Below are 50,078 nucleotides of genomic sequence, written 5' to 3' on the forward strand. Positions count from 1 at the left end.
GACTCGGGACTCGGGACTCGGGACTCGGGACTCGGGACTCGGGACTCGGGACTCGGGACTCGGGACTCGGGACTCGGGACTCGGGACTCGGGACTCGGGACTCGGGACTCGGGACTCGGGACTCGGGTGATTAGTTTCAGGGTGAACCTGAAGATATTGGGTTACCGTTGCGATTCTCAAGCGGGATAGCCAGCCACAGGCCGCGCATTCGAGTCCCGAGTCCCCAGTCCCGAGTCCCGGCTCTTAGTAGCCCCGCTTGCGCCGCAACCGACGGGCGATGCCGGCGCGCGCTATCAGGGCGAACGCACCGCCGAAGGCGAAACCGGCCAGGTGCGCCGACCAGGCCACCGCGCCGAAGGCCGGGCCGATGAAGGTGAAGAGCACCTGCAGCAGGGCCCAGACCCCGATCAGCAACGGCGCCGGGACTTTGACGAATTGCAGGAACAGGCCCAGCGGCACCACCACCCCGAGCTTTGCGTTCGGGAACAGGGCCAGGTAGGCGCCGATCAGTGCCGAGACCGCGCCGCTGGCGCCGATGATCAGCCGGTCGGGGGTGCCGATCGCGATCACTGCGGCCAGGTTGGCGACCGCACCGCCGAACAGGAACAGCGCCAGCAGCCGCCATGGCCCCATCGCCCGTTCGGCCGGCAGCCCGAAGATCAGCAGGAACACCAGGTTGCCGAGCAGGTGGGCCCAGTCGGCGTGCAGGAACAGGGCGCTGAACAGGCGCAGCGCGCTGCCGTCGCGAATCGCCTCCAACCAGGCCAGCGGGCTCGACAGCCCACCCGACAGGGCGCCCCATTGGAGCATGAGCCGGCGCTGCTCCGGGTCCGGCAGCACCACCGCCGAGACGATGAAGCACAGCCAGAGCAGGGCGAACAGCAACGGCGTCGCCCAACGCAGCCGGGTCCGCTCGCGCGAGGGAATGGCGACGAACACGGCCTCAGCTCCGTCCGTCGGGCACGGCCGGGCCGGCTCCCGAGAGGGGGCCGAAAGGCGGAAACGTCCGTGGGGCTTGGCTTTGCGACATCGGTTCGGTACGGGTTTGCGGTCTTGGGCGTATTGTTAGCGTTCGGTTAATAGCCGCGCTATAGTGCATACGGCGTCGTACGTCGGGAGGGGTTTCCGGCGGAACCGGGCCTAACCCGCGGCACCGTGTATACGGCCGTGTTAGACGAAAAAAATACTCCAACGGAGACTACACGCATGCAACCCTCACAACGCATCTCCCGCCTGACCGCACTCGCGCTCGGCATCGCCGGCGTCATCAGTGTCGGTTCGGCCGGTGCGACCGGCTTCCAGATCCGCGAAAACAGCATCCGCAACCAGGGCCGCAGCTTCGCCGGTAGTGGCGTGGCCAAGAACGACGCCGCCGTCGTGTCGAACAACCCGGCGGCGATGGTCAACGTCGACTCGACCACGGTCCGCAGCGACATCACCATCATCGACCTGACCGCCAAGTTCACCGGCGGCGGTTCGGCCGCAGCCGGCACTCCGCTGGCGCGTCCGCTCACCGGCGGCAACGGCGGCGACCCGGGCGACGCGACGCCGGTCCCGGCGCTGTCGATCGTGGTGCCGCTGACGGGTTCGTTCGAGAAGCTCACCCTCGGCGCCAGCCTCAGCGCGCCGTTCGGCCTGAAGACCGAATACGACAAGGACTGGGTCGGCCGCTACAACGCCGTCGAGTCCGAAGTGAAGACCATCGACCTGACCTTCTCGGCCGCGGTCGCGCTGACCGACCGTTTCTCGGTCGGTGCCGGCCTGATCTATGAGCGCGCCGAAGCGACCCTGACCAATGCCGTGGACTTCGGCTCGGCGATCTGCCGCGTCAGCGTCGCCGCCTGTGTGACCCCGAACCCGGTCGCCGCGCCGTTCGGTCCGCAGAAGAACGACGGCTACGCCAAGGTCAAGGGCGACGACTACGGTATCGGTTGGCTCCTGGGCTTCCATTTCCGCCCGACCGACAAGTTCTCGATCGGTTACTCGCACCGCTCGGAAATCGATCACGAGCTCGAAGGCACGATCGATTTCACCAAGCCGGGCAATGTCTCCGCGCTGTTCGCCGCGCGCGGCATCACTCAGTACAACAGCGGTCCGGGCGGCGCCAAGCTGACCACGCCGAGCGTGGACACGCTGAGCCTGCAGTACGAGTTCACCGACCAGTTCCGCATGATGGCCGACATCCAGGCCACCGATTGGCATTCGCTGCAGTCGGTCGATATCGTCCGCGCCAACGGCACGCCGATCACCAGCGAAGCCTTCGGTTGGGAAGACACGATGATGTACGCGCTGGGCGCCGAGTACGACCTCAGCGACTCGTTCACCCTGCGTGGCGGCGTCGCGATCGACGAAACCCCGACCAACGATCACGCGCGTACCCCGCGTCTGCCCGACAACGATCGCAACCTGTACTCGATCGGCCTGACCTGGAACGCCAACGAGCACCTGAGCGTCGATGCGGCGTATACCCGCATCACCATCGACAGCCCGACCATCAACACGGTCTCCAGCAGCGGTTCGACCCTGCAGGGTTCGTACAAGGGCCACGCCGATCTGTTCGGTCTGGCCGCTCAGTACAAGTTCTGATCGACGCGACATCGATGTAAACGAAAGCCCCGCTTCGGCGGGGCTTTTTTTTGCTCCGGCCTGGGGACTCGGGCTTTGCTTTCGAGCTCAGACGCAGGCTCGACCGCGGTGCAGACGGCATGCCCGCGCGCATCGCCTGTGCGAGAATCCGGGCGCACCGCCGCCCGAGCGTTTCGCGGCGGCTCCCACGCCCCGCCGCAGGCCGCGGCACAGGACGCCTCATTGAGCGCTGACGTCTCTTCCGATTCCCGCCGCATCCTCGTCGATGCGCTGCTGTGCGGCCGTGCCCGGCCCTATACGCGACCCGGCAGCATGAGTGCGATCGCCAAGACGCCGTTGCCCGGCCGTGCACGCATCGACGAGTCGGGTCTGGACGGCGACGAGCAGGGCGACCGTCGCGTCCACGGCGGCCCCGACAAGGCCGTGCATCACTATCCCTACGATCACTACCGCGCCTGGCGCGAGGAACTCGGTCCGCACGCGCTGCTCGACCGCCCCGGTGCGTTCGGCGAAAACCTCAGCAGCAGCGGGCTGACCGAAGCCGAGGTCTGTCTCGGCGACTGTTTCCGCTGCGGCACGGTGTTGCTGGAAGTCAGCCAGGCGCGCCAGCCGTGCTGGAAGCTCAACGACCGTTTCGCGATCGCCGACATGGCGCGACGGGTGCAGGCCAGCGGCCGCACCGGTTGGTATTACCGCGTGCTCGAAGCCGGCGAGGTCGAGGCCGGCGACGCGCTGAGCCTGGTCGAACGGCCGTGGCCGCAGTGGAGCCTGCAACGCATCGCCACGATGCTGTACACCCGCACCCTGGATCGGCAGGAACTGCAGGCCGCGCTGGCGCTGCCGTTGGTGCCGTCGTGGCGCAAGCTGGTCGACGCGCGGCTCGCGCGCGGCGCGGTCGAGGACTGGAGTTCGCGCATCGACGGTCCGGCCGCGCCGTAAGGCCGGGACGCATGTGTCGTAGCGCGCGGCGCAGCGAGTGCGATCCGTCCCTGCTATCTCTAGCGTCGCGGCAGACGCTGCGAGCGCTGCCATCGGCGGCGTGTCCACCCCAACGATGCGGAGCCGCCAGGGCATGAGCGACATCAAGTTCTCCAACGAAGAAAAGGCGCTGATCGTCGCCAAGCTGCAGCGCTACTTCAGCGAGGAGCTGAAGCAATCGATCGGCCGGTTCGATGCCGAGTTCATGCTCGATTTCATCGCCGACGAGATCGGCGCTTATTTCTACAACCGCGGCGTGCTCGACGCCCATGCGCTGCTGTCGGCCAAGTTCGAGGACATCGGCGATGCCTTCTATCAGCTCGAGCAGCCGACCGATTTCAAGCGTTGATGCGGTCGCATTGCCGAGGACGAGCGCGGACGCCGTGGCGGCTTCGGGTTTCTCATTCGGCGGCGTCGGTGCCGGTTCGGCTTAGTTCGGCTTGCCTCGCCTTGGGCCAGGCGCGGCCTCGTGTGGCCGATGTGCGGTGATGTTTCTGCATTGCGTTGCGCGCAGCATCGCCGCTTAGCTCGCCGGCGATTCGCGCCGTGTGCCCAGACTGTCTTGGGCGAAGCAGGCGCGCGCCGGCAGGCTGATCACCAGCACCGCTTCCTGTTGGAAGCGGCGTTTGTATTCGTCGGCGATCTCGACCACGCGCCGACGGCCGTCCGCGGTGTCGGTATGGACGAGATCGATCGCGCGCGAATCCTCGCGTTCGATCTCGCCGCTGGCGCCGCGCCACTGGCCTTGTGCCTGGTAGATGGTCAGGCCATCGGGAAAGCGCGGGGTGACGATCTCGGCCAGGAAGGCCTGCCATTGGCTGTCGCTGACCGGGCCGGACGGACTGTTCATGCCGAACAGCACCCGGTCGAGCCGGCGTTCGCCGCAGGCGCTGGGGTCGCCCGGTTTGATCGGCAGGGGAGCGAGCGAAGCGCAGGCCGTCAGTGCGCACAACAACGCGGCCGACAACCAGGGTCTGCAGGACATCGACGTAGCTCCGCGGGCGATGACGCCTATCTTGCATGCGGCTTCGGTCGCGGTGTGGCCACAGGTGAGCGGTTATGCGATGGGCGTCGCAGAGCCCGGGGCGCGACGGCTTTGGGGTAGGAGCGGCGCGAGCCGCGATCAAACGAAGAGGCGATCGAAAGCGCAGCCACCGAAGCCCGGCCGTTCGGCTTGCTTTGCGAGATTTCACCCCGTCTGTCCAGGCTTCGGGCACGACGCTGACGTACACCTCTTCGGTTGGGTCGCGGCTTGCGCCGCTCCTACCCTAAAAGCACGAGCACGAGCGAGGCCTGCGATTCGCGAATCCCCAAACGAACACGGCGCGACCCGAGGGCCGCGCCGTGCGCGTTGCGTGGCCGCGCTTGGGCGCGGCCGACGACGAGGGCTGCGATCAATCGCCCAAGGTCAGCAGCGAGGCGTTGCCGCCGGCCGCGGTGGTGTTGACGGTGATGGTCTTCTCGGTGGTGAAGCGCGGCAGGTAGTGCGGGCCGCCGGCCTTGGGGCCGGTGCCGGACAGGTTCTGGCCGCCGAAGGGTTGCACGCCGACGACCGCGCCGATCTGGTTGCGGTTGACGTAGCAGTTGCCGACCTTGACCCGGGCGCTGATGCGCTCGATGGTCTCGTCGATGCGCGAGTGGATGCCGAGGGTCAGGCCGTAGCCGGTCGCGTTGATCGCATCGATCACCGCATCGAGCTGGTCGGCCTTCCAGCGGATCACGTGCAGCACCGGGCCGAACACTTCCTTGTGCAGTTGGTCGAGCGACTTCAGCGTATAGGCGCGCGGCGCGAAGAAGCTGCCGTGGGCGCTGTCGGCGTCGACCGCGACTTCGGCGATCTTCACCGCTTCCTGGTCCATGCGCGCGGCGTGCTCGACGAGCATCTTCAGCGCGTCTTCGTCGATCACCGGGCCGACGTCGGTCGACAGCAGACCGGGGTTGCCGATCTTCAGCTCGGCCATGGCGCCGGCCAGCATCGTGGTGACCTTGTCGGCGATGTCTTCCTGCACGAACAGCACGCGCGCGGCCGAGCAGCGCTGGCCGGCCGAGGTGAAGGCCGAACCGATCGCGTCCTTGACCAGTTGCTCGGGCAGCGAGGACGAGTCGGCGATCAGCGCGTTCTGGCCGCCGGTCTCGGCGATCAGCACGCCGATGGCGGCGTCGCGCGCGGCCAGCGAGCGGTTGATAGCGCGCGCGGTGTCGGTCGAGCCGGTGAAGGCAACGCCGGCGACGCGCGGGTCGCGGGTCAGCGCCGCGCCGACGGTGGCGCCGTCGCCGGGCAGGAACTGCAGCACCGCTTCCGGCACGCCGGCTTCGTGCAGCAGCTTGACCGCGTAGTAACCGATCAGGTTGGTCTGCTCGGCCGGCTTGGCGATGACGCTGTTGCCGGCGGCGAGTGCGGCCGAGATCTGGCCGGCGAAGATCGCCAGCGGGAAGTTCCACGGGCTGATGCAGACGAACACACCGCGGCCGGACAGGTGCAGGGTGTTGGACTCGCCGGTCGGACCCGGCAGCGCTTCCGGCGCGAACAGCTTGCGCGCCTGCTGGCCGTAATAGCGCAGGAAGTCGACCGCTTCGCGCACTTCGGCGACGCCGTCGGGGATGGTCTTGCCGGCTTCCTTGGTGCACAGCGCGATGTAGGCGGGCATCCTGGATTCGAGCAGGTCGGCGGCATGTTCGAGGATCGCGGCGCGGCTGGCGGCCGGGGTCGAGTCCCAGGCTTCCTGCGCGGCGACCGCGTTCTTCAGCGCCAGCTCGACGGTGGCGCTGTCGGCGGCCTGCCACTGGCCGACGGTTTCGCGGCGGTCGGCCGGGTTGGTCACGGCGATGTTCGGACCGGTGACGGTCGCGCCCGGCACCAGCGGCGCGGCGCGCCAGTCGCCGACGGCGGCGTTGACTTCGGCGGCGAGGGTCTGCAGTTGCTGGTCGTTGGCGAGATTGACGCCCATGGAATTGGTCCTGTCGGAATACTTATTAGTAGCCGCGTAGCTGCGATAGAGGTCGGCCGGAAGCGGAATGCGCGGGTGGGGAATGCTGGCGAACGCGGAGACGGTCTCGACCGGGTCCTGGATCAACTCGTCGATCGCGATGCTCTCGTCGGTGATGCGGTTGACGAAGCTGGAGTTGGCGCCGTTCTCGAGCAGGCGGCGCACCAGGTAGGGCAGCAGGTCTTCGTGCGAACCGACCGGCGCGTAGACGCGGCAGGGCACGTCGAGACGATGCGAGGGGATGACCTCGGCGTAGAGGTCGTCGCCCATGCCGTGCAGCTTCTGGAACTCGTAGTGACGCTCGCGGCCCATCGCCTTGGCGCGCTGGTGGATCGTCGCGATGGTCTGGGCGTTGTGGGTGGCGAACATCGGGTAGATCGCGTCGCCGGCTTCGAGCATGCGGCGCGCGTTGGCCAGATAGGACACGTCGGTGTTCGGCTTGCGCGTGAACACCGGGTAGCCGGCCTGTCCGTCGACCTGGGCGCGCTTGACCTCGCTGTCCCAGTACGCGCCCTTGACCAGGCGCACCGGAATGCGGCGGCCGGTCTTGCGGGCCAGGTCGGCGATGAAGTCGATCGCCTCCGGCGCGCGCTTCTGGTAGGCCTGGATCGCCAGGCCGTAGCCTTCCCAGCCGTCGAGCGAAGGATCGGCATAGGCCGCGGCGATCACGTCGAGCGACATCTCCAGGCGGTCGGCTTCTTCGGCGTCGATGGTGAAGCCGATGCCGTAATTGCGCGCCAGCTGCGCCAGTTCGAGCACGCGCGGGGTCAGTTCGGCGAATACGCGTTCGCGCTTGGCATGTTCGTAACGCGGATGCAGCGCCGACAGCTTGACCGAGATCGACGGCGCGCCGAACACGGCGTCCTTGTCGGCAGAGTTGCCCGACTGCGCGCTCCTGCCGATCGCATGGATGGCGTCGCGGTAAGCCTGCAGATAGCGCAGGGCGTCCTTGGTGGTCAGCGCGCCTTCGCCGAGCATGTCGAAGGAATAGCGGTAGTTGGCGTTGTCGCCCTTCTTCGAGCGCGACAGCGCTTCGCCGATGGTGCGGCCCATCACGAACTGGTGGCCCATGATGCGCATCGCCTGGCGCACGGCCAGGCGGATCACCGGTTCGCCGACCCGGCCGACCAGGCGCTTGAAGGCGTTATGGACGTCGCGCTTGGTGTCGTCGTTGAGGTCGACCAGCTTGCCGGTCAGCATCAGGCCCCAGGTCGAGGCGTTGACCAGCACCGAGTCCGATTGACCCAGGTGGCGCTTCCAGTCGGCTTCGCCGAGCTTGTCGCGGATCAGCTTGTCGGCGGTTTCCTGGTCGGGGATGCGCAGCAGCGCTTCGGCGACGCACATCAGCAGCACGCCTTCCTCGCTGCCGAGGTCGTATTGGCGCATGAAGGCTTCGATCGCGCCCTGGTCCTGGGCACGGGCGCGCACGCGCTTGACCAGTTCGGCCGCGGTGGCCTGGGCGGCGTCGCGGTCGGCGGCCGGCAGGCGCGCCAGATCGAGCAGGTGGCGGACGTGTTCGGCTTCGTCGCGGACCCAGCCGGCGGTCAGGGCCGCGCGCGGACCCGAAGGCGGCGAGGGCAGTTCGGGGCTGATCATCGCGCCTGAGGGCTGCGCGTTGGAAAGCGCAGCGCTAGAGCGCGCCGGCGGACCGTCGTGGGCGACGGTGGAAGAGACGTTGGTGGACATCGGACCCGGCACTGGGGTGGGAAGTCCGGCATTTTAGAGCTTTCTATCGGTCGCGGCCTGTACCGGATCGGTTCGTGGGCCGACCCGGTACGAGAGCGCCGTCGCATCGGCGGCAACCCGGTCGGCCCGGGCCGTCGGACCGGGTGTCGGAGCGGCAGCTGCAGTCGTTCCGGCGAGCCCGATCCGCGCGTTGCGCGCACCGGACCACCGCAACTTGCGTCCGTCACGCTTGCGATCGGCGCTCATCGACACCTCGATGAGGCGCCGAACTGCCGCGCAAAGCCTGTCGCTGCGGGGCACGGACGGTTTCCGGACCGGTTGGGGCTAGCACTTCCGGGTTGCCGCAGGACGGGGCGGCCGCTACCATTTCTCGGTTATCCGTAGCGCCGATCCCGGCGTGATGGGCCCTCGACAGGGCTCGCCAGCCACCTTCTTCCGCATAGCCTCACGCCCAGGACACCGGCGCGGACGGGGCGGGAGGGGCAGCCCGCGGAGCACGAAAACGAAAACCACACTGATTTTTCGGGGCTCGAACTGATGAAAGCCGGTCGTTTCAAGCAGTGGGCAGCGGGCGTCGCCGCATCGGCGTTGCCTGTCCTTGCGTTTGCTCAGGCGGCCGATCCCAAGCCGTGGCAGCTGAATATGGGCAAGGGCGTGACCGCCCAGTCGATGAACGCCTACTCGGCGCACATGTTCGCGCTGTGGGTCTGCGTGGTGATCGGCATCCTGGTCTTCGGCGCGATGGCCGTGGCCATGTTCAGATTCCGCAAGTCCAAGGGCGCCGTCGCCGACAAGGACTTCACCCACAGCACCAAGCTCGAGATCATCTGGACCGTGGTGCCGGTGGCGCTGCTGGTGTTGATGGCTTTCCCGGCCACCAGCAAGCTGATCGCGATGTACGACACCCGCAACGCCGCGATGACGGTCAAGGTCACCGGCTTCCAGTGGATGTGGAAGTACGACTACCTGGGCGAGAACGTCTCCTTCACCAGCCGCCTGGACCGCAAGAGCGACCAACTGCGCCAGGCCGGCAAGCTCGTCACCAAGGCCGAGCACGAGCATTACCTGCTCGACGTCGACAACGTCCTGGTGCTGCCGACCGACACCAAGATCCGCTTCGTGATCACCGCCGACGACGTCATCCACGCTTGGTGGGTGCCGGCGCTGGGCTGGAAGCAGGACGCGATCCCGGGCATCGTCAACGAGGCCTGGACCGAGATCAAGGAGCCTGGCGTCTACCGCGGCCAGTGCGCCGAGCTGTGCGGCAAGGACCACGGCTTCATGCCGATCGTCGTGCGCGCGCTGCCCAAGGCCGAATACCAGCAGTGGCTGGCCGAGCAGAAGGCCAAGAACGCGCCGGCCGCTCCCGCCGCCGCGCCGGCGGCTCCGGCTGCTGCACCTGCGGCCGCTCCGGCCGATGCCGCTCCGGCTTCCGCCGCAGCCCCGAACACCGACACCACGACCGCCGCGGCTCCGCACGCAGCGGTCGTCGGTTGATCGTCAGCATTCTTCAGAGGTAGGCCATGGCAGCCACGCACCCCGTCGCCGATCATCACGATCACCACGATGATCACGCCCACAAGCAGGGCTTCATCGAGCGTTGGTTCTTCTCGACCAACCACAAGGACATCGGCACGCTGTACCTGATCTTCAGCTTCGTCATGTTCATCATCGGCGCAGCGATGTCGGTGGTGATCCGTGCCGAGCTGGCCGAGCCGGGCCTGCAGCTCGTCAAGCCCGAGTTCTTCAACCAGATGACCACCATGCATGCGCTGGTGATGATCTTCGGTGGCGTCATGCCGGCCTTCGTCGGCCTGGCCAACTGGATGATCCCGCTGCAGATCGGCGCGCCGGACATGGCGCTGCCGCGCATGAACAACTGGTCGTTCTGGATCCTGCCGTTCGCCTTCACCCTGCTGCTGATGACGCTGTTCCTGGACGGCGGCGCGCCGGCCGGCGGCTGGACCCTGTACCCGCCGTTGTCGCTGCAGGGCGGCAACAACGTCGCCTTCGCGATCTTCGCCATCCACATGATGGGCATCAGCTCGATCATGGGCGCGATCAACGTCATCGCCACCATCCTCAACATGCGCGCCCCGGGCGTGGACCTGTTGAAGATGCCGATCTTCTGCTGGACCTGGCTGATCACCGCCTTCCTGCTGATCGCGGTGATGCCGGTCCTGGCCGGCGCGGTGACGATGCTGCTGACCGACAAGTTCTTCGCCACCTCGTTCTTCAACGCGGCCGGCGGCGGCGACCCGGTGATGTTCCAGCACATCTTCTGGTTCTTCGGTCACCCCGAGGTCTACATCATGATCCTGCCGGCGTTCGGCGTGGTCTCGGAGATCATCCCGACCTTCGCCCGCAAGCCGCTGTTCGGCTACCAGGCCATGGTGTACGCGACCGCTTCGATCGCCTTCCTCTCGTTCATCGTGTGGGCCCACCACATGTTCACCGTCGGCATGCCGCTCGGTGGCGAGATCTACTTCATGTTCGCGACCATGCTGATCGCGGTGCCGACCGGCGTGAAGGTGTTCAACTGGGTCACCACGATGTGGCGCGGTTCGATGTCGTTCGAGGCGCCGATGCTGTGGGCGATCTCGTTCGTGATCCTGTTCACCATCGGCGGTTTCTCGGGCCTGATGCTGGCGATCGTGCCGGCCGACTTCCAGTACCACGACACCTACTTCGTGGTCGCGCACTTCCACTACGTGCTGGTGACCGGCGCGCTGTTCTCGATCATCGCCGCGGTGTACTTCTGGTGGCCCAAGTGGACCGGCCGCATGTACAGCGAGCCGATGGCCAAGTTCCATTTCTGGTGGACGATGATCTTCGTCAACCTGCTGTTCTTTCCGCAGCACTTCCTGGGCCTGGCCGGCATGCCGCGCCGCATCCCGGACTACAACGTGGTGTTCGCGGACTGGAACCTGGTCAGCTCGATCGGCGCGTTCGGCATGTTCGTCACGCCGTTCATGATGGCCTTCATCCTGCTGCGCTCGAAGAGCGTCGGCGCCAAGGCCGAGGCGCGCGCCTGGGAAGGCGCACGCGGTCTGGAGTGGACGGTGCCGAGCCCGGCCCCGCACCACACCTTCGGTACGCCGCCGGTGATCCGCGACGGCGACCTGGCCCACGGCGACATCACCCACTGAACCCGACAGGACACAGGACCCCGCGACGGGCCCCGGCAGTGAGCGCTTCGATCCGGTAGCGCGCCTCCGCGGCCCAGGCGAATCAAGATGACTCAGTCCCACGACCCGCACGACCTCGCTCATCGCCGATCGGCCGCGCGCCGCACGGCGCTGTGGTTCGGGCTGGCCGCGGTGGCGGTCTACGTCGCCTTCATCCTGACCGGGGTGCTGTCGCAATGAGCGCCGACGACGCCAAGGCCAACGCCGAGGTCCGCCGCCAGGCGAGCCCGAAAATGACCCGGCTGATGGTGCTGGTCGCGCTGGGTGCGTTCGGCTTCACCTTCGCCCTGGTGCCGATGTACCGCATCGCCTGCGAGAAGGTGTTCGGCATCCGCCTGGAACGCGGCGTGGTCGAGGCCCAGGCGGCGGCTGCGCCCGTCGCCGGCCGCATGGTCACGGTGCAGTTCGACGGCAGCGTCAATTCCAAGCTGCCGTGGGACTTCAAGCCGCACCAGTTCAGCATGCAGGTGCGCCCGGGCGAGCAGTACGAAACCACTTACTACGCCCGCAACACCACCGACCGCGCCATCGTCGGCAGCGCCTCGCCGTCGGTCGCGCCGGCGCGGGCCTCGGGTTATTTCAACAAGACCGAGTGTTTCTGCTTCACCGCCCAGACCCTGCAGGCGGGCGAGTCGCGCGACATGCCAGTGCGCTTCATCGTCGACCCGAATCTGCCGGCCGAGATCAAGACGATCACGCTGTCCTACACTTTCTCCAAGAACGACGTGCTCACGGCGCGCCTGCAGCAAGGAACGGTGTCCAAGACCGCGTCCTCGCCGCTGTCGGCGCCGTAAGCGGCTCAGCACCATTCAAACCAGCACCACTTATCACTGGAACGCCGCCATGGCCCACGCTCACACGCCAGACGCCAACATCTACTACGTGCCGCACAGCAGCCGCTGGCCGTTCCTCGGTTCGATCGGTCTGTTCACGACCATGATCGGCGTCGCCAGCTGGCTCAACGAAGTCAGCTGGGGCAAGCCGGTGTTCTTCGTCGGCCTGGCGATGATGGTCGGCGTGCTGTTCGGCTGGTTCGGCGACGTCATTCGCGAATCGGTGCGCGGCAACTACAACAAGCAGGTCGACGTCTCGTTCCGGATGGGGATGATCTGGTTCATCTTCTCCGAGGTGATGTTCTTCGCCGCCTTCTTCGGCGCGTTGTTCTACGCCCGCACCCTGGCCTTGCCGTGGCTCGGCGGCGAAGGCGACGGCGTGATGACCAACAGCCTGCTGTGGCCGCAGTTCAGCGCCGCCTGGCCGAGCAGCGGCCCGGCCGCGGTCGGTGGCGTGTTCCAGACCATTCCGGCCTGGGGCCTGCCGCTGCTCAACACCCTGATCCTGCTGACCTCCGGCTCGACCGTCACCATCGCGCACCACGCGCTCAAGGGCGGTCACCGCAAGTCGCTGCTGGTCTGGCTGGGCCTGACCGTGCTGCTGGGCTGCCTGTTCCTGTTCTTCCAGGCCGAGGAATACATCCACGCCTACACCGAGCTCAACCTGACCCTGGGTTCGGGCATCTACGGTTCGACCTTCTTCATGCTCACCGGTTTCCACGGCCTGCACGTGACCCTGGGCACGATCATGCTGGCGATCATCTGGTTCCGTTGCCTCAAGGGCCATTTCGACAAGGACAACCACTTCGCGTTCGAGGCGGTGGCCTGGTACTGGCACTTCGTCGACGTGGTCTGGCTGGGCCTGTTCCTGTTCGTCTACGTGCTGTAAGCGCGACGGCAGGATCGGCAAAGCACGACGAGAGGCCGGCGCTGCCGGCCTTTCGTTTTTTTGTTGCAGTAGCGGACGGGCGTTGTGAACGGTGCGCCGCCGGTGCGGATATCGCAGCGTCGCAGCCATCGGGCCAGCCAAGCGCGCTCAGCCATGCAGGCTCAGTGAAGACTGAGCCTGCCAGGATCAGTTCGGGTTGGAGCCGATCCCGTGCGGTTCGATCCAGCCCATCCACATCGCGAACACGATGATGGCGATCAGCGCGATGGACAGCGCGATGCGACGGGTCAGCGCATTGACCGTGCGTTTGCTCTGGCCCTTGTCCACCAGCATGTAATACAGGCCTGCACCCAGGTTCCAGAGGATGACGATCAGGAAGCCGACCACCAGCAGAATCTTCAGCGACTCGTTCACCGCGGGCTCCTTGAGTGCGCGCAGCGTGCGCGCGTATGCACCGAATGCGCGCGATGCGCGCGCGGGTGCGATGCGCGGATTATCGCAGCCCGCAGGGAGGATGGGGTGAGCCGGCGCGGCACACTGCTGTTCGGCTGGACGCTCGCGGTCGCCGCGATCGCGCTGTTCGCCAACCTGGGGCTGTGGCAGGGCCGGCGCGCGGTCGAGAAGCAGGCCATGCTCGACGCCGCCGCCGCGGTCCTCAACGAGCGCAAGCCGCTGTCGCTGGCCGCCGCCGACGACCCGGCCCGCGGCCGCGATTACGACTGGGCCCAGGGCTTGGGCCGGTTCGACCAGCGCGGCGCCCTGCTGCTCGACAACCAGCAGCGCAACGGCCGCGCCGGCGTGCGCGCCTACCGCATCTTCGTGCCGCTGCAGGGCGGGCCGATGCTGGTCGACCTGGGCTGGCTGCCGCTCGGCGGCGATCGCAAACTGCCGTTGATCGCCAGGCCCGAGGGCGAGTTGCTGCTGCGCGGGCTGCTGGCGCCACCGCCGTCGACCGGTCTTGCGCTGGGCCCGGGCATCGGCCGCGAAGGCGAGGGCTGGCTGCTGACCCGGGTCGACCCGAAGGCGATCGCCGGCGCCACCGGCCTGTCGGTGCCGCTTGCGCCGCGCGTGCTGCGCCTGGACCCGGCGCTCAAGCTCGGTTACGAGCGCGACCTGGAACTGCTCGCCAACACCTTGCCGCCGGACAAACACCGCGGCTACTCGCTGCAGTGGTTCGCGCTCGCCCTGGCGGTGCTGATCACCGCCCTGATCCTTACGTTCCGTCCTCAGCGTCGATAACCAGCCGATGAACACACCCGTCAATACCGCGCAGCGCAATCGCAACCGTTGGGTGCTGGTGCTGATCGCCGCATTCTTCTTCGTGCCGATGCTGATCGCCGGGGTCATGCGTTTCACCAACCACCACCCGGCGGTGAGCCGCCAGCACGGCGAACTGCTCGAGCCCAAGCCCGACCTGCGCGCACTGCAGCCGCGCCTGGCCGACGGCAGCGTTTATGCCTGGAACCCGCCGGCGCGGATCTGGCGCATCGTGGTCGCGCCGGCGCCGGATTGCGCCGAGGCCTGCGTCGAGTTGTCGCAGCAGCTCGACACGGTCTGGCAGCTGTTCGGCAAGGACGCCGACCACGTCGACGTGCTCTGGCTCGGCGAGCCGCCGGCCGGCGCCAAGCGCCCGGCCAGCCTGCGCGTGCTCGGCCCGTCGCCGGAGCTGCGCGCGCAGCTGCCGCGCCTGAGCGATCCGGCCGGCGTGCCGCTGTACGTGGTCGACCCGAACGGCTTCGTGATTCTGCGCTACGCTCCCGGCACCGATCCGGGCGGGCTGCGCGCCGACCTGGCCAAGCTGCTGAAACTGATGTGAGCGGCGGTCGAGAACCCGCGTAATGGCGACCCCGCGGCCGGCACCAGCCCGGCCGCACGAGTCAGGCGACAGAGTTGGCTAGGAACGAGTTTCGAATGAGCGTAACCAACAAGTCCGGATCGTCCGATCCGTTCACGAACGGCCTGAGCAAGACCGGCCTGTCGAAGAATTTCCATCGCATCGCCTGGCTGGCGGTCGCGCTGGCGCTGTGCGTGATCGTGTTCGGCGCCTTCGTGCGCCTGTCCAACGCCGGCCTGAGCTGTCCGGACTGGCCGACCTGCTACGGCCGCGCGGCCTGGCCGACCAGCGCGCATGAAATCACCGACCACCTCGCCACCGCGATCCGTCCGGTCGAAGTGCACAAGGCCTGGCGCGAGCAGTTCCATCGCATGATCGCCGGCCTGCTCGGCGTGCTGGTGCTGATCCTGGCGCTGGTGTCGGCGCGCAAGCGCGCCTACGGCGTGCCGCAGGTGATCGCCGCCGCCGCGGTCGTGGCCATCGCCATACCGCTGTACATGAAAGGCCAGCACGTCGCCGCCTCGGCGCTGGCGATCGTCGGCGAAGCCGTCCTGCTCGCCGCGGCGCTGCGCTGGAGCAACACCGATCTGTCGCGGGTGTCGGCGCTGACCCTGGCGGTGATCATCTTCCAGGCCCTGCTCGGCATGTGGACGGTGACCTGGCTGCTCAAGCCGGTCGTGGTCATGGGCCATCTGCTCGGCGGCCTGCTGACGTTCTCGTTGTTGGTGTGGACCGCGTGGCGCGCGATCGGCCAGCCGATCCGCCTGGCCGACGCCTCGATCGTGCGGCGCCTGGTGATGATCGGCATCGCCGTGCTCGGCGTACAGATCGCGCTCGGCGGCTGGACCAGCGCCAACTACGCCGCGCTCGCCTGCGGCAACGATTTCCCGACCTGCGTCGGCCAGTGGTGGCCGCGCCGCGACTTCGGCGAAGCCTTCGTGCTGTGGCGCGGCATCGGCGTGGACTACGAAGGCGGCATCCTCGACGGCGAGGCCCGCATCGCGATCCAACTGGCCCACCGCATCATGGCCGGCGTGGTCTTCGTGTACCTGCTGGGCCTGACCGTGAAGCTGTTGCGCACGCCCGGCATGCGCGGCTGGGCGAGCCTGCTCGGCGCATTGACCCTGGCCCAGGTCGGCCTGGGCATCGCCAACGTCAAGCTCGGCCTGCCGCTGGTAGTCGCGGTCGCGCACAACGCCGGCGCCGCGCTGCTGTTGTTCGTGCTGGTATCGCTGCTCGCACGCCTGCGCACGCCGGAGTCCTGATGAACGCCGTAAAGCGCCCGACCGCCAAGCAGTACTGGGACCTGACCAAGCCGCGCGTCGTCGCGCTGATCGTGTTCACCGCCTTCGTCGGCATGTTCCTGGCCGTGCCGGGCTGGCCGCCGTTGCGCGAGTCGGTGCTCGGCTTTTTCGGCATCTGGCTGGCCGCGGCTTCGGCGGCGACCATCAACCAACTGCTGGACTCGCGCATCGACGCCAAGATGGCGCGCACCTCGTGGCGGCCGATCGTGGCCGGGCAGGTCTCGCCGACCCAGGCGCTGGTGTTCGCGCTGATCCTGGCGGCCTTGTCGATGACCATCCTGGTGGTCTGGGTCAACGCGCTGACCGCGTGGCTGACCTTCGCCTCGCTGATCGGTTACGCGGTGGTCTATACCGTGTTCCTGAAGCGCGCGACGCCGCAGAACATCGTCATCGGCGGTATCGCCGGCGCGGCGCCGCCGCTGCTCGGCTGGGCCGCGGTCACCGGCATGCGGGGCGAGTGGGACTGGGCCCATGCCTTGTTGCTGGTGCTGATCATCTTCGTATGGACGCCGCCGCATTTCTGGGCCCTGGCGATCTTCCGCCGCGCCGACTATGCGCGGGCGATGGTGCCGATGCTGCCGGTCACCCACGGCGTCGAATACACCCGCTGGCAGATCCTGTTCTATACGATCCTGCTGACGGTCGTTTCGGTGCTGCCGTGCGTGTTCGGCATGAGCGGCTATTTCTATCTGTTCGGGGTGTTGGTGCTGGACGCGGTGTTCCTCTACCACGCCTGGAAGCTCATGGACCCGCCCGACGAGCTGTACGCGATGCGGGTTTTCAACTACTCGATCGTCTACTTGATGGTGTTGTTCGCATTCCTGCTGATCGACCACTGGCTGCCGTCGTCGATGCAGTCGGCGCCTTTGTTCGAGCTGCAGCGGATGCATTGATCGTCCGCGCCGCGCCGGCGCCCAATTGCTGGAGGAAGGTCGTCGATGAGAAACCGGATCGCGTACTCGATCGTGGCGCTGTTGCCGCTGTCGGCGGCCAATGCCGCGCAGGCGCAGGACGCCGCCGCACCGCCGCGCGAACTGGTGGTCACCGCGGCCAAGCTGTTCGATTCGCGCAGCGGGCGCCTGCTCGACAACCCGCAGGTGCTGATCCGCGACGGCCGCATCGTCGAGGTCGGCCGGGCCGGCGACACCGCGCCGGCCGGCGCGCAACGCCTCGACCTGCCCGGCATGACCCTGCTGCCGGGTCTGATCGACATGCACACCCACCTCGACGCCGACCCGACCTACGGCGGCTACACCGGCCTGCAATTCAACGACCGCTTCTGGTCGGTGCTCGCGGTCAAGCACGCCCAGGACACGCTGGCCGCCGGCTTCACCACGGTGCGCAATCTCGGCGCCGATGCCTGGAACGACGTCGGCCTGCGCCAGGCCATCGACGAGGGCAAGCTGCGCGGCCCGCGCATCGTCTCGGCCGCCTACGGCTTCGGCGCCACCGGCGGCCATTGCGACTCGACTTTCTTCCCGCCGTCGATGCAGCAGCGCAGCCCCTACAACGCCGACTCGCCCGAGCAGGCGCGCCAGCGCGTGCGCGAGCTGCGCAAGTACGGCGCACAGGTGATCAAGATCTGCGCCACCGGCGGCGTGTTTTCGCGCAATACCGAGCCCGGGCAACAGCAACTGAGCCTGGAGGAAATGAAGGCGGTGGCCGACGAGGCGCATCGCTGGGGCCTCAAGGTCGCCGCGCACGCGCACGGCACCAGCGGCATCAAGGACGCGATCCGTGCCGGCATCGACACCATCGAGCACGCCAGCCTGATCGACGAGGAAGGCATCCGCCTGGCCAAGCAGCACGGCACCTGGCTGTCGATGGACATCTACAACACCGACTACACCCAGGCCGAGGGCAAGAAAAACGGCGTGCTCGAAGACAACCTGCGCAAGGACCGCGAAGTGGCCGACATCCAGCGCGAGAACTTCCGCCGCGCCCATCAGGCCGGGGTGAAGATGGTCTACGGCACCGACACCGGGGTCTATCCGCACGGCCAGAACGGCCGCCAGTTCGCGGTGATGCAGCGCTACGGCATGAGCGCGGCGCAGGCCATCCAGGCGGCGACCGCGAACGCGGCCGAAGCGCTGGGCAGCCAGGACGTCGGCGTAATCGAAAAAGGCCGCTGGGGCGACCTCATCGCGGTCGCCGGCGACCCGACCCAGAACGTCGCCTTGCTCGAAGCCGTGCCGGTGGTGATCAAGGGCGGCGAGGTGGTCAAGGACGCGCGCTGAGCGGTTCGACCGGGCGCGCCGGGATTCAATCGGCGACGTCTTCGGCCGGGCGCGCCGGCAGCGACCGGCGCGCATAACGGCGCGCGACCTGCGCGCAGACGATCAGCTGGATCTGGTGGAACACCATCACCGGCAGCACGATCGCACCGAGCACGCTGCTGGCGAACAGGATCTTGGCCATCGGCACGCCGGTGGCCAGGCTCTTCTTGGAACCGCAGAACACGATCGCGATTTCGTCTTCGCGCGAAAAGCCGAGGCGGCGCGCGGCGAAGGTCGTGGCGAGCATCACTATCGCCAACAGCAGCGCGCAGACCGCGAAGACGACGTACAAGGCCTGCACCGGCGTGCTCTGCCACAGCCCGGTGGCCACCGAGGCGGCGAAGGCGGTGTAGACCACCAGCAGCACCGTGCCCTGGTCGGTATAGCGCAACAGCGCGCGCCGGCGTTCGACCCAGCCGTCGATCCAGCGCCGCAGCAGATGCCCGGCGACGAACGGAAACAACAGTTGCAGCATGATCTTGCCGATGGCTTCGGCCGGGTCCGCCATCGCGCCTTGCGCGCCGGCCAGCGCGCTCATCAGCAAGGGCGTCAGGAACACGCCGAGCAGGCTCGATGCCGAGGCGCTGCACACCGCCGCGGGCACGTTGCCGCCGGCCATCGAGGTGAAGGCGATCGAGGACTGCACGGTCGAGGGCAGGGTGCACAGGAACAGCAGCCCCAAGTACAGCTCAGGCGTCAGCAAGCGCCCGGACAAAGGCTTCAGCGCCAGGCCGAGCAAGGGAAACAACACGAAGGTGCTGGCGAAGATCAGCAGATGCAGGCGCCAATGCAGGGCGCCGGCGAGGATGGATTCGCGCGACAGCCGCGCGCCGTGCAGGAAGAACAGCGCGGCGATGGCGATATTAGTGAAGCCGTCGAGGGCCGCGGCCGGCGCGCCGCCGAGCGGAAACCACCAGGCCAGCGCGACCGCCGCCAGCAGGGCCAGGGTGAAGCTGTCGACGCGCAGTCGCTGGAGAAAACTCATCCGGTGCTCGCCTCGGAGGGACGGTGCGGCAGACGTCCGCATTCTGACCGCGGGGTGCAGACCCGTCCATGGCGCAAGCCGGCGCCTGCGTCGCGCTTCAGGGTAGGAGCGGCGCAAGCCGCGACCCACCGCAGAGGTGTACGCCAGCGTCTTTCACCGAAGCCCGGAAAAACGGCTCTTAACGACCAAAACCAGAGCAGCGCCCAGTCTCCGGCCGCTGCGCTTTCGATCACCGCTGCGGTGGATCGCGGCTCGCGCCGCTCCTACCCAAGAGCACGTCGCAATGCGTAAGCGTGGACCCGAACCGGGCCCAGGCGTCGCCTCAGTTCAACAAGGACGCACGCGCTCGGCGATCTCGGCGACGCTGTCGGGGGTGACGTACCAGCGGCCGGGGTCTTCGTACTCGAAGTCGATCGCGACCTCGGCGTCGGCGCGATGAATGCGCACGATGCAGACCCGCCACGGTGCCTTGCCGGCGACCTGGGTGACCTTGCGCAGTTGTTCGAGGCGATTCTCGATCTCGACGCTCGCCGGCGTCAGCGGTTCGCCCGGCTGGCCCTTGTCGTAGCGGAAGCCGTTGAGGCGGTGCATGCCGTCGCCGTACCAGGCGATCAGCGCGTATCCGTCCCAGGGCCGTTCGCTGGCCTTGGGGTCGACCACGATCAGGCGCGCGATCTCGCCGAGCAATTCGTCTCTGTTCATGTCCTGCCTTGAGCGTGTCGATTAAGAGTCTGCTGCGATCAGGTCATCCATCTGTCCGGCGTCGACCCGGTCGTAGCTCTGGCCGGCGCGGTTCTCGAAGGTGACGCGCTGATCGTAAACCCTGCCGCCGTCGGCGGGATCGATCACGTCGTAGGAAATGCGAACACGGTCCGGTCGGTCGGTGTCCCGCGGGGTCAGGTCGATGCGGATGCGCACGTCCATGCCCTTGTCGACCCAGGCCGCCCATTCGTTCTCGAGCGTCTTGTAGGCGCCCATGTTGAAGTTGCCGTTCTGCGGGAACAGGTTCTTCAGGCCCTGGTCGGTGACGAAGCGGTGGCCGAACACGTGCCCGCCCTGGTCGCCTTCGACGCCGCGGTCGGCGGCGGTGCGCTGGGCCAGGGTTTCGTCGTCGCTGCGATCGATCCCGCTGAACACGGTGCGCAAGGTGCCTTCGGCGTGGATCGGCCGGCCTTCGTCGTCGACGGTCCAGCGTGCGTCGTTGACCTCGCCGGTGTCGGGGTTGGTGACCGTCGCCGAAATCTCCTCGGTCTCGCCGCGCGGGTCGAGGCCCAGCCAGTCCTTGAGCCGGCCGATCAGGCCGTCGGCGGCGTCGTTACCTGCGCCGTCGGCATAGGCGGCGCGCACCTCGGGGCCGCTGCGGCGCTCGACCGCGGCGGCGATGCCGTCGCGCCCGAATGCGGCCTCCAGTTTGCGTAACTGCGGTGCGTCGAGCTTGCCGGCGAGATCGTTGGCGAGGGTTTCGCGCTCGGCTACGGGCAGGGCCTCGACCTCGCTGAGCAGGCTGTCCAGTTGTGGCGCCGTCAGCGCATCGACCGCCGCACGCGCCTGCGCCGGATCGGCGCTGCTCAGCGTCTGCGCGGTCGATGCGGCGGGTGGTTCGACGCCCGGCGACGAGCCGTTGAGGTGGAGGTTCGGGCTGATCGGGTCGGTCATCGGGCGGTGCCTGGACTGCGCGCGTCAGCCTGGAATCTAGCCAGAAAGCGGCCGTCCGCCCATTGGGGAAAACCCCAGGAAAACGTGACAGTTCAAAGACTTCGCATCCGCGAGGGGCGCGTCCGAGTCACTGGCCGCCGATCAGGTGCTGCTGCCAGAAGGTCATCATCGCCGCGCCGAAGTAGTCGGTATTGGCCTTCTTGTGGAAGCCGTGGCCTTCGTCGTCGAACATCAGGAACCACACCGGCGCGCCGTTGCCGCGCACCGCCTTCACGATCTGCTCGGCCTCGGTATAGGGCACGCGCGGGTCGTTGCGGCCCTGGGCGACGAACAGCGGCGCGCGGATCTTGCCGGCGTTCCTGAGCGGCGAGATGCGGTCGAACACCGCCTTCATCTCGGGCACGCGCTCGTCGCCGTACTCGGCGCGGCGCAGGTCGCGGCGATACGACTCGGTGTGGGTGAGGAAGGTGCTGAAGTCGGAGATGCCGACCACGTCGACGCCGGCGCGGATGCGGTCGCTGTAGTGCATCAGCGAGGCCAGCACCATGTAGCCGCCGTAACTGCCGCCGTACACGCCGACGCGTTGCGCGTCGAGTTCGGGCTGGGCGCCGATCCAGTCGAGCAACGCGCCGATGTCCTTGACCGAGTCTTCGCGTTTCTCGGCATTGTCCAGGCCCAGATAGGTGCGGCCGTAGCCGGCCGAACCGCGCACGTTCGGCACCAGCATCGCCACGCCGAGCTCGTTGGCCAGGAACTGGGCGTTGGCGCTGAAGGTCGGTTGCGACTGCGCTTCCGGGCCGCCGTGGATCTGGATCACCACCGGCAGCTTGGTGCCGGCCGGGACCAGCGCCGGCCGGTAGTAGAACGCCGGGATCGTGCGCGGCTGGCCGTCGACGCGGTCGAAGGTCGGATAACGGATCAACGTCGGCGCTACGAAACGGCTGGAATCGAGCCCGCCGACTTCGCTGCGGGTCCAGCGCACCAAGCGCTTCGCGGCCAGCTCGATCACGTAGACATCGCTCGGCGAGGTCGCGGTGTTGATCGACAAGGCGATGCGCCGGCCATCGGGCGAGAACTCGGCGCCGCCGATGGTGCCGACCGGCAGCGCCGGCAATGCGACCTCTTTGTGGCCGGGCAGCGACAACACGTGCAGCTTGCCGATGCCGTCTTCGTTGCTGACGAACAGCAGGTGGCGGCCGTCCTCGGACAGGCTGAGGTTGCCGACGTCCCAGGGAATGCCGGCGCTGAGCACCTCGAACTTGCCGCTCGCCGGCTCGTGCCGGCGCAAGGTCGCGAACTCCTGCGGCTTGCCGTCGAGGACTTCGTTGGAGACGTAATAGACCGCCTTGCCGTCTTTGGAAAAGCGGAAATCGCTGATCGCCGCCTGGCCGCCGTCGACCGGGAACAACTGCAGTTTGCCGGTGTCGAGGTCGACCAGGCCCGGATAGGTTTCGCTGGCCGAGACGTACTTGATCACCAGCAATTGCCTGCCGTCCGGGGAGAAGTCGGCGGCGCTCCAGGTGCCGCCCTCGGTCACCACCGCGCGCGCCTTGCGAGTGGCGAAATCCATCACCCACACGTCGATGTCGCGGCCGTTGCGCGCGGTGCTGCTGTAGGCCAGTTGCTGGCCGTCGCGCGAGAAGCGCGGGTCCTGGTTGCGCGCCTTGCCGTCGGTCAGCAAGGCGGTCTCGCGCGTGGTCAGGTCGAACCAGTGCAATTGCCAGAACTCGTTGCCGCCGACGTCCTTGCCGAACACGAAGCCGTCGAGCGGTTTCGGCGCGGCGTACAGGCTGTTGAGCGGCTCGCGATGGAAGGTCAGTTGCTCGCGCATGCCCAGCGGTTCGCAGACGCGATGGGCCTGCTGGGTCTCGGCGAAGCGCGTGGCGATCAGCAGGCAGCCGTCGCCGGTCCAGCCGCCGAGGCTGGCGCCGCGGGTGTTCTGGTAGCGGTCGAGGCGTTCGAGCAGGGCCGGCGCGATCGCCGGCAGGTTCTCGCTGACGCGGTTGCCGCTGTGCTCGCGCACGACGGCGTCTTTCGGTGCCGCCTGGGCTGGCATGGGAGCGACGCAGGCCAGGGCCAGCGCAGCGACGGACAAGGCATGGCGCAGCGACATCGGCGTTCTCCCCCGGAAAGGATGCGGGCGCCCCGCGGCAGCGGAATTCTGGCGCATGCATCCCGAGCTTAACGCGCCCGCCGCGACAGGATCCGTCCCGAAAGTCACGGCTGGAGCGCTGGCGCGTTTGCCTTAGAGTGCCGCGACAGCGCGTGACCGAGCGCACGAATCGCCGCATCCGCGCGCGAGGGCTCATCCAGGGAGGATTCGATGATCGACAGAAGGACGTTTCTGATCGGCGGCGCGGCCGCGTTCGCCAGTGCCTGGGCCGCGGGTCGCGCGTGGGCCGGCGCCGCGCCGCGCTGGGCGCCGTATGCGGACGCGATGGTGGTCGACGGTTGCGGCTTCATCGCCGGAGAAGACGGGGCGCCGGGCGCGGCGCTGTCGGCGCACCTCGTCGACGAGGCGCGCCGCAGCGGCCTGCGCGTGATCCAGACCACGGTCGGCCCGGTTGCGCAGTACGAGGGCGCCTACGAGGAAACCGTACGCAGCATCGGCTTCTGGGAGAACGAAATCCTGGCCCACCCCGAGGTGTTCATGGCGGTGCGCAACCGCGCCGACCTGGACACCGCGCGGCGCGAAAAGAAACTCGGCGTGGTGTATCAGTTCCAGGACAGCGCACCGATCGGCGAGAAGCTGGAACGGGTCGACGACTTCCATCGGCTCGGCGTGCGCACCGTGCAACTGACCTACAACCTGCGCAACCTGGTCGGCGACGGTTGCCTGGAGCCCGGCAACGCCGGCCTCAGCCGTTTCGGTCACGGCCTGATCGAACGCCTCAACGAACGGCGCATCCTGGTCGACCTGGCCCATAGCGGGCGCCGCACCGCGACCGAAGCCATCGCCGCGTCGAAGGCGCCGGTGTTGATCAGCCACACCGGTTGCGCATCGCTGGTCGAGCGCCCGCGCAACAAAACCGATGCCGAATTGCGTGCGGTCGCCGACGGCGGCGGCGTGGTCGGCATCTATCTGATGCCGTTCCTGCGCGAGAGCGGCCAGACCACCGCCGCCGACGTCGTCCGCCATCTCGAATGCGCCTTGAAGATCTGCGGCGAAGAGCATGTCGGCATCGGCACCGACAACGTCGTCTCGCCGGTGCGGCTGAGCGAGAAGTACAAGCAACGGCACCGCGAGGCGATCCAGGAGCGGCGCCGGCTCGGCATTTCGGCGGCCGGCGAAAGCGAAGAGGTGTATCTGTTCGTGCCCGACCTCAACACGGTGGACCGCTTCGAGACCTTGGCCGCATTGCTGTCGGCGCGCGGGCATTCCGATGCGCGCATCGGCAAGATCCTCGGCGGCAATTTCGCCAGGGTGATGGGGGAAGTGTGGGGGTGAGCGGCGTAGCCTCTCCAGGGTGGGAGCGGCGCGAGCCGCGACTGCGAACCGTCGGCTGCAACGGGTCGACACGCAGGCTGGGATCGACCGAACGGGCGTATGCCAGCGTTCCGTCCGAAGACCGGGCGGACGGCGCATTACGGCCAAGCCAAGACGAATGGCCGGGCTTCGGCCGAAGCGCTTTCGATCACTTCTTCGGTTGGTCGCGACTTGCGTCGCTCCTGCCCAAGAGCAAAGCGGCGGCTTCAGCTGTTCGGCGATTTCGCCAGCCGCGCCTGCTGCAGAGACAGCAGCTCGCGTTTTTCCTCGGCGCTGAGCCCGACTTCGCGGTGCTGGCTCTGCAACTCGGCCAAGCGCTGTTCGATGGTCTGCTTGTCGAGCTGGGCGACCGCATCGAGAAACTCGCGCTGCAAGGTGTCGTCGCCGCCGGGGAAGGTCTGGCTGGCGAGTTTCTGCAAGGCGCCGGCTTGTTCGTGGTCGGCGAAATGTTCGAGCAGGGCGCCGGTGCTGATTTCCGGGCGTTGCTGTACCAGGTCGACGATCTCGACCAGCAGGTCGATGCCGGGTTGGCGCAGTTCGGCGAAACGGTAAGGCGGGGTCAGCGCCGCCGCCAGCGAGGGCTTTTGCAGCAGCACCGAGATCGCGCTGCGCACCAGGCTGCGCTTGGGCGTGGGTGCGTGCCGCCCGCCGCCGTGCGCGCGCTGGGTCGGTACATGAGTCTCGGGCGTCGAGGCGCGCGCGCCGACCCCGGTCAGTTCGGTCAGGCGCTGCTTCATCAGGTCGCCGAAGGCGCCATCGGGAATCTGCGCGAGCAGCGGCTTGGCGCGCTCGGCCAGACGGCCCTTGCCTTCGAGGGTGTTGAGGTTGACGTCGGCGGCCAGCGAATCGAACAGGAACTGCGACAGCGGCGTGGCCTCGCGCAGGCGCCGGTCGAAGCCTTCCGCGCCTTCCTGGCGCACCAGCGAATCCGGGTCCTCGCCGTCGGGCAGGAACAGGAAAAAGGCCTGGCGGCCGTCCTTCATGCGCGGCAGCACCGACTCGACCGCCTTCCAGGCCGCGCCGCGTCCTGCGCGGTCGCCGTCGAAACAGAAATACACGTCGGCCGCGTTGCGGAACAACAATTCGGCGTGATCGGGCGTGGTCGCCGTGCCGAGGGTCGCCACGGCGGTGTCGACGCCGTGCTGGAACAGCGCGATCACGTCCATATAGCCTTCGACGACGATCAGGCGCGGGATCTTGTTGTGGGTCTGGCGCACCTGCCACAGGCCGTAGAGTTCGCGGCCCTTGTGGAACAGCGGCGTCTCCGGCGAGTTGAGGTATTTCGGCCCGTCTTCCTTGTCGAGCACGCGGCCGCCGAAGGCGATGGTGCGCCCGCGCCGGTCGTGGATCGGAAACATCACCCGGTCGCGGAATTTGTCGTAGACCCGGCCGCTGTCGTTTTTCGAGAGCAGGCCGGCGCGTTCGAGCAGTTTCATCCGCCGCTCGTCGGTGCCGAGCGCATCGCGCAGGGCGTTGAAGCCGTCGGGCGCATAGCCGATGCCGAAGCGCTCGCGGAGGTCGGCGCTGACGCCGCGGCTGTCGAGATAACCCTGGGCCTTGCCGCTGTGGCCGTACTGCTTCTGGAAGAAGCGCGAGGCCGCCTCGACCGCGCTGAACAAATCCTGGGTGTCGGAGTCTTCGTTGCGTGCGCGGGTGTCGCGCGGCACTTCGACGCCGACTCGCTTGGCCAGCTCTTCGACCGCATCGAGGAATTCGAGGCGGTCGTAGTTCATCAGGAAGCTGATCGCGGTGCCGTGCGCGCCGCAGCCGAAGCAGTGATAGAACTGCTTGGTCGGCGAGACCGTGAACGAGGGCGAGCGCTCGTCGTGGAACGGGCAGCGCGCCGAGTATTCCTTGCCCTGGCGTTTCAACGGCACGCGCGTACCGATCACCTCGACGATGTCGGTGCGCGCCAGGAGGTCGTCGATGAAACCGTCGGGAATGCGGGCCATGCGTAGGGCGCCCGCGAGGGGGCGGCGTCGCTCGTGGTGGTCTAACGAAGAGGGTGTCTAGGATGCCATGCGCGGCCGGTCCTCGACGGTTCGGGTCGTGGCCGCTTGGGTGTCGATCGGGCGGTCTAGCCGCTCGTGCAGCGGGGTTTGCGCCGCGCTCGGCTCAGGTGCCCGAGGCGTCGAGCCCGGCGATGGCGCGTTCGTCGGCCAGGCGCCGGCGCACGCGGGCGTGCTCGTCGAGCATGGCGGTGATCAGGGCGCCGAGCAGGAACACCACCGCGCAGTAGTACATCCACACCAGCATGATCACCAGGCCGCCGGCCGGGCCGTAGGCGGTGCCGAGGCTGGCCTGGCCGAGGTAGAGGCCGATCGCGCTGCGTCCGAGCATGAACAGACCGGCGGTCAGGGCGCCGCCGAACAAGGCCCGGCGCCGGCTGACCGGGCGGTCCGGCAGCCAGCGGTACATCGCCGCGAACACCAGCGCATAGAGCGCGAACGAGACGATCGCGGCGAACACCGGCAGCAGGTCGGGGACGTAGGCGATCAGCAACTGCAGCGCGGCCTGCACCGCCATCGACACCACCAGCAGGAAGCCGACGCTGATGACCATGCCGAACGAGAGCAGGCGCTTGCGCAGCCAGGCGGCGATCCCGCCGAGGCGCTTGGCGTCGCTGCGGAACACCCGGTTGAGGGCGGCCTGCAACTGCCCGAACACCGCCGAGGCGCCGACCAGCAGGGCCAGGGTGCCGAGCAGGGCCGCCAGCGAGCCGGTGCCGGGGCGGTTTTCGGCATTGGCGACGATCAGCCGGGCGGTGCTCTCGACCTGGTCGCCGACCAGCAGGCCGATCTGGCGGAAGAACTCTTCCTGCGCCGACGGGTACAGCGCGGTGGTCAGCCACAGCACCATCAGCACCAGCGGCGCCAGCGACAGCAAGGTGTAGAACGACAGGGCCGCGGCCAGGGCGAGGATGTCGTAGTCGATGAAGCGCTGGGCGAACTTGGCCACCCAGCTCTGCTCCAGGCGCGCCTGCAGGGCGTGGATGCGCTGCATCGGGCCATGATCTGCCGCTTCGGCCGTCGCGGCGACGTCGCGCTCGGGTGGGCGTTCGCTGGAAAGAGCTTGGGGCGGGGTCGGGGGCATGCGGCTCGCGGTGACGGCGCGTGGGTCGCCGGTTTCAGTATCCGGGGTCCAGGTTAGCGAGGCGTGGGCGCGCTGTGGAGGCGGAGCATGAAAAAACGGCCGGGCCTGAGGCCCGGCCGTTCGTCGATAGCCGCCGATAACCGTCGCGATCGGCCGCTGGCCGCAGCTATCGGCGGCGGTCAGTCCCTGACGTAGTGATCGCGTTCGGAACCTTCGTAACGGCCGTCGCGCAGACAACAATTCCTTGAACCTCCGCATGGAGCCGCAGGGGCAAGGATCGTTGCGGCCCAGTTTTTCGAGCAGTTCCTTGTTGCCGTGGACCAGGCGCTGGCCGCGCTTGACCCGGGTTTCGGACGGGAAGCCCTTGCGGCGCTTACGCGTGATTTCGCGGGTCGGCTCGAAAGCAGGCGGCGTTGGGGTCGTGACGCTTCATGGTGCACCTCCAGGTGTGCGGCCCTTGCGGGCGGGTTGTTGCAGTTGCGGGGTTGTTGGCGCGGCCCTCACCCCAACCCCTCTCCCGCAAGCGGGAGAGGGGCTCAAGCAGCGTGACAGGAGCCGCTGGTCCGCCAGATTCGATGAGGCTGTCCGAGCAGACAGGTCGGGGAAGGGGCTCGAGCGATGCGAGGCCGCCAGATTCGACGAGACTGCCCGGGCAGGTTGGACCAGTCCCCTCTCCCGCTCGCGGGAGAGGGCTAGGGTGAGGGCCGGCCCGAAGCCAGACCTTCACCGTCCAGCGACCTCAGCCCGCCAGGCGCTTTTTCGCCAGCGCCGAGACCAGGCCCATATCGGCCTTGCCGCCGAGCTTGGCCTTCAGCGGGCCCATCAGCTTGCCCAGGTCGGACGGCGCGGCCGCGCCGACTTCGGCGATGACTTCCTCGAGCACGACCAGGATCTCGGCCTCGCCGAGCTTGGCCGGGACGTAGCGTTCGATCACCACGATCTCGTCGCGTTCGATCGACGCCAGGTCCTCGCGCGCGGCCGCCTCGTACTGGCTGACCGAGTCGCGGCGCTGCTTGATCATCTTGTCGAGGATCGCGATCACCGCGGTGTCGTCGAGCTCGATGCGCTCGTCGACTTCCTTCTGCTTGAGCGCGGCGTTGATCAGGCGGATCACGCCGAGGGACTGCTTGTCGCCGCTCTTCATCGCGGCCTTCATGTCGTCGGTGAGGCGTTGCTTGAGGCTCATGGTCTGACCTTAGTGTTGCGGAAGGGGGAGGGGCCGCCGGCGGGCGCGCAGCCGGGCACGGGGCTCGGCGGGGCGCGGACGCGGCAGCGTGATGCGGTTCCGTTTGCGAGGCGCAAACGCAAAAAGCCGGCAGCGCCCGAGGCGCAGCCGGCTTGATGGTCGTTCCCCACGAGCGCCGGCGGTGAAGCCGGGTCGTACGGAACGAACGATCAGTACAAGCGCTGGCGCTTGGTGACGTCGCGCGACGCGCGGCGCGCCTGGCGCTTCACCGCCGCGGCGGCCTTGCGCTTGCGCTCCTGGGTCGGCTTCTCATAGAACTCGCGCTTGCGGGTTTCAGCCAATACACCGGCCTTCTCGCAGGTGCGCTTGAAGCGACGCAGGGCAAACTCGAAAGGCTCGTTTTCGCGGACTTTGACGCTGGGCATACGTAATCTCGTTAACGGGAACCGGCCCGGGCAGACCGGGAGAGCCGCGCATTATAGCGATGCTCCTGCGGAAGGTGCAACATAGGCACCCATGAATCCGACATTCTCCCAGAAAACGGCGCGCCAGGCAGGGTGCCGATGAAGGTCCTGGGCATCGAAACCAGCTGCGACGAGACCGGTGTGGCCGTTTACGACACCGAGACGGGCCTGCGCGCCCATGCGCTGTACAGCCAGATCGCCCTGCACGCCGAGTACGGCGGGGTGGTCCCGGAGCTGGCCAGCCGCGACCACGTGCGCAAGCTGCTGCCGCTGATCCGCCAGACCCTGGCCGAATCCGGCCTGGACGTGAACGAGCTCGACGGGGTCGCCTATACCGCCGGCCCCGGCCTGGTCGGGGCCTTGCTGGTCGGGGCCGGGGTCGCGCGTGCGCTGGCCTGGGCCCTCGACGTGCCCGCGATCGGCGTTCACCACATGGAAGGCCACCTGCTGGCGCCGCTGATGGAGGACGACCCGCTCGGCCGCCCGCAGCCGCCGTTCGTGGCCTTGCTGGTCTCAGGCGGGCATACCCAGTTGGTCGCGGTCGACGCGATCGGCCAGTACCGCCTGCTCGGCGAGACCCTGGACGACGCCGCCGGCGAGGCCTTCGACAAGACCGCCAAGCTGATGGGCCTGCCGTATCCCGGCGGCCCGCAGCTGGCCGCGCAGGCCGAGCTTGGCCGGCCCGGTGTGTTCAAGTTCGCCCGCCCGATGACCGACCGCCCCGGCCTGGATTTCAGCTTCAGCGGCCTCAAGACCCAGGTCCTGTTGGCCTGGCGCGGCAGCGACCAGAGCGAACAGACCCGCGCCGACATCGCCCGCGCCTTTGAGGACGCAGTGGTCGACACCCTGGCGATCAAATGCGCGCGCGCCCTCGATGCGGCCGGCTGCGACACCCTGGTGGTCGCCGGCGGCGTCGGCGCCAACCGGCGCCTGCGCGCCAAGTTGGCGACGATGGCGGACCAGCGCGGCGGCCGGGTCTGCTTCCCGCGCCCGGCGTTCTGCACCGACAACGGCGCGATGATCGCCTACGCCGGCGCCCTGCGCCTGCAGGCCGGTCAGCACGAGACCGCGGCGGTGAAGGTGACCCCGCGTTGGGACATGGCGCTGTTGCAGGCTGTGTAGCCTTTCTCGGAACTCGGAACTCGGAACTCGGAACTCGGAACTCGGAACTCGGAACTCGGAACTCGGGACTCGGGACTCGGGACTCAGGACTCGGGACTCGCACGGGCGCCGCGATCGCCTACCATGGCCGCGCTTTTCGCCGTGCTTTTCCGAGTCCCGAACCCCGAGTCCCGAGTCCCGAACAATGGATCACGTTTTCATCGAAGGCCTGGAAATCGACGCCGTGATCGGCATCTACGACTGGGAGCGGCGGATCCGCCAGCCGCTGGTGTTCGATCTGGAGATGGCCTTCGACAACCGCGTGCCCGCGGCCAGCGATGCGATCGGCGATACCCTCGACTACAAGGCGATCAGCGACCGCATCGTCGAATACGTGGCGCAGTCGGAGTTCGGCCTGGTCGAGACCTTGGCCGAACGCGTCGCCGCGATCGTGCTGGACGAGTTCGGCGTGCGCCGGGTGCGGCTCAAGCTCAGCAAGCCCAGCGCGATTCGCAATGCGCGCGCGGTCGGGGTGTTGATCGAACGCAGCCGCTGAGGCCTCGCGACAAGGGCAGCCGGCGCCGCGTCGAAGCGCCCTCGCACGCTCCCGGATTTGCACCCCGTCGCGGCCGCGCTTGCGATTTTCGGCCGCAGGTTCGAGGATGCCCCCCGGGATCAATCATGGGGGCATGAGATGTTCGAGAAACTTTCGCGCAGTTGGGAACTCGCCAAGGCCAGCGCCTCGGTGCTCAATTCGGATCGCGAGCTGTTGGTGTTTCCGGTGGTCTCGGCGGTGTGTGTGCTGATCGTGCTGGCGACTTTCCTGATCCCGGCCGCGGCGCTGGAGATCTTCTCCGACGGCTTCGGCCCGGGGGTCGCGCTGTTCGCCTTCACCTTCTACTTCTGCCAGTACTTCGTGATCATCTTCTGCAACTGCGCCCTGGTTGCCGCGGCGATGATCCGCCTGGAAGGCGGCGACCCGACCGTCGGCGACGGCTTCCGCGCCGCGGCGTCGCGCCTGCCCACGATCGCCGGTTACGCCGCCATCGCCGCGACCGTCGGCATGATCCTGCAGGCCCTCAAGGACCGCGACAACAACTTCATCGTGCGCATGATCGGCGGCGCGCTCGGCGCGGCGTGGACGATGGCGACCTTCCTGGTGGTGCCGGTGCTGGTCGCCGAAGACGTCGGCCCGATCGATGCGGTCAAGCGCAGCGTCAGCATGTTCAAGCGCACCTGGGGCGAGAGCGCGGCCGGCATGGTCGGCATCGGCCTGGCCACCGGCCTGGCGATGCTCGCCGTCGGCGTGGTCGGTTTCGGCCTGGCCTACGTTCTGGGCCTGGTGTCGTCGGCGCTGGCGGTGTTGCTCGGCGCGGTGACCGTGCTCGCCTTGCTGGCCTTGGCGGTGTACCAGAGCGCGCTCGGCGGCGTGTATTCGGCGGCCCTGTACCGCTATGCGGTCGACGGCGAAATGCCGGCCGGTTTCGAAGGGCTGCAACTGGAAGCGCGCGGCCGTTGAGCTGCGCTCAGGCGATCGGCTCGTCGCCGTTCGCAAAGCCGACCAGGATCTGTTCCTGGTCGCCGGCCCGGTCCGGGTAGAACCAGACCAGGGCCGCATCGCCGACGCGCGGCAAGCGCACCGGGTCGAACAGACCGGTCTTGGTCACCCAGCGCTCGGCGCCGGCGTGGTCGGTGAACTTGGCGACGAAGCGCAGGCGCATTTCGTGGTAGATCTCCACGCCGGTGTCGTGCACCTCGGTGATCACCGCATCGCTGCGCCGGCCCTCGGCCAGCAAGCGCCGGATACGTTCGGCGCGCGCAGCGTGTCTTCGGTGGGCGCGCCAGGCCAGGGCCGCGCAGCCCAGCGCCGCGAGCATCAGCAAGGCCGGCAGCCAGTATTGCGCGCTCCAGCCGAGCCAGGCGACAACGTCCCAATTCGGAGCGGGCGTGGCTGGCGAATCGGCGAACGAGCCGACCCGCAGCGGCGCCACCCAGGAGTCGGCCGCGCCGCGCCAGAAGCCCAGCGCCCAGGCGAGCAGGGTCGAGGCGAACTGGCCCCAGGTGCTGGCGGCCAGGCCGAACAGATCCTTGAGCACGTAGCTCAGCAAGAAGCCGGCGATGAAGCCGCCGAACGACCCGACGAACACGCCGAAGAACCACGGCGGCGCCACGTTGTCCGGATACAGGCTCAGCGGCAGATAGGCTTCGGCGATCGGATAGCGGATGGTGTCGGCGAGCGAATAAGCGAACAGCGCCCACAGGCTCCAATAGATCAGCACCAGCAGCCACAGCCCGCTCCGGGGCCGCGGCGGTCGCTGCAATTGTTCGAGCGCTTGCCGGCGACGTTCGACGGCCGGATCGACGGTGCTCATGGACGGGCTTCCGTGCGGGACGCCGCCATCTTGCACGGCTTGCGCGACAGCGAAAGCGGCGCGCGCGCAAATGCCGCCGATTTAGTACCAAAGCGCTAGCCGCCGGTACGCCCGCCGCGGCGCGCAAGCGGCGTTCAGCGTGCCCGGCGCGGGACGTCGCGTTCGCCGCGGCTGCGCCGGGGCCGTATCCTGTCGGCCTGTTTCCGATGCGCCTGCGACGCCGCCCCTCACGTGAATTCCTTCGATCTGCCGACTCCCGATGCCGATGCGCTCGCCCACAGTGCGCGCCTGGCGGCCCTGATCCGCGAGCAGATCCTCGCCCACGGCGGCGCGATCGGGTTTTCGCGTTTCATGGAACTGGCGCTGTATGCGCCGGGCCTGGGGTATTACAGCGCCGGCGCGAGCAAGTTCGGCGAAAGCGGCGATTTCGTCACCGCCCCGGAGATCGGGCCGATCTTCGCCGCCTGCGTCGCCGAAGCGGTGGCGCCGGTGTTGCAGCAGATCGGGCCGTCGGCGCGTTTCCTCGAACTCGGCGGCGGCACCGGCGCGTTCGCCGAAGTCGCGCTCAAGCGCCTGCTCGAACTGGACGCCTTGCCCGACCGTTACGCGATCCTCGAACCCAGCGCCGAGCTGCGCCATCGCCAGCGCGAACGCCTGCGCGAGCGCCTGGTGCCGCCGCTGTTCGATCTGCTCGAATGGCCGGACGGGCCGTTCGGCGACGAGTGGAACGGCGTGCTGTTCGCCAACGAAGTCATCGATGCCCTGCCGACGCCGCGTTTCGCGATCCGCAACGAAGAAGTGTTCGAAGAATACGTGGTCATCGACGGCGACGGCTTCGCGCGCGAGCTGCGCCCGGCCGACGATTTCCTCGCCCAGGCCGTGCGCATCGCCGAGCGCCGCCTCGAGCGTCCGCTCGCCGAGGGCTATCGCTCTGAGCTGCTGCCGCAGTTGCCGTACTGGATCCAGGCGGTCGCAGGCGGCCTGCGCAACGGCGCGATGCTGTTCGTCGACTACGGCTATCCGCGCGCCGAGTTCTACGCGCCCGATCGCGTCGACGGCACCTTGCGCGCGTTCTACCGCCATCGCATGCACGGCGACCCCTTGCTGTGGCCGGGCCTGCAGGACCTGACCGCCTCGGTCGATTTCACCGCCCTGGTCGAGGCCGGCGTCGCCGCCGGTTTCGATCTGTCCGGCTATTGCTCGCAAGCCAGCTTCCTGCTCGGCAACGGCCTGGCCGGCGTGTTGCAGCGGATCGAAGGCATCGAGGACGAGTTCGAGAAGCAGCGCCGCCTCAACGAGGTCAAGCGCCTGACCTTGCCGAGCGAAATGGGCGAGCGCTTCCAGGTCATGGGCTTCGAGAAGGGCGTCGAGTTCGGCGTGGCCTTCATGGCCGGCGACCTGAGCTTCCGTCTGTGAGCGGGGTGAGCGAACACGACGCGCGCAGCGTGCTGCGCGCGTTCGAGCGGCCGTCGCTGTGGTGCGCGATCGGCCTGGCGATGATCGCCGCGGTGGCTTGCGCGACTTTGCTGCCCGCGCACGATCTGCCGCCGACGCCCTTCTCGGGTTTCGACAAGATCGAACATTTTTCCGCGTATGCGGCGCTATCGGCCTACGCGACGATGCTGTTCGCACGCCTGCGCCCGCAGGCGATCGCTGCGGCCGGCTTGATCGCGCTGGGCGTGGCGTTGGAATTCGCCCAGGCCGGCTTGACCGATTCGCGCACCGGCGACGCCATCGACGCCGCCGCCAACAGTCTCGGCGTGTTCGCCGGCCTGTTCGTCTCGCCGACCTCGGCCTCGCGCTGGCTGTTGGGGCTGGACCGCCGGTTGGCGCGTCGGCGCGCCTGAGGTTTCGCGCACTTGGGCCGGCCGATCCCGGTTTAGGCGGTTTCGGGGCCGCCGCTGTTCAGGAGCGGCCGGCCCGCCGGCCGGCCGAAAATTGGTTACCGTTGTATCGATTAGTAGAAAACGGTCACAAAGGCACATTCGGCACAGTCACATGGCCGCTTGCGCAAAGGTTAATTATTTGTGAGGCTCGCCGCGGGCTCTGCAGAGCCTGACCTCATCCTCGCAAGGAACCGACCATGTCCGTAGTGCACCGCAACCGTCTGGCGCTGGCCGTAGCCGCCGCCGTCGCCACCAGCGCCTTCGTCCCCTCCGCCTTCGCCCAGGAACCCGCTGCTCCGGCCAGCCGCGAAGCGACGACTCTCGACGCGGTGCAGGTGACCGGTTCGCGCGCGCGCGGCCGCGCCGCCGAAGAGACCGCCGCACCGGTCGACGTGATCGGCAAGGAAGAGTTGAACGCGACCGGCGCGACCGAGATCGGTCAGATCCTGCAGATGCTGGAGCCCTCGTTCAATTTCTCCCGCACCTTCGTCAGCGACGGCACCGACATCCTGCGTCCGGCGACGCTGCGTTCGCTCGGCCCCGACCAAGTGCTGGTGCTGGTCAACGGCAAGCGCCGCCACCAGCAGGCGCTGGTCAACGTGCAGCAGACCATCGGCCGCGGTTCGGCCGGTACCGACATCAACGCCATTCCGCTGTCGGCGATCGAGCGCATCGAAGTGCTGCGCGACGGCGCCGCGGCGCAGTACGGTTCGGACGCGATCTCCGGCGTCATCAACATCATCCTCAAGAAGCAGACCGAGGAAACCCAGCTCTCGTTCCAGGCCGGCAAGTACTACGCCGGCGACGGCGCCAACTACCAGGGTTCGGTCAACACCGGCGTCAAGCTCGGCAGCGACGGCGGCTACCTCAACTTGTCGCTGGAATACCGCGACCGCGCCGAGACCAACCGCGCCGGTCCCGACAGCGCGCGCGTCAGCCCGCCGCGGGTGACCCAGCGCCTCGGCGACGCCGACGCCACCGACGCCTACTTCTGGTTCAACGGCGGCCTGCCGGTCGGCAACGGCGAGCTGTACTGGTTCGGCGGCCTGTCCAAGCGCGAAGGCGATTCCTCCGGCTTCTTCCGCAGCCCGGGCGACAACCGCACCGTGCCGGCGCTGTACCCGAACGGCTTCCTGCCGAACATCCTGACCACCGTCGACGACACCTCGCTCGCGGTCGGCTACAAAGCGCCGATCAACGACAACTGGGACTGGGACATCTCGATCAACCGCGGCCGCAGCAAGTTCGGCTTCGAGGAAAGCAACTCGGTCAACGTCAGCTGGTGGTACGAGCCCAAGCCGGGCGGCGGCATCTACGGCGAGTCGCCGACCAAGGCCGACACCGGCACGCTGCAGTTCGACCAGACCACCTTCAACCTGGATTTCCGCGGCACCCTGAAGGGCTTCAACGACAACCCGCTGTACCTCGGCACCGGCGTGGAATACCGTCAGGACGACTACCAGATCCGCCCCGGCGCGCCGGTGACCTACACCTACGGCCGCACCAACAACCGCGCGGTCCCGATCTTCGGCCAGACCGGCGACACCGCCCAGCCGGGCATGCAGGGCTTCCCGGGCTTCTCGCCGAACGAAGCCGTCGACGACGGCCGCCACAACTACGCGGTCTACCTCGACGCCGAAACCAACCTGACCGACCGCTTCCTGCTCGGCGGCGCGGTGCGTTACGAGGATTACTCGGACTTCGGCAACACCACCACCGGCAAGCTGTCGGCGCGCTTCGACGCGACCGAACAGTTCGCCGTGCGCGGCACCATCTCGACCGGCTTCCGCGCCCCGGGCGTGCAGCAGCTGTTCTACAGCCAGCGTTCGACCAACCTCAACGCCGCCGGCGTGCTCACCGACACCCTGACCGCGCGCCAGGACAGCGCGGTGACGCGCGCCTTCGGCATCGAGCCGCTCAAGGAAGAAACCTCCAAGAGCGCGTCGCTGGGCTTCGTGTTCAAGCCGAACGACCGCTTCTCGCTGACGATGGACGTGTTCCGCATCGACATCGACGACCGCATCATCTTCTCCAGCAACATCCAGCCCGAGAGCGTCGGCACCAACGGCCAGCCCTGCGCCCCCGGCAACGGCAACTGCCCGATCCGCGCGATCCTCGATCCGATCGGCGTCGGCCAGGTGTTGTTCTTCACCAACGCCATCGACACCCGCACCACCGGCCTGGACGTGGTCGCCAGCCACAACACCGAGTTCGCCGGCGGCTCCAAGCTCAACCTGACTGCGTTGGTCCACTTCAACAAGACCGAGGTCAAGGACCGCCGCTCGCAGTCGACGATCCTGTCGCCGGAAGCGCTGTTCGACGACACCCAGGTGACCCTGATCCAGGACGGCCAGCCGCGCGCCCATCACGTGCTGCAGAGCGTGTACGAAATCGGCAAGTGGGAATGGACGGCGCGCGCGAACTACTACGGTTCGGTGGCCGGCGAAGGTTTCACCCCGGGCACCAAGCAGCGTTGGGGCGGCAAGTGGCTCGGCGATCTGGCCGTGCGCTACAAGTTCAACGCCAAGACCAGCCTGACCGTCGGCGGCAACAACATCTTCGACACCTACCCCGACAAGTGGGACACCGTCACCGGTGCGCCGTTCCCGCAGCTCGGCTTCAAGTACGGTTGGGAAACCCTGCCGTTCGGCATGAACGGCGGCAGCTACTACGCGCGCATCGATTACCGGTTCTAAGATCGGCCGCGTCGCCACACCGAAGCCGCCGCGCAACCGCGCGGCGGCTTTTTTGTTCCGCTCGCAAAGCTGGCCCGGACCCGGTCGCGCATGGCAATGTAGGGCCGGTGCCGCCATCGGGCGGTCAGCGGAGAATGACGTCGCATATGGATCGCATCGACGCCATGAAGGTCTTCATCGCCGCGCTGGACGAAGGCAGTCTCGCCGGCGCCAGTCGCAAGACCGGCCGTTCCGCAGCGGCCGTCAGCAGGGCGGTCGCGTTTCTCGAAGCTCATGTCGGCGTGCCCCTGCTGCACCGGACCACTCGCTCCATCAAGCTCAGCGAGGCGGGCGAACGTTACGCGATTGCCTGCCGCAAGGTGTTGTCGGACTTGGAGGAAGCGGACCGACAGGCGGCCGGCGAGCGATCGGTGCCTCGCGGCGCATTGACGATCACCTCGACCGTATTCGCCGGCGTCGAATTGCTCCGTCCGATCGTCGATGCATTCATGGAGGAATATCCGACCGTCAGCGTGCGGATGCACCTGCTGGAAAGGCCGGTCAATCTGATCGACGAAGGCATGGACCTGGCGCTTCGTTTTGCGCATCTGGCCGACTCGACGCTGGTCGCGCATCGGATCGGGGAGGTCAGGCGGGTCGTAGTGGCATCGCCGCGCTATCTGGCGACGCATCCCCGCATCGAGAAGTATTCCGATCTGGCGAAGCACCAAATCATCACCACCGCGCACACCGGCCTGGATTCGTGGAGCTTCCCGCCTGCGGGCGGCTCGACGGTGCCGCGCTCGGTCTCCTTTACGCCTCGCCTGGTGGTCAACAACGTGCGCGCGGCGATCGCTTCGACCGTGGACGGGCATGGCGTTACCCGTCTGCTGTCCTACCACGTAGCGCCGGAGATCGAACAGGGGGCGCTGCGCCTGATCCTGGCGGACGCGGAGCCCGAACCGGTTCCGGTGCACCTGGTTTCGCCTTATGGGCGGCTTGCCGTGCCGAAGGTGCGGGCGTTCGTAGATTTCGCCACTCCGCGCCTGCGTGCGAGTTTCGCGAAGCTGCCCCGGTAGGCGTCGAATCCGCGGATTCCGCCGCTGCGCGGAAGAATGTCTGCCGCAAGCGAGGGATTCGCAAACCCCTGTAGCACTCCTAGATTGAGCGCTGTCGGAGGCCGCCGATGTTCTCGGCGCCGACTCCCCTCATCTCTTTGGAGCAAATCATGAACATTGCACGCAAGGTCGCCGTCGTTACCGGCGCATCGCAAGGCATCGGCGCCGGACTCGTCCAGGCGTTTCGCGACCGCGGTTACCAGGTCGTAGCCAATTCGCGCTCGATCAAGCCGTCGAACGATCCCGATATTCTGAGTATCCCGGGCGACATCTCGGACCGCGCCGTAGCCGAGCGCGTGATCGGCGAAGGCCTGGCGAAGTTCGGCCGCATCGATACCCTGGTCAACAACGCCGGCGTATTCATCGCCAAGCCCTTCACCCAATACACCGACGAGGACTATGCGAAGGTTCTCTCCGTCAACCTGACCGGCTTCTTTCATATCACCCAGGCTGCGGTGGCGGAAATGGAGAAGCAGGGCAGCGGCCACGTGGTCAACATCACCACGAGCCTGGTCGATCATGCGATCGACGGCGTCCCGTCGGTCCTGGCGTCGCTGACCAAGGGCGGGCTCAATGCCGCGACCAAGTCTTTGGCCATCGAGTACGCCAAGCGCGGCATCCGCGTGAATGCCGTCTCCCCCGGCATCATCAAGACGCCGTTGCACGCGCCCGAAACCCACGAGTGGCTGGCGAAGTTGCATCCGGTAGCCCGTATGGGCGAGGTCGGCGACATCGCCCAGGCGGTCGTCTATCTCGAGTCGGCCGGGTTCGTGACGGGCGAGATCCTCCACGTCGACGGCGGCCAGAGCGCCGGCCATTGATTCACCACCGGGGGCGAAGCATCGCCCCCCTCTGCCGGGAGAGCGATCATGCCCATGGTCAACATTCAGATTACCCGCGAGGGTTCCGGTCCTGGCCGCGACGCGGCCACGGATGAAGAGAAGGCGGCCCTCATCAAAGGCGTCAGCGAAGTTCTGTTGAACGTTCTCAACAAGCCGCTCGAGTCGACCTTCGTGGTCGTCGAGGAAGTTCCCTTGCAGAACTGGGGACGGGGCGGCTTGCCCGTTCCCGAGTTCCGACGCCGACAGGCGCCGAAGTAAGCAAGTGAAAGTGCGGGGCTATTCTGCGGTGGCCTTGCGCGCGGTCGCGATCGCCTCGATGCGCGCGCGCCGCATCGCTTCGCCGACTTCGGGGCCGGCCAGGCCGGGCGCGATCTCGTTCGCGCGCACCTGCATCGCGGCCTTCAGGGCGGCGCGCAACGCCGCACCCGACGGATAGGGCTCTTCCTGCAAGCCCAGTCGCCCGCGCTTGTCGGCTTCGCAGACTAGGCTCATCTGTTCGATGCGCTTCGGGTTGCGGAAACCGTCGCAGCGGGCGATCAGCTCGTACACGCTGCGCGGGCGCATCTCGGCGAGGCGGTGCACGTTGAGGTGTTCGCGGCAGACCGCTTCGGCGAGCAGGCGATGCTCGGTCGGCACCTTGAGCCGTTCGCATACCGCCTGCAGCGGCTCCAGGCCGCCGTGTTCGTGGCCGTGATGGCGCGGCAGCAGTTCGGCCGGCGTCAGCGCCTTGCCGAGGTCGTGGGTTAGCGCGGCGAAACCGATCAGGTCGTCGCCGGGCGCGAGCTGCGCGGCCATATCGAGCACCATTTCGGTGTGGATGCCGGTGTCGACCTCGGGGTGGTATTCGGCACGCTGCGGCACGCCGTACAGGGCCTCGACTTCCGGCAACACCACGGCGAGCGCGCCGGCGTCGTGCAGGGTGCGCACGAACGCCGAAGGCCGCGTGCAGGTCAGTGCGCGTCGTAGTTCCTGCCAGACCCGTTCGGCGACCAGCGCCGACAGCTCGCCGGACTCGGCCATCTGCCGCATCAGCGCCATGGTTTCCGGGGCGACGGTGAAACCGTGTTCGGCGAAGCGGGCCATGAAGCGCGCCGCGCGCAACACCCGCAGCGGGTCTTCGACGAAGGCCGGGCCGACGTGGCGCAGCACGCGGGCTTCGAGATCGCGCGCGCCGCCGTAAGGGTCGACCAGGCTGCCGTCGTCGGCGCGAGCGATCGCGTTAATGGTGAAATCGCGGCGGACCAGATCGTCTTCGAGCGTCACCGACGGATCGGTATCGACGACGAAGCCGCGGTAGCCGCGCCCGGACTTGCGTTCGGTGCGCGCCAGCGCGTATTCCTCGCCGGTTTTCGGGTGCAGGAACACCGGGAAATCGCGGCCGACCGCCTTGAAGCCGGCGGCCAGCATGGCCTCGGGCGTTTCGCCGACGACCACGTAATCGCGATCGCCGGCCGGCAGGCCGAGCAGAGCGTCGCGGACCGCGCCGCCGACGAGATAGGTTTTCATGCTTGTCTCCGCGGGGTTCGGGGTTCGGGGACTCGAAAGAGCGCAGCTGCCGACCCGGCAGCGCACGCGAGTACTGTTTTACGAGCCCCGAGTCCCGAGTCCCGGCTTTTCAGCGCGGCGAGTTCTGCGCGAGCAGGGCGACGATATCCTCGGCGCCGGCGCTGCGGCCGAGGTGGCGGACGATCGGCGTCGCTTGGCCCGACACCCACAGGCGCAGTTCGGCTTCCAGGTCGAAATGGCCGGCGGTTTCGAGCGAGAACATCACGATGCTGCGATACGGCAGGCTGAGGAACTCGGTCTTGCGGCCGGTGACGCCCTGTTTGTCGACCAGGATCAGGCGACGATCGGTGAACACGATCAGGTCGCGGATTTCGCCGAACGCGCGCTGCACGGTTTCGCCGGGTGCGAGCAGTGGCTGAAAGTCTTCGCCGACCTTCTCGGTGGATTTGGCGCCGGCATGGCCGAGCAGGGTGTCGAGCAGACCCATGGGGATCTCCTTGCGATGGGCAGTGGCCTGCATCCTAGCGCGCGCCGGGTGTGGCGGCGATGAGTGGGGCTTGCTCTCAGGGTAGGAGCGGCGCGAACCGCGACCCACCGCAGAGGCGTACGCAAGCGCCCTCGACGAAGATTCGATAAATGGCACAGCCGATCCGGAAAGCGACCGTCTGTCCGGGTTTCGGATACGCAACGCTTTCGGTCACTGCTGCGGTGGGTCGCGACTTGCGTCGCTCCTACCCCAAAGCGCGGCGTCGCTTCCCGTGTAGGAGCGGCGTGAGCCGCGACCGCGGGTTGGCGGATCGCGGCGCGGGTTCGGGTGGCTGCGCGGTCGCGACTTGCGTCGCTCCTACCCCAAAGCGCGGCGTGGCTTCCCGTGTAGGAGCGGCGCGAGCCGCGACCGCGGGCTGGCGGATCGCGGCGCGGGTTCGGGTGGCTGCGCGGTCGCGACTTGCGTCGCTCCTACCCCAAAGCGGGGTGTCGCTTCCCGTGTAGGAGCGGCGCGAGCCGCGACCGCGGGCTGGCGGATCGCGGCGCGGGTTCGGGTGGCTGCGCGGTCGCGGCTTGCGTCGCTCCTACCCCAAAGCGGGGTGTCGCTTCCCGTGTAGGAGCGGCGCGAGCCGCGACCGCGGGTTGGCGGATCGCGGCGCGGGTTCGGGTGGCTGCGCGGTCGCGACTTGCGTCGCTCCTACCCCAAAAGCGCGGTGTCGCTTCCCGTGTAGGAGCGGCGCGAGCCGCGACCGCGGGTTGGCAGGTCGCGTCGCAACGCTACGCAGGCGATGTGCGCGGATGTATAGCGGTGGTGCGCAGAGATGGCGCGTCGGCTATACCGCTCAACCCGTGCGCGCGGTCAGCCCCAGGATTTCCGGCAGGTGCGACAGCACCGGGGTCGGGACGATGCCGAGCTTCAGCAAGCCGTTCTCTACGCTGGTCGAATCGGTCTGCAGCGAGCGCCAGTTGTCGCGGCTGATCGGTTTGCCGGGCAGCCATTCGCCGATCTCGGCCTGCAGTTTGCCCAGCGATTCCGGCAGCGGCAGCACCGCGCGCAGACGCCGGCGCGCACGCGCGGTTGCGCGCACGATCTCACCGAGGGTCATCACCTCGGGGCCGACCAGGTTGTAGCTGCGGTGGACGTGGCTGTCGTCGGCGAGCGCATTGACGAAGGCCTGGGTGACGTCGCCGATCCAGACCGGCTGGAAGCGTGCGTTGGCCCGCCCCATCGGCAGCAGCGGCGCGTAGCGCAGCAGGGCGTCGAAGCGGCAGAACAGGCCGTCGCCGGGACCGGCGATGACCGAAGGGCGGAACAGCGTCCACGCCAGCTTGGAGGCGCGCACGCGCTGCTCGGCGCGGCCGCGCGATTCCAGGTAATGGCTGTGGCCGGTGCCGGCGTTGAGCGCGCTCATTTGCAGCAGCCGCGTCACGCCCATGTCGCGCATCGCCTCGAGCAAGGCGTCCAGCAGTTCGACGTAGACGTGCTCGAAGCCGGCGCCGCTGTCGCCCTGCTCGTTGAGGATGCCGACCAGATTGACCACCGAGTCGACGTCGTCGAGCACCGCACGCAGGAAATCCGGATTGCCGATGTCGCCTTCGATGATGCTGGCGTCGCGCGACAACCGCTTCTTCTTGGCCGGGTCGACGCCGCGGCTCAGCACGGTGATGCGGTAACGCTCGCGCAGCAGATGTTCGACGAGGTGGCGGCCGACGAAACCGGTACCGCCGAGGATCAGAACATGACGACGGGGCATGACGACGGGCTCACTCCTGTTCGGCCGGTGCCGGCGCGGCGGCGGTGGCCGTCGCCACCGGGCAGGCGAAAGACTTGCGCTTGCCGGTGGCGATGCCGCGCATGCGGTCGCTGACGTTGTGCGCGTCGCCGTTGAGGCGCCAGTCGTAGATCACGCTGAAGGCGAGCACGCGCGCGACGTATTCGCGGGTTTCTTTATAGCTGATGGTCTCGATCCAGAACTCCGGCTCCATGCCCGGGCGCTGCGACTGCCAGCGCGCCAACGGCGCCGGGCCGGCGTTGTAGCCGGCCATGGCGAAGTAGGGCTGGCCGCCGTACTTGTCGAGCAACTGACGCAGGTAGGCGGTGCCGAGGATGATGTTGGTGTCGGAGTCGTACAGGCTGGCGGCGCCGCCCCAGGGCAGGCCCAGGCTCTTGGCGACCGCCGCGCCGGTGCCGGGCAGCACCTGCATCAGACCCATCGCGTTGGCGCCCGAGCGCGCAGTCGGGTTGAAGATGCTCTCGGCGCGGATCTCGGCGGCGACCCAGGCCGGATCGATGCCGTTCTTGGCCGACTCGCGGCGGATCGTGTCGCCGTGGTGCAGCGGGAAGCGCAAGTAATACAGGCGCTGTTCCTGCGGGGTCTTGTTGAGCGAGAACACCGCGCGGTCGAACCAGTTGTAGCTCTGCGCGACTTCGATGGCGATGCGGCGCTGGGTGTCGTCGAAGCGGCTCAGCGCGTCGTCCCATTCGCGCACCGCCCAACCGGCGCGTTCGATCTGGAACAGGCCCATCGCCCGCTGCAGGGCCGGGTCGCGCGCGATCGTCGCCTTGGCCGCGGCGCTGTCGGTCGGTTGCAGCGGGCACAGCGCATACGGCGCGCCGAGCCGGTCGGCGGCCACGAAGCCGTGGAAGTCGGTCTTCTTGGCCGCTTCGCGATACAGGCGATCCGCACCGGCCTTGTCGCCGGCGCGTTCGCTGAGGCGGGCCTCGAAATACTGCCAGCGCGAATCGGCGCGCTGCTTGGCGCCCATCTTCTTGATCGCGGCGAGGGCCCCGGCCCAATCCGAGCGCGCCATCGCTTCGCGCGCGCGCCACTCGTGCAGGCGCTCGTCGTAGGCGACCTCGGGCACGGCATTGAGGCGGCGCGCCGATTCGGCCTCGTAGGACGCCACCGACCACAGCGCAGTCTGGTACAGCACGCGGCCGCGGTCGGCGTCGCTGAAGCCGAGTGCGTTGGCGTATTTCGGCAATTGCTGCTCGGCGCTGGCCGGCTGGGCCTTGGCGAACTTGGCCAGGCCGTAGGAGGCGATCTTGCGGCTGCGTTCGGTCTTCGGCCAACCGAGCGCGCGCTCATTCACGTTATCCAGGAACGCGGCGTAGTCGTTCGCTTGTGCGAGTTGATCCGCCGGCAGGCCGCGCGCGGCCGAACGCATCACCGCCGGCTGCCATTCGGCGGCCGCGGCCTCGATGCGCTCCCAGCGCAGCTCCGGCGACAGCGCGCCCTGGGCGGCGAGCACCGCGAACGGGCCGTCGCAACTGTCGGGCAGGGACTTGCCGCTGCTGCGCCAGATCGCCTGCGCTTCGCGGGTCCAGGTGTCGTCGGTGCGGCCCAGGGCCTGGCGCGCATTCAATTCGGCGCAGCGCAGGCTGACGCTGCGTTCCTTGCCGGTGGCGCTTTTCGGCGTCCATGCGGCGAGGAAGCTTGGCCAGTCTTCGCGACGCGCGGTCGCCGCCAGCCAGATTTCGCGGAAGGCTTCGCCGGAGGCTTCCTTGCCGCGACGGGCGAGGAAATCCTGGGCCTGGCCGTTGTTGACCGTGTCGATGACGCGGCGCAGGTTGGCGTACTCGATCCAACCGTACAGCGGATGCCGCACGAGGTCGGCGTACTGACCGCTGTCGAACTGGCCGCGCTCGGCCGCTTCGATCGCCGCGCGCAGGCGCGGCAGTTGCGGATCGACCGCGGGCGCGGGCAAGGCGTTGACGACCGGCGCCGGCTTGACCGCGGCCTGGGCCGGCGCCGACGCCGTGGTCTGGGCGCAAGCGGTGGTGGCGAGGGCCGCGGCGAACGCAGCGATGGCGAGTGTGTAGGGGCGTGGCAGCATCGCCGGACTATAGCCCAGCACGCATGAATGCCTTATGTGAACATTCGCCATAAATGCGGCTGTCGATGCGGCGGTTGCGAAGTGCGTCGCAGCTTGTCCGGCCATCGTTCGACGACTCGCCCTGTGGATGTGTGGCCTCTGCTTCAGGATCGTGCAGGCGACGCGAAGCTTCGGCGCGATCAGACTCTTGCGACGACAGCGGCGCGACGGCGTGGTGCGATCGATGCGCTCGCTGTCACGGCTTCGTCTTGCGGCCGCGCCCGCGACCGCCAACCGCCGCATCGCGACAGGCATTCGCGGCGCCGCACCGCGACCCTGTAGGCTCGGCACGGATCCTGCGGAGCGTTCATCAGTGACAGCCTGGTTGGTCTTTCTCGCATTGGGCGCCGTGGCCGGCGTGCTCGCCGGCTTGCTCGGCATCGGTGGCGGCCTGGTGCTGGTCGCCGCGCTCGCCTGGCTCGCGCCGCTCATGGGCATTCCACAGGAAGCGGCCATGCACACCGCCTTGGCCAGTTCGCTCGCCAGCATCGTGCTGACCGCGACCGCCTCGGCGCGCGCCCACGCCAAGCGCGGCAGCGTGATGTGGCCGACCGTGCGCTGGATGGTGCCCGGGCTGCTGCTCGGGGGCTGGCTCGGCAGCTTCGTCGCGGTGCGCATCGACGGCGACTGGCTGCGCCTGATCGTCGCCGGCTACTGCCTGATCGCCGCGGCGCAGTTGCTGTTCGGCAAGAACGGCGCGCCGCTCGCCGAGGGCGCACCACCGCCGCAGGGCCTGCCGCTGTCGGCCGCGGGCGTAGGCATCGGCGCGGTCTCGGCGGTGGTCGGCATCGGCGGCGGCAGCATGACCGTGCCCTTGCTGGTGTGGCGCGGCGTGGTGCCGGTGCGCGCGGTCGGCACGTCCTCGGCCTGCGGGGTGGCGATCGGCCTGGCCAGTGCGGTCGGCTATGCCTTCAACGCGCCGGCCGGGGCTTTGCCCGAGCATGCCATCGGCTACGTCTACCTGCCGGCGGCGATCGGCGTCGCCATCGCCTCGGTGTTCGCCGCGCCCTACGGCACCTGGCTCGCGCACAAGCTGCACGGCGACACCCTCAAGCGGGTGTTCGCGGCGTTCCTGATCCTGGTCGCGGTGAGCCTGCTGCTGGGCGGTTGAAGCACGACCACGGCCACGCTCGCGGAGCGCGGCGGGGCCGGCGTCGAGCCGCTCGGGAGGTATTAGCTGAACAGGGGAGGCTGGTTCGCCCATAGGCGACGTACGTCTCAAGCCGGGGCCGATCCCGATCAGAAATGCGATCCAGTTGGCAAGTAGTCCCTATTTGCGCCTTGTGGCGGATTCACGAATTGTTTACAACCTCCCGGTGCCGTCCGCATGGATGGACGGCGTGCCAATAGCCATCAGAGCTACAGCCACATTCTTGAGGGAGAGAGAGTCGATGAAAGTGTCGCGTCGTCATGCCTTGGCGAAAGCCATTCAGTTGTCCCTGCTGGTCGCCCTGCCGGGGCTCGCAGCCGCCCAGGAAGTCGCGCCTGCCCGAGACGCCACCACGCTGGACACCGTCCAGGTCACCGGCACCCGCATCAAGAAAGCCGAGATCGAAAGCCAGGTCCCGGTCCAGACCCTCACCCGCGACGACATCGAGCGCACCGGTCTGACCTCGATCGGCGACGTGGTCCAGGAGCTCACCGGCGCCGGCTCGGCGCTCAACACCAAGTTCAATTCCTCCGGCAACTTCGGCTTCTCGCCCAACGGCGATGGCGTCGGTGCCGGTTCGGCCCAGGTCGACCTGCGTCATCTCGGTCCCAAGCGCGTTCTCGTCCTGGTCGACGGCATGCGCTGGGTCAACGAATCCTCGGCCTCCGGCGTAGGCGCGGCGACCGACCTCAACACCATTCCGCTGGCCATCGTCGAGCGCATCGAAGTGCTGGAAGACGGCGCCTCGTCGCTGTACGGCTCCGACGCGATCGCCGGCGTGGTCAACATCATCACCCGCCGCAATTTCGACGGCGGCCAGATCACCCTCAACTACGGCCAGTACGGCGAAGGCGACGGCGAGCTCAAGGGCTTCGATGCAGCCTGGGGCTACAACACCGACCGCGCCAACCTGTTCCTGGGTTTGAGCTACGTCGATCAGGACCCGGTGTTCTCGCGCGACCGCGAACTCTCGCGCGTGCCGGTGCCGGGCCTGGGCGTGGAAACCGGCAGCTCGGCGACGCCGAACGGCCGCTTCATCATCACCCCGGCCACCGCCAGCACTGCCTGCCCGCTGACCGACACCGACGACGATCCGAGCACGCCGTCGATCCCGTTCTGCAACATCACCACGCCCAACGGCAGCAGCTTCCCGAACGGCGTGCGCTACCCGCAGGACTTCATCGGCTTCACCGGCGCCAACCGCTACAACTTCGCCGCACAGAACATGCTGCTGACGCCGTCCAAGCGCACCGGCGTGTTCGGCCAGTTCCGCTACCACTTCAACGACAACGTGCAGGCCTACGTCAAGGCGCTGTACAACCGTCGCGAGTCGACCAACCAGGCCGCGCCGGAACCGCTGTTCCTGGGTCTGGACGCCGGTACCGGCAATCCCTGGTCCGAGCACATCACGGTCTCGCGCCTGAATCCGTATAACCCCTTCGGTTTCGACCTGACCACCGAGGGCGCCAACCCGAACCTGGTCCTGATCGGCCGACGTCCGGTCGAGGGCGGCCCGCGCATCTTCGAGCAGGAAGTCGACACCAAGTACATCGCCGCGGGCGTGGAAGGCAGCTTCGACGTCGGCGACCGCACCTACTTCTGGGACGTCAACCTCGCCAGCAACAAGAACGAAGCCGAACAGACCAACCGCGGCAGCTACAACATCCGCAACATCAACCTCGCCGTGGGCGACCCGGCCGTGTGCGCCGCGACCCCGGGCTGCGTGCCGCTGAACCTGTTCGGCGGCCCGGGCACGATCACCCCGGCGATGCTGGAGTGGATCAGCCCGATCGTGCGCGACCGCAGCGAGCAGAAGCTGCAGACCTTCACCGCCAACCTGTCGGGCGACCTGTTCGAAGCCTGGGCCGGCCCGCTGTCGTTCGCCGCCGGTTACGAATACCGCAAGTACGAAGGTTTCTATTCGCCCGACCCGATCACGGTGGCCGGCTACTACAACGGCACCCAGTCGCTGCCGACCCAGGGCGAGTACGACGTCAACGAAGCCTACGTCGAACTCAACCTGCCGCTGATCAAGGAAGGCACCTTCGGCAAGAGCCTCGACCTGAGCCTGGCCGGGCGCTACTCGGACTACTCGACCTTCGGTGGCCAGTTCACCCCGAAGTACGGCCTGCGTTGGCAGGTCGCCGATGAGTTCCTGCTGCGTACGACCTACGCCGAAGGCTTCCGCGCGCCGTCGATCGGCGAACTGTTCGGCTCGGCCAGCCGCGCCGACCTGCAGCTCAGCGATCCCTGCCTGATTTCGATCACCGGCTCGCCGGCGACCGGCAACCGCGCCAACTGCGCCGCCCTCGGCGTGCCGGCCGGCGCGACCCAGGCCAACAGCCAGATCTCGGTGCAGACCGGCGGCAACCCGGACCTCGAGCCGGAAACCGCGCGCAGCTTCACCGCCGGCTTCGTCTACAGCCCGGCCTGGGCTTCGGGCGTGCCGTGGTCGGACAAGTTCGACTTCGAAGTGACCTTCTACCGCCATTCGCTGGAAGGTGCGGTGCAGGCGATCGACGCCCAGACCCAGCTCAATCTGTGCGTGCAGACGCTCGACCCGACCTACTGCAACGGCATCACCCGTTCCAGCGTCGGCGGCATCAACTCCTTCGAGAACAAGCTGACCAACCTGGGTTCGATCAAGACCTCCGGCTGGGACGTGGACTTCTTCTGGACTCTGCCGGAAACCTCGATCGGCCAGTTCAAGGTCAGCTGGCAGAACACCTTCGTGACCCAGTACGACGCCGTCGGTGCGGCCGGTCAGGTGCAGCCGCGCCGTCCGGGCGTGGAAGTCAACGACAGCGCGATCCCGGAGTGGAGCTCGAACGCGAGCCTGTCGTGGAAGCGCAACGCCTGGACCGCGTCGTGGACCATCCGCCACATCTCCGACATGACCGAAATCTGCCAGGCCTCGGCGCTGGATTCGCCGTACTGCGACAACCCGGTCACCGGCGACAACAAGCTCAAGGCCACGACCTACCACGACCTGCAGTTGGGCTATCACATCGACTGGCTGAAGGGCCTGCAGATCACCGGTGGCGTCAACAACGTCGCCGACACCGATCCGCCGGTGTGCCTGTCGTGCTCGCTCAACGGTTACGACGCCTCGACCTACGACATCCCGGGCGGCCGTTTCTTCTACCTGCGCGCCGATCTGCGCTTCTGATCGACGCACCGCGACCGGCGCAGGCCGGTCGTGGGCGGGGCAAGTCCTGACACACGAACGGCCGGTGCATGCACCGGCCGTTTTGTTTTGGCTGAGTGTCCAACAGTTTCTCTGTAGGAGCGGCGTGAGCCGCGACCGCGTTCGTTCCGCGATCCGCGTGAGCTGTGGTGCTGCGCGATAGCCAGCTGTTGCCCTTGCTGTTGTTGCTGTGCGTCGCTTTGCACTAGCGAAGGCAATAGAAGACCCGGAGGGCGGCGCACAGGGATGCGCGCCGTTTTTCATCGGGACAGGGATGTCCCGTATGTAGATCCCTGCGTCGGCATCGCTCGTGCGGGCCGGTGATTCAAAACAAAGCAACTTCTTTGGTTAGGCGGAGTCAACATCCAAGTGCATCACCCCACCGCAAGCACGTCCTCAATAGAGAAGTTCACCGGCCGCCTGTAAAGCTTCTCCAGAAACACCTCC

General features: G+C 67.9%; 43 protein-coding genes. 25 read left to right on the forward strand and 18 right to left on the reverse strand.

The window, feature by feature from the left end; all coding sequences use genetic code 11:
• Window positions 1-243: 243 nt before the first annotated feature.
• Window positions 244-939, reverse strand: a complete 696-nt coding sequence (locus ACTOWK_RS21540) for a rhomboid family intramembrane serine protease (RefSeq protein ID WP_441332138.1) — start codon at window positions 937-939, stop codon at window positions 244-246.
• A gap of 267 nt (window positions 940-1,206) precedes the next feature.
• On the opposite strand from ACTOWK_RS21540, the gene ACTOWK_RS21545 reads away from it, so the two are divergent.
• The 3 genes from ACTOWK_RS21545 to ACTOWK_RS21555 all read left to right on the forward strand — a co-directional run bounded on the left by ACTOWK_RS21545 (window position 1,207) and on the right by ACTOWK_RS21555 (window position 3,913).
• The gene (locus ACTOWK_RS21545; protein WP_441332139.1) at window positions 1,207-2,586 is read left to right on the forward strand and encodes an OmpP1/FadL family transporter; all 1,380 of its coding nucleotides are present in this window, start codon (window positions 1,207-1,209) and stop codon (window positions 2,584-2,586) included.
• A gap of 222 nt (window positions 2,587-2,808) precedes the next feature.
• Window positions 2,809-3,525 carry an MOSC domain-containing protein gene (locus ACTOWK_RS21550; protein ID WP_441332140.1) on the forward strand — a complete coding sequence of 239 codons (717 nt, stop codon included), beginning with the start codon at window positions 2,809-2,811 and terminating at the stop codon, window positions 3,523-3,525.
• A 133-nt stretch (window positions 3,526-3,658) separates the two neighbouring features.
• Window positions 3,659-3,913 carry a DUF2164 domain-containing protein gene (locus ACTOWK_RS21555; protein WP_441332141.1) on the forward strand — a complete coding sequence of 85 codons (255 nt, stop codon included), beginning with the start codon at window positions 3,659-3,661 and terminating at the stop codon, window positions 3,911-3,913.
• A gap of 174 nt (window positions 3,914-4,087) precedes the next feature.
• Here ACTOWK_RS21555 and ACTOWK_RS21560 read toward each other — a convergent pair whose 3' ends face one another.
• From ACTOWK_RS21560 to ACTOWK_RS21570, 3 genes are all read right to left on the reverse strand, one after another.
• A complete protein-coding gene (locus tag ACTOWK_RS21560) occupies window positions 4,088-4,549 on the reverse strand; it encodes a DUF3574 domain-containing protein (RefSeq protein ID WP_441332142.1) in 462 nt (153 codons plus the stop codon).
• A 409-nt stretch (window positions 4,550-4,958) separates the two neighbouring features.
• A complete protein-coding gene (gene putA, locus ACTOWK_RS21565) occupies window positions 4,959-8,147 on the reverse strand; it encodes a bifunctional proline dehydrogenase/L-glutamate gamma-semialdehyde dehydrogenase PutA (RefSeq protein WP_441332177.1) in 3,189 nt (1,062 codons plus the stop codon).
• A 123-nt stretch (window positions 8,148-8,270) separates the two neighbouring features.
• The gene (locus ACTOWK_RS21570; RefSeq protein ID WP_441332143.1) at window positions 8,271-8,483 is read right to left on the reverse strand and encodes a hypothetical protein; all 213 of its coding nucleotides are present in this window, start codon (window positions 8,481-8,483) and stop codon (window positions 8,271-8,273) included.
• Between the two features lie 291 nt (window positions 8,484-8,774).
• Here ACTOWK_RS21570 and coxB point away from each other — a divergent pair, with 291 nt between their 5' ends.
• The 5 genes from coxB (at window position 8,775) to ACTOWK_RS21595 (ending at window position 13,147) form a co-directional block, all read left to right on the forward strand.
• A complete protein-coding gene (gene coxB, locus ACTOWK_RS21575; RefSeq protein ID WP_441332144.1) occupies window positions 8,775-9,734 on the forward strand; it encodes a cytochrome c oxidase subunit II in 960 nt (319 codons plus the stop codon).
• A 26-nt stretch (window positions 9,735-9,760) separates the two neighbouring features.
• Window positions 9,761-11,386, forward strand: a complete 1,626-nt coding sequence (ctaD, locus tag ACTOWK_RS21580; protein ID WP_441332145.1) for a cytochrome c oxidase subunit I — start codon at window positions 9,761-9,763, stop codon at window positions 11,384-11,386.
• A gap of 87 nt (window positions 11,387-11,473) precedes the next feature.
• A complete protein-coding gene (locus ACTOWK_RS21585) occupies window positions 11,474-11,605 on the forward strand; it encodes a hypothetical protein (protein ID WP_441332146.1) in 132 nt (43 codons plus the stop codon).
• The gene (locus ACTOWK_RS21590; protein ID WP_441332147.1) at window positions 11,602-12,219 is read left to right on the forward strand and encodes a cytochrome c oxidase assembly protein; all 618 of its coding nucleotides are present in this window, start codon (window positions 11,602-11,604) and stop codon (window positions 12,217-12,219) included. The genes ACTOWK_RS21585 and ACTOWK_RS21590 overlap by 4 nt, the downstream gene beginning before the upstream one ends.
• A 49-nt stretch (window positions 12,220-12,268) precedes the next feature.
• On the forward strand, window positions 12,269-13,147 hold the full coding sequence (locus tag ACTOWK_RS21595; protein ID WP_441332148.1) for a cytochrome c oxidase subunit 3: 879 nt from the start codon (window positions 12,269-12,271) through the stop codon (window positions 13,145-13,147).
• A gap of 186 nt (window positions 13,148-13,333) precedes the next feature.
• On the opposite strand, the gene ACTOWK_RS21600 is transcribed toward ACTOWK_RS21595, so the two are convergent.
• The gene (locus tag ACTOWK_RS21600; protein WP_441332149.1) at window positions 13,334-13,561 is read right to left on the reverse strand and encodes a twin transmembrane helix small protein; all 228 of its coding nucleotides are present in this window, start codon (window positions 13,559-13,561) and stop codon (window positions 13,334-13,336) included.
• A gap of 105 nt (window positions 13,562-13,666) precedes the next feature.
• Here ACTOWK_RS21600 and ACTOWK_RS21605 point away from each other — a divergent pair, with 105 nt between their 5' ends.
• The 5 genes from ACTOWK_RS21605 to ACTOWK_RS21625 all read left to right on the forward strand — a co-directional run bounded on the left by ACTOWK_RS21605 (window position 13,667) and on the right by ACTOWK_RS21625 (window position 18,522).
• On the forward strand, window positions 13,667-14,386 hold the full coding sequence (locus ACTOWK_RS21605; RefSeq protein ID WP_441332150.1) for an SURF1 family protein: 720 nt from the start codon (window positions 13,667-13,669) through the stop codon (window positions 14,384-14,386).
• 7 nt (window positions 14,387-14,393) lie between these two features.
• Entirely contained in the window at window positions 14,394-14,963 is a 570-nt protein-coding gene (locus ACTOWK_RS21610) for a hypothetical protein (protein ID WP_441332151.1), read from the forward strand.
• A gap of 95 nt (window positions 14,964-15,058) precedes the next feature.
• A complete protein-coding gene (locus ACTOWK_RS21615; RefSeq protein WP_441332152.1) occupies window positions 15,059-16,246 on the forward strand; it encodes a COX15/CtaA family protein in 1,188 nt (395 codons plus the stop codon).
• Window positions 16,246-17,178, forward strand: coding sequence for a heme o synthase (gene cyoE, locus ACTOWK_RS21620; protein ID WP_441332153.1), 933 nt, complete (start codon window positions 16,246-16,248; stop codon window positions 17,176-17,178). The genes ACTOWK_RS21615 and cyoE overlap by 1 nt, the downstream gene beginning before the upstream one ends.
• Window positions 17,179-17,223: 45 nt before the next feature.
• Complete coding sequence (locus ACTOWK_RS21625; protein ID WP_441332154.1) at window positions 17,224-18,522, forward strand: Xaa-Pro dipeptidase; 1,299 nt, start codon at window positions 17,224-17,226, stop codon at window positions 18,520-18,522.
• Window positions 18,523-18,547: 25 nt separating this feature from the next.
• Here the strand turns inward: ACTOWK_RS21625 and ACTOWK_RS21630 are convergent, their stop codons facing one another.
• The 4 genes from ACTOWK_RS21630 to ACTOWK_RS21645 all read right to left on the reverse strand — a co-directional run bounded on the left by ACTOWK_RS21630 (window position 18,548) and on the right by ACTOWK_RS21645 (window position 23,315).
• Window positions 18,548-19,546, reverse strand: a complete 999-nt coding sequence (locus tag ACTOWK_RS21630; protein WP_441332155.1) for a bile acid:sodium symporter family protein — start codon at window positions 19,544-19,546, stop codon at window positions 18,548-18,550.
• Window positions 19,547-19,873: 327 nt separating this feature from the next.
• Entirely contained in the window at window positions 19,874-20,248 is a 375-nt protein-coding gene (locus ACTOWK_RS21635) for a hypothetical protein (RefSeq protein ID WP_441332156.1), read from the reverse strand.
• Between the two features lie 21 nt (window positions 20,249-20,269).
• A complete protein-coding gene (locus ACTOWK_RS21640) occupies window positions 20,270-21,202 on the reverse strand; it encodes a DNA/RNA non-specific endonuclease (protein WP_441332157.1) in 933 nt (310 codons plus the stop codon).
• 127 nt (window positions 21,203-21,329) lie between these two features.
• On the reverse strand, window positions 21,330-23,315 hold the full coding sequence (locus tag ACTOWK_RS21645; RefSeq protein ID WP_441332158.1) for a S9 family peptidase: 1,986 nt from the start codon (window positions 23,313-23,315) through the stop codon (window positions 21,330-21,332).
• A gap of 210 nt (window positions 23,316-23,525) precedes the next feature.
• On the opposite strand from ACTOWK_RS21645, the gene ACTOWK_RS21650 reads away from it, so the two are divergent.
• Window positions 23,526-24,650, forward strand: a complete 1,125-nt coding sequence (locus ACTOWK_RS21650; protein ID WP_441332159.1) for a dipeptidase — start codon at window positions 23,526-23,528, stop codon at window positions 24,648-24,650.
• A gap of 245 nt (window positions 24,651-24,895) precedes the next feature.
• Here the strand turns inward: ACTOWK_RS21650 and dnaG are convergent, their stop codons facing one another.
• The 4 genes from dnaG to rpsU all read right to left on the reverse strand — a co-directional run bounded on the left by dnaG (window position 24,896) and on the right by rpsU (window position 29,393).
• Window positions 24,896-26,641: a DNA primase gene (gene dnaG, locus ACTOWK_RS21655; protein ID WP_441332160.1), complete on the reverse strand. Its 1,746-nt coding sequence runs from the start codon at window positions 26,639-26,641 to the stop codon at window positions 24,896-24,898.
• Window positions 26,642-26,804: 163 nt separating this feature from the next.
• Window positions 26,805-27,692 (reverse strand): YihY/virulence factor BrkB family protein, encoded by an 888-nt coding sequence (locus tag ACTOWK_RS21660; protein ID WP_441332178.1) that lies wholly within the window; start codon window positions 27,690-27,692, stop codon window positions 26,805-26,807.
• An 829-nt stretch (window positions 27,693-28,521) separates the two neighbouring features.
• Window positions 28,522-28,968 (reverse strand): GatB/YqeY domain-containing protein, encoded by a 447-nt coding sequence (locus ACTOWK_RS21665; protein ID WP_031371287.1) that lies wholly within the window; start codon window positions 28,966-28,968, stop codon window positions 28,522-28,524.
• A 209-nt stretch (window positions 28,969-29,177) separates the two neighbouring features.
• Complete coding sequence (gene rpsU / locus ACTOWK_RS21670) at window positions 29,178-29,393, reverse strand: 30S ribosomal protein S21 (RefSeq protein ID WP_031371286.1); 216 nt, start codon at window positions 29,391-29,393, stop codon at window positions 29,178-29,180.
• Window positions 29,394-29,531: 138 nt separating this feature from the next.
• On the opposite strand from rpsU, the gene tsaD reads away from it, so the two are divergent.
• The 3 genes from tsaD to ACTOWK_RS21685 all read left to right on the forward strand — a co-directional run bounded on the left by tsaD (window position 29,532) and on the right by ACTOWK_RS21685 (window position 32,052).
• Entirely contained in the window at window positions 29,532-30,554 is a 1,023-nt protein-coding gene (tsaD, locus tag ACTOWK_RS21675; RefSeq protein WP_441332161.1) for a tRNA (adenosine(37)-N6)-threonylcarbamoyltransferase complex transferase subunit TsaD, read from the forward strand.
• Between the two features lie 184 nt (window positions 30,555-30,738).
• Window positions 30,739-31,089, forward strand: a complete 351-nt coding sequence (gene folB / locus ACTOWK_RS21680; protein WP_441332162.1) for a dihydroneopterin aldolase — start codon at window positions 30,739-30,741, stop codon at window positions 31,087-31,089.
• 138 nt (window positions 31,090-31,227) lie between these two features.
• Entirely contained in the window at window positions 31,228-32,052 is an 825-nt protein-coding gene (locus ACTOWK_RS21685) for a DUF6159 family protein (protein WP_441332163.1), read from the forward strand.
• 7 nt (window positions 32,053-32,059) lie between these two features.
• On the opposite strand, the gene ACTOWK_RS21690 is transcribed toward ACTOWK_RS21685, so the two are convergent.
• A complete protein-coding gene (locus ACTOWK_RS21690) occupies window positions 32,060-32,905 on the reverse strand; it encodes a hypothetical protein (RefSeq protein ID WP_441332164.1) in 846 nt (281 codons plus the stop codon).
• A gap of 231 nt (window positions 32,906-33,136) precedes the next feature.
• On the opposite strand from ACTOWK_RS21690, the gene ACTOWK_RS21695 reads away from it, so the two are divergent.
• From ACTOWK_RS21695 to ACTOWK_RS21720, 6 genes are all read left to right on the forward strand, one after another.
• Window positions 33,137-34,321, forward strand: a complete 1,185-nt coding sequence (locus ACTOWK_RS21695) for a class I SAM-dependent methyltransferase (RefSeq protein ID WP_441332165.1) — start codon at window positions 33,137-33,139, stop codon at window positions 34,319-34,321.
• Between the two features lie 5 nt (window positions 34,322-34,326).
• Window positions 34,327-34,752, forward strand: coding sequence for a VanZ family protein (locus ACTOWK_RS21700; RefSeq protein ID WP_441332166.1), 426 nt, complete (start codon window positions 34,327-34,329; stop codon window positions 34,750-34,752).
• Between the two features lie 236 nt (window positions 34,753-34,988).
• Window positions 34,989-37,487 carry a TonB-dependent receptor plug domain-containing protein gene (locus tag ACTOWK_RS21705; RefSeq protein WP_441332167.1) on the forward strand — a complete coding sequence of 833 codons (2,499 nt, stop codon included), beginning with the start codon at window positions 34,989-34,991 and terminating at the stop codon, window positions 37,485-37,487.
• Window positions 37,488-37,633: 146 nt separating this feature from the next.
• Entirely contained in the window at window positions 37,634-38,545 is a 912-nt protein-coding gene (locus ACTOWK_RS21710; RefSeq protein ID WP_441332168.1) for a LysR family transcriptional regulator, read from the forward strand.
• A 107-nt stretch (window positions 38,546-38,652) separates the two neighbouring features.
• On the forward strand, window positions 38,653-39,405 hold the full coding sequence (locus ACTOWK_RS21715; RefSeq protein ID WP_441332169.1) for an SDR family NAD(P)-dependent oxidoreductase: 753 nt from the start codon (window positions 38,653-38,655) through the stop codon (window positions 39,403-39,405).
• Window positions 39,406-39,453: 48 nt separating this feature from the next.
• A complete protein-coding gene (locus ACTOWK_RS21720; protein ID WP_441332170.1) occupies window positions 39,454-39,684 on the forward strand; it encodes a tautomerase family protein in 231 nt (76 codons plus the stop codon).
• Window positions 39,685-39,702: 18 nt separating this feature from the next.
• Here the strand turns inward: ACTOWK_RS21720 and ACTOWK_RS21725 are convergent, their stop codons facing one another.
• The 4 genes from ACTOWK_RS21725 to ACTOWK_RS21740 all read right to left on the reverse strand — a co-directional run bounded on the left by ACTOWK_RS21725 (window position 39,703) and on the right by ACTOWK_RS21740 (window position 45,306).
• On the reverse strand, window positions 39,703-40,932 hold the full coding sequence (locus ACTOWK_RS21725) for a multifunctional CCA addition/repair protein (protein ID WP_441332171.1): 1,230 nt from the start codon (window positions 40,930-40,932) through the stop codon (window positions 39,703-39,705).
• 109 nt (window positions 40,933-41,041) lie between these two features.
• Window positions 41,042-41,419 (reverse strand): PH domain-containing protein, encoded by a 378-nt coding sequence (locus ACTOWK_RS21730; RefSeq protein WP_441332172.1) that lies wholly within the window; start codon window positions 41,417-41,419, stop codon window positions 41,042-41,044.
• 841 nt (window positions 41,420-42,260) lie between these two features.
• Window positions 42,261-43,172: a complex I NDUFA9 subunit family protein gene (locus ACTOWK_RS21735; protein WP_441332173.1), complete on the reverse strand. Its 912-nt coding sequence runs from the start codon at window positions 43,170-43,172 to the stop codon at window positions 42,261-42,263.
• 10 nt (window positions 43,173-43,182) lie between these two features.
• Window positions 43,183-45,306 (reverse strand): transglycosylase SLT domain-containing protein, encoded by a 2,124-nt coding sequence (locus ACTOWK_RS21740; protein ID WP_441332174.1) that lies wholly within the window; start codon window positions 45,304-45,306, stop codon window positions 43,183-43,185.
• Between the two features lie 301 nt (window positions 45,307-45,607).
• Here ACTOWK_RS21740 and ACTOWK_RS21745 point away from each other — a divergent pair, with 301 nt between their 5' ends.
• Both ACTOWK_RS21745 and ACTOWK_RS21750 read left to right on the forward strand, forming a co-directional pair.
• On the forward strand, window positions 45,608-46,405 hold the full coding sequence (locus ACTOWK_RS21745; protein WP_441332175.1) for a sulfite exporter TauE/SafE family protein: 798 nt from the start codon (window positions 45,608-45,610) through the stop codon (window positions 46,403-46,405).
• A gap of 280 nt (window positions 46,406-46,685) precedes the next feature.
• Window positions 46,686-49,613, forward strand: a complete 2,928-nt coding sequence (locus ACTOWK_RS21750; RefSeq protein ID WP_441332176.1) for a TonB-dependent receptor — start codon at window positions 46,686-46,688, stop codon at window positions 49,611-49,613.
• Window positions 49,614-50,078: the final 465 nt, after the last annotated feature.

Source organism: Lysobacter sp. CA196 (assembly GCF_052078695.1).
GTDB lineage: Bacteria > Pseudomonadota > Gammaproteobacteria > Xanthomonadales > Xanthomonadaceae > Lysobacter.

What these genes read in the sequence shown, in the direction of transcription:
- ACTOWK_RS21750 (WP_441332176.1), top strand. Translation starts at nt 46,686, where the DNA reads ATGAAAGTGTCGCGTCGTCATGCCTTGGCGAAAGCCATTCAGTTGTCC.
- ACTOWK_RS21740 (WP_441332174.1), bottom strand. Translation starts at nt 45,306, where the DNA reads ATGGCGAATGTTCACATAAGGCATTCATGCGTGCTGGGCTATAGTCCG.
- ACTOWK_RS21685 (WP_441332163.1), top strand. Translation starts at nt 31,228, where the DNA reads ATGTTCGAGAAACTTTCGCGCAGTTGGGAACTCGCCAAGGCCAGCGCC.
- ACTOWK_RS21710 (WP_441332168.1), top strand. Translation starts at nt 37,634, where the DNA reads ATGGATCGCATCGACGCCATGAAGGTCTTCATCGCCGCGCTGGACGAA.
- ctaD (WP_441332145.1), top strand. Translation starts at nt 9,761, where the DNA reads ATGGCAGCCACGCACCCCGTCGCCGATCATCACGATCACCACGATGAT.
- ACTOWK_RS21590 (WP_441332147.1), top strand. Translation starts at nt 11,602, where the DNA reads ATGAGCGCCGACGACGCCAAGGCCAACGCCGAGGTCCGCCGCCAGGCG.
- ACTOWK_RS21705 (WP_441332167.1), top strand. Translation starts at nt 34,989, where the DNA reads ATGTCCGTAGTGCACCGCAACCGTCTGGCGCTGGCCGTAGCCGCCGCC.
- ACTOWK_RS21720 (WP_441332170.1), top strand. Translation starts at nt 39,454, where the DNA reads ATGCCCATGGTCAACATTCAGATTACCCGCGAGGGTTCCGGTCCTGGC.
- ACTOWK_RS21715 (WP_441332169.1), top strand. Translation starts at nt 38,653, where the DNA reads ATGTTCTCGGCGCCGACTCCCCTCATCTCTTTGGAGCAAATCATGAAC.
- ACTOWK_RS21725 (WP_441332171.1), bottom strand. Translation starts at nt 40,932, where the DNA reads ATGAAAACCTATCTCGTCGGCGGCGCGGTCCGCGACGCTCTGCTCGGC.
- ACTOWK_RS21735 (WP_441332173.1), bottom strand. Translation starts at nt 43,172, where the DNA reads ATGCCCCGTCGTCATGTTCTGATCCTCGGCGGTACCGGTTTCGTCGGC.
- dnaG (WP_441332160.1), bottom strand. Translation starts at nt 26,641, where the DNA reads ATGGCCCGCATTCCCGACGGTTTCATCGACGACCTCCTGGCGCGCACC.
- ACTOWK_RS21615 (WP_441332152.1), top strand. Translation starts at nt 15,059, where the DNA reads ATGAGCGTAACCAACAAGTCCGGATCGTCCGATCCGTTCACGAACGGC.
- ACTOWK_RS21610 (WP_441332151.1), top strand. Translation starts at nt 14,394, where the DNA reads ATGAACACACCCGTCAATACCGCGCAGCGCAATCGCAACCGTTGGGTG.
- tsaD (WP_441332161.1), top strand. Translation starts at nt 29,532, where the DNA reads ATGAAGGTCCTGGGCATCGAAACCAGCTGCGACGAGACCGGTGTGGCC.
- ACTOWK_RS21690 (WP_441332164.1), bottom strand. Translation starts at nt 32,905, where the DNA reads ATGAGCACCGTCGATCCGGCCGTCGAACGTCGCCGGCAAGCGCTCGAA.
- ACTOWK_RS21730 (WP_441332172.1), bottom strand. Translation starts at nt 41,419, where the DNA reads ATGGGTCTGCTCGACACCCTGCTCGGCCATGCCGGCGCCAAATCCACC.
- ACTOWK_RS21585 (WP_441332146.1), top strand. Translation starts at nt 11,474, where the DNA reads ATGACTCAGTCCCACGACCCGCACGACCTCGCTCATCGCCGATCGGCC.
- ACTOWK_RS21545 (WP_441332139.1), top strand. Translation starts at nt 1,207, where the DNA reads ATGCAACCCTCACAACGCATCTCCCGCCTGACCGCACTCGCGCTCGGC.
- folB (WP_441332162.1), top strand. Translation starts at nt 30,739, where the DNA reads ATGGATCACGTTTTCATCGAAGGCCTGGAAATCGACGCCGTGATCGGC.
- cyoE (WP_441332153.1), top strand. Translation starts at nt 16,246, where the DNA reads ATGAACGCCGTAAAGCGCCCGACCGCCAAGCAGTACTGGGACCTGACC.
- ACTOWK_RS21645 (WP_441332158.1), bottom strand. Translation starts at nt 23,315, where the DNA reads ATGTCGCTGCGCCATGCCTTGTCCGTCGCTGCGCTGGCCCTGGCCTGC.
- ACTOWK_RS21625 (WP_441332154.1), top strand. Translation starts at nt 17,224, where the DNA reads ATGAGAAACCGGATCGCGTACTCGATCGTGGCGCTGTTGCCGCTGTCG.
- ACTOWK_RS21650 (WP_441332159.1), top strand. Translation starts at nt 23,526, where the DNA reads ATGATCGACAGAAGGACGTTTCTGATCGGCGGCGCGGCCGCGTTCGCC.
- rpsU (WP_031371286.1), bottom strand. Translation starts at nt 29,393, where the DNA reads ATGCCCAGCGTCAAAGTCCGCGAAAACGAGCCTTTCGAGTTTGCCCTG.
- ACTOWK_RS21630 (WP_441332155.1), bottom strand. Translation starts at nt 19,546, where the DNA reads ATGAGTTTTCTCCAGCGACTGCGCGTCGACAGCTTCACCCTGGCCCTG.
- ACTOWK_RS21560 (WP_441332142.1), bottom strand. Translation starts at nt 4,549, where the DNA reads ATGTCCTGCAGACCCTGGTTGTCGGCCGCGTTGTTGTGCGCACTGACG.
- ACTOWK_RS21660 (WP_441332178.1), bottom strand. Translation starts at nt 27,692, where the DNA reads ATGCAGCGCATCCACGCCCTGCAGGCGCGCCTGGAGCAGAGCTGGGTG.
- ACTOWK_RS21570 (WP_441332143.1), bottom strand. Translation starts at nt 8,483, where the DNA reads ATGAGCGCCGATCGCAAGCGTGACGGACGCAAGTTGCGGTGGTCCGGT.
- ACTOWK_RS21665 (WP_031371287.1), bottom strand. Translation starts at nt 28,968, where the DNA reads ATGAGCCTCAAGCAACGCCTCACCGACGACATGAAGGCCGCGATGAAG.
- ACTOWK_RS21635 (WP_441332156.1), bottom strand. Translation starts at nt 20,248, where the DNA reads ATGAACAGAGACGAATTGCTCGGCGAGATCGCGCGCCTGATCGTGGTC.
- putA (WP_441332177.1), bottom strand. Translation starts at nt 8,147, where the DNA reads ATGATCAGCCCCGAACTGCCCTCGCCGCCTTCGGGTCCGCGCGCGGCC.
- coxB (WP_441332144.1), top strand. Translation starts at nt 8,775, where the DNA reads ATGAAAGCCGGTCGTTTCAAGCAGTGGGCAGCGGGCGTCGCCGCATCG.
- ACTOWK_RS21555 (WP_441332141.1), top strand. Translation starts at nt 3,659, where the DNA reads ATGAGCGACATCAAGTTCTCCAACGAAGAAAAGGCGCTGATCGTCGCC.
- ACTOWK_RS21640 (WP_441332157.1), bottom strand. Translation starts at nt 21,202, where the DNA reads ATGACCGACCCGATCAGCCCGAACCTCCACCTCAACGGCTCGTCGCCG.
- ACTOWK_RS21595 (WP_441332148.1), top strand. Translation starts at nt 12,269, where the DNA reads ATGGCCCACGCTCACACGCCAGACGCCAACATCTACTACGTGCCGCAC.